Origin of the sequence: Gimesia sp. (assembly GCF_048262075.1) — a bacterium.
GTDB lineage: Bacteria > Planctomycetota > Planctomycetia > Planctomycetales > Planctomycetaceae > Gimesia.
This window is the reverse complement of sequence record NZ_JBLXFK010000024.1, coordinates 1-57,671: the sequence shown is the minus strand read 5'-3', so window position 1 is coordinate 57,671 and position 57,671 is coordinate 1. Positions and strand designations below refer to the sequence as shown.

Sequence of the window (57,671 nt, the reverse complement as noted above, 5' to 3'; positions counted from 1 at the left end):
CAACTGGGACTGGCATTTCATAATTACCATGATACACATCGCGTATTTCCACCTGCTGCGATTAACCCAGGTAGTGCAAAATGCACCTCAATTTATGCTACCAATAATATAATGAATCATACCTGTTACCAGATGTTGCTCCCTTTTCTGGATCAGGCACCTCTCTACAACCTTTACAACTGGTCAACACCCAGTGGGCCAGCAATGCATTCCAGCTGCGGACATACTGCTCCTCCTACGACATCGAATCAGTTTAGTTTAATCGGTGCCAATCTACCTGTTTTTCTCTGTCCCTCTGATAGTGGAACTCCGATCGGTACAGATTCCGGTTCCACTTATTATTCAAACGGCGCCCACCGGACGAGCTATGGTGTGGCTGCGAATCAGTATGATTCTGATAAATCCACTTCATTTCAGGGAGATACATATACTCAGAAAGGCGTGCTTGGGTTGAATGGTTCTGCAAAAATCTCTTCAATTACTGATGGAACCAGCAATACAGTGATGCTGATTGAAACTCCTCTGCTGAAAACGACAAATGGATCTGATACCTATGTTGGCTTCGGTCCTTTCTGGGATACTTTCACGCATACGCATTTTATTCGTCCCACCGGTCAGGGGATCAATCGACCTCGGAATGCAGCCTATAGTCAACGGGTTTATGGATGGGGCGCGGGAAGTTTTCATGTCGGTGGTGTGCATATTCTGCTCGGAGATGGCGCTGTTCGCTTTTTGAGTGAAAATGCAAATATGACTGCGGTTGTCCAGGCACTGATTTCTGCCAGAGGGGGCGAAGTAATTGGTGAGTTTTAAGCTGTTCTACAGTGATCGCTTTCATAATTCATCCCATAAAATAAATATCGAAGTTCACATTAATATAGACTGCATCCAGTTTTGCTCTAGCGACTCCAGAGGTGTTGCGACTGAGTAAAACAATACGAGATACGCAATGCTAAAATGTGATGGGCTCTAGATCAGCAAAATCGATCATTCTGCAATTCGGCTCAACTCATTCACTAATAATTCTATTAAATTACGATTCTAATAGCGAAAGTTCTCAGATGATGCGACTGCTGCACCCACAGGTTCGGAATTCCAGTTTTTATTTTGCTTGCCTTATGATCACAGGGTGTTTTGGGGGAGGAGAGCAACTTCCTGACCTGTCATCAGTAACGGGGACGGTTACACTGGATGGAACTCCGCTCACAGGGGCGAATATCATTTTTCAACCCCAAGAAGGAGGGGCTTCGTTTGCATTAACGGACGACAATGGAAACTATGAGTTGCTCTACAATGCCAATACTGCGGGTGCAATTCCCGGATCACATGCTGTGAAAATCTCGAAAGAGAAAAATCCGGAAGAACCGGGACAAAATCTGGTTCCCCCCAGGTACAATGATCAGTCCGCACTCACAGCTGAAGTCAAAGCCGGAGATGCAAATCAGATCCCATTTGAATTGACCACAAAAAAATGAATGTATTTCAGGGACTGAAAAGAAAACTGAGTCCTCAAAAATGAATCCGATGTTCTTAACTTGCCCTACGGGGCAAGTTTTTTTACGCACATGAGTTGCTGAGCGGGCAGAGTTATCTGAGAAACTGAAAAATAGTTCGCCCCTCAATATTCACTTGAAAAATGCCGGTGCATAGAACATAAATACCGTTCACTCGGGCGGGAATAAGATATCGTTGAAATTCAACGCAATCGAGATCGACTAGAGGGGGGCCAGTTTTATTGTCGCGTCTCGAGGGCCATTGGAACCGAGTATAATCTTACGAATGGCGCTATGTTTAAATGCAATGAGATCTAGATCTGATCTCGGATTTTGAAAAATCCAGTGATTGATTTCCATCCAAGCAGTCCGATGCAGATCCAGAGCAGAAATGATAATGTTCCCGGCAGGAAATAAAAGTCTACCGGGAGCCAGGCATACACAATCAGTCGCGGTCGCACGAGCCAGCTATAGGGAATTGCCATGGAACTACGAATCATGGCAAAGACGACGACCAGGGTATAGAAAAATAGATACAAACTGCCTGCGATCACGGTCACCAGACCACAATGAATCAGGGCGATTGTGGAAAATGTAACCACCAATTGGTCTGCGGTGGTATCAGTAAATGAGCCCCGGTTTCCCGCGATTCCCTGATAACGAGCCAAAGGTCCATCAATCCCATCCAGAAGGACATGCAGCAATAGCAGGCCGAATGCTGCAGGGGCGGCCCAGACCTGCTCTAGACCAATCAGAAAACAAAAAACAATTCCAAACATTAAAGAGAGAAAGGTAAGATGATTGGGGCTGATTCCCCGGTTTGCAAACCATTTCAGCAAAGGAAGAAAAAGTTGATGACGGCGGGACTGGGAAACGCCCATCAGTGACTCTTCACCGCTGGCATAGACTGAAACTTTACCTTTGATGGTTTTATTTTGAGGGCACATGTTCTTTGCCATTTGATTCCAAAGGCAGGAAGCTTACTTGAAACAGGTTAGATCAGCTGCTGTTTATGATCTATCTCGCTCCTGCAGTATCTGGTCCAGTACTCCTGATGTTTTGACCGCTTCAAAATCTACGAAATGTTTTCTCCGATCCCGGGTGGAGTTGGGGTGGGTGTCCATTTTCTCTGGTATTAATCCACTGGGCATCGTTATTTGTCTAAAAAATACCGGGAGGATATCAGAGCCGGCGTGAAATTACCGGAGATTTCTTAGGCTTCCTTTTTATATGGGTCTGGTTTGATATGATAATGGTTGATTTCTTACTGCGTGTTCATATTGAGTTTGTCAGATGAAAGAAAAGCCATGAACCTGAGTTGGATCAATTCTAATTGTGAGAGAATATCAGGCGGATTATTTATTTTGATGCTGGTATCCAGTCTTTGTGAAACAGGTTGGACTGCTGACCCAGAAAAAACGAGCGTGTTTCCGGTGCTCTTGCAAAAACGTGTGGAGAATCAGGCTGGCACATCTCACCCGGTTAAAGAAGCGGTTTACTGGAATCCAGAGCAAACGGCAATCATCGTCTGCGATATGTGGGATGATCATACCTGCAAGCAGGCCGCCAGGCGTGTTGCCGAGATGGCTCCGCATATGAATAAAACTCTGAAGGCGGCCCGTACGAAGGGGGTTTTTATTATCCATGCTCCCAGTGGCCGTATGAATTTTTATGATGGCACTCCCCAGCGTCAGCGTGCCGTTGATGCTCCCTTTTCAGAAGCACCACTCGATTTTAAATGGAAATACTGGAATGATAAAAAAGAAGGAGCACCTCTGCCATTCGTCCGGGCAGGGGGTTGTGGCTGTAAAGTAAACTGTAAAGGCTGGGAACCCGATGATACAGGTCTTCGCCATTGGAAAGGGGAGAAAATTCCCTGGACCCGACAGATAAAAACCATTGAGATTGCTGAAGAAGACGCCATCAGCGATAGCGGCCAGGAAATCTTCAATCTGCTGGAAGCAAAGGGCATTGAAAATGTTGTGCTCATGGGCGTCCATACAAATCTGTGTGTTTGTGGCCGTCCGTTCGGGTTACGACAGATGGTGTATCAGGGAAAAAATGCCGTTCTGTGTCGTGATCTGACCGATTCCCTGTTTCAGCAGAATGAGCCCCCCATCAGTCATTTTCGTGGGACTGAACTGGTTGTCGAACATATCGAATCGCGGATCTGTCCTACAATCACCTCAACCACATTTACCGGGAAACCCGTATTTCGCTTTGATGAAAAAGCCACTCATTAATGTTGGAATCCTCATCCACTGAGATCGTTTCGATATCGCTTCTGCAGCGAGAAGATGTGCTGTCTCGGTTTTAGAAATCCTTTTAGAACTGTCTGCAAGATGCATGCACTCGATTATGGTGTCATTCTGGCCTATCTGTTGTTTTCGATAGGTCTGGGTATCTATTTCGGCCGCAACCAGTCGCGCCAGGAGTTTTTTGCTGCAGGGAACTCTATGGGTTGGCTACCTGTCGGGCTCAGTGTGATGGCGACCCTGTTTTCTGCCAACAGTTTTGTCATGTATCCTTCGATTGCTTACGGAAGTGGACTCAGAATCGGTCTGTTTCTGATCGCCATTTCATTGATGGCACCATTGGTTCTTTGGGTGTTTATTCCCGTTTATGCCCGGCTGAAGTGTCAAACGGCGTATGAATATCTGGAACGCCGGTATCATGTTTCCGTTCGTTCCCTGGCCAGCGGGCTATTTATTTTTCTGCGTATCGGCTGGATGGCTTCTGCAACTTATGCTGCTTCCGTTGTGCTGGCGAATGTCATGCAGGTCGATCAGGTCACGGTGATTGTCGTGCTGGGCATTGTTTCAATTTTTTATACGATGCTCGGCGGACTGCGGGCAGTGATGTGGACCGACGTATTACAGTTTTTTATCTTCAGCCTGACAATCTTATTGACGCTGGGACTGATTCTTTCCCAGACAGAGGGGGGCGTTTCGGGTATGATGTCGACCTATTTTAAAGGTCGCGATAATGTCTTGATCGATTTTACCCCTTCGATGACTTTGGAGTATGGTAGCTGGGCTCTGTTAATAGGGCTGTTTCTGGAAGGCCTGTCTGCATTTGGGGCAGATCAGGTTGCTGTCCAACGGTATATTTCTGCCCGCTCTGAAAAAACCTCACAAATCGGTTTTTCCATAAATATCCTGGGGATGTGGGTTGTTGTCCCTGGTTTGCTGGCAATTGGTGTCGGCTTGTATTCCCATTATCAACAGTTCCCCGAAGAAATCGTCTCGGTACTGGCGACCGAACTGAATGGAGAACTGCCTGACTGGAGGTCCGGAAACGGGATGACGGTCCCTGAATATTATGAGTCCTATCCCCAATATGTGGCAGAGGATATTCGGGCCTTAAACAAACAGGATGAAGCGCTGCCGCAATACGTCCGTCTCCATTTTCCACCTGGCGTAGTCGGTTTGTTTCTGGTGGCGTTAATGGCCGCAGTGATGTCCAGTATCGATTCGGGAATTCATTCTGTGACCACGGCGCTAATGGTCGATTTCCGTGATCGTCATTTCGCGCATTGGAAACCAAAAAACAATATGATCGAAATGTTTCAGGACCGGGCACTGGTGGTGCTGATTGGAATCCTTTCGATTTTTCTTGCCTGCAATGTCGGTGAGATGGGGGATGTTTTTGCAATCGGAAAAAAAATGACTGCTGGTTTTGGGGGGCCATTACTGGCAGTCTTTATCCTGGCGCTGTTTTTTAAAAAGTCAACGACTGCCGGGGTGATGACGGGGGCACTTGCGGGGGCCTTGATTACAATTACCCTGATGTATCTTGCGGCAGACTGGTTTTCTGTCTGGTTCTGGCCGATTGGTTTTGGTCTGACAATGTTGATTGGCTTGATTGTCAGCCTGCTGACTGCGAAAACGGAAGAGGATGCAGATGAAACGACGCTTACTTATTGGAATGTGATTCACGGAAAATTTGAGAACCCCGAGGATACAAGAGAGTAATGGTCTCATGAAATATGCAGAAATGACGGCAATTGAACTGAAAAATGTTTCCCGCGAGGAGACTCTGGTCATACTGCCGATAGCTGCTGTCGAGCAGCATGGTCCGCATCTGCCAACCGGCACTGATGAGATGATCTGTACTGCAGTCGTAGAAAACGTCGAAGAACGGCTTAAAGAAAAAGTTGTCCTTTTACCCACGCTCTGGCTGGGGGCCAGCCAGCATCATCTGCGCTGGGGGGCTACACTGACTTGCCGGGTGGAAAACTACGAGACCCTGCTGTGTGAAATATGTGAATCTCTGTTAAACGACGGGTTTCGACGTGTCATGATCCTGAATGGGCATGGTGGAAATATCGGCCCGATGCAGATTGCACTGCGACGACTGCAGGTTGATTTTCCGACCTGCCAGTTGATGGCGGCTTCTTACTGGTCGATTGCAGAGGATGAAATTGCGTCAGTGATGGAAGGAAATTGCAAAACAGTCGGGCATGCCTGCGAAGCAGAAACTTCTTTAATGATGCATCTAAGGCCAGAATTAGTAGACGAGTCACTGCTGAAGAATTGTGATGATTATAAACTGGATATGCTGGAAGGCGTTTATCTCTGCAACGACATGTTCCAGCGAACTTCGCAGGGAGCGACAGGGCGGCCTGATCTGGCCTCAGCTCAGAAGGGGGCAGAACTGTTTTCAAGAATTGTGAGTCGCGTGACGGAAGTCTTTCAAACAGTTCAAATATTGCCACTTCCCAAATAATCAGGCAGCAGGCTTCGTTGTTCGTGATGCAAGTGCCTGCAAAACGGTCTCTGCAATACGATAGTGAGATCGGCCATCGCAGTTCCATGTCTGACGGATCTGGTCTCCGCGGACCTGTTGCTCTGACAGAGAATCCCGTCTGATGGAAGCCAGTGCGATTGCTCCCGCATCTTCTGTTGTCGAAAACGAGGCCCAGTCATATTCATGTAGCGGAAGACCGTAGTTACTGATGTCATTTTCCAGATTAAAAAAAGCGACCCGCTTTCCTATTAATGCCGCTTTGATTCCCACTGTCGAGTGATGAGTTACCAATACATCGCAGGCATGTAAAACCGTGCCCAGTGCATCTTCAGAGGCATTCAATGCCGCCGCCCCCAGCCGGTCGATCATTTTCTGTGCATCGACATCACGATGATTGGGGTGTTTACGTACGGCAACTCTGAGTTGTGGATTCTGGCTCAGTGCCTGTATCAGACTGGCTTCAATCAGAGCGCTCTGGTCATCAATACCGGGTTGCATTGCATAGAGGGCCAGGGGAGTGTCATTATTAATCGAGTGTTTCGTGCGCCACGCGATGCCGGCTGACTCCTGATGCAGGACATCTGCGGCACAATCAAAGCTGGGATGTCCTGTGATGACGAGAGTTCGGGGATCGACTCCGCGTTTTGTTAATTGAGGTATGGTTGCTTCAAATGGGATACAGACACGGTCCGCAATAATGTCGGCTATCTGAATGCCAAACAGACTGACCATGCTGATAGTGGGGATTCCTTGTTCCTGTGCTACTTTGACCGATGCCAGTTCCGCACGGGGGGAATTGGTGGTCAACAAGGCATCCGGTTTCAATTGATCAAACAGACGTCTTAATGGATTGAGGGGAAGAAACGCACGTCGGCCATGTGCCCGGTAGAGTTGATCAGCATTTTCTGTACCGATTCGCTCTTCCAGATCGGCATAGGAGAGTCCCAGATAGGCAATGGTTTCTTCCAGAGGGACCGATTTTCCATCGGCACGCAGCTCTTCTGCCAGCCGGATTCCATGTTGACGGGCGCGCTCATCGGTTGATGTCAGGAGATGTCGAAATCCCAGTGGTTCAAATCCAGCGGCCCGCAATGGTTCTGTTGCTGTGGTCAAACCAAGTACCGAAATCCGGCAGCCCTGGGCTTTTAGCTCCTGCAGGACGGGGATTAACATCTGGACATGTCCTCCGCCATAACATGTAGCCATTACATGATTTACGGTTCTTGGTGTTTGTGGAGACTTTAGTGAGAACATTAGATGCAAACGGGTTCGAGACACGTTAGTGGAAACGGGAAATCAGGTTGTCTTTCGCGGCGGTATTAGACAGGGAATTCAGGAATTACGTCAAGGTCAACCAGAGTGAGGGTGAGAAAATAAACCGTTTCTACAGAGAGAGTTGACGTGCTTAATCTGGTCTTTCCCGAAAAACCAAAATATCTTAGTTTACCGTTCCTGCAAATAATACAAAATCTGCAATTGTGAATTGAGCTGGCTCGCAGAAAACGGTTCAAGCTGTTTGCAACAGAGAGGGAACTGATTCTTCAGATCACCACTGATTGTTTTTCAATGCGGACTGTTTCTTCTAAAGGATGGAGAGAATCGAGATGCCGAACATTAAGCTGCTGCAAGACTTTCATAGACAGGATGTAGTTAAGTTTCTGAACGGGGCTGACAATGTAGGCATCGAACTGGGGGTAGCTCAGGGTATCTTTTCAGAGCGGATGATTCAGTCGGGAAAGTTCTCCACCTTTTTCGGCGTCGACATGTATGCCGACACGCACGATACCGAAGAATACAAAGGTGCTTTGAGAAAAGTAGGGCTATTTACACCCTACAAGCTGCTGAGGATGACTTTTGCGGAAGCTTTAGATCTGTTCGATGATCACACGTTCGATTTCATTTATGTCGATGGTTATGCCCATTCCGGTGAAGAAGGGGGCGAAACCATGTATCAATGGTATCAGAAGCTGAAAGTGGGCGGGGTGATGGCCGGTGATGACTATCACGAAAACTGGCCTTTAGTAAAGCAGTCCGTGGACGAGTTCATTCGACAGACTGGTGGGGAACTGATGGTGACCGGAAAAACAGAAGAAACAATCCATTGTCAGTATCCCAGCTGGATTACCATTAAGGAGCGCGAGGTGGAATTCACTCCTGATGAAGCGCAGATCCGGCGTGGCAAATCGATCACCAGAAAACTGGTCCGCCGCCGACACCTGAAAATATATCTACAGAATCTCTTACCCGGTTCTGTGATGGAAACACTGGATAAAGTCAGAAAGGCAGCTTGAATTTATTGCTGCCGGAGAATCGGGCAGGGAATGCTCGTGAAGTGTCCCCCGTGGGGGAACGGAAGGAACCAAAATGTGCGGAATCATTGGTGGATTTGATCGTCAGCAACGGCCCTGGGGAGCCGATCTCGCAGAGCGGGCCTGCGAACGGATGCGACATCGGGGGCCCGATGATCGGGGCTGGTTTGAATCACAGGGAATGCTGGTTGGGAATCAGCGCCTGTCGATCCTGGATCTAACAGGCGGGCATCAGCCGATGTTTTCTGATGATCAACAAATTGTCGTTGTTCAAAATGGCGAAATTTATAACTTTAAAGAGCTGGCACAGGGGCTGAACTGCAAAACCAACTGTGATACGGAAGTGATCCTGCGCCTCTACGAACGAGACGGCGAAGCCTTTGTGAAACAGCTCAACGGGATGTTTGCGATTGCCATTCTCGATCTGAGAAAACAGACCCTGTTGCTGTATCGCGATCGTGTCGGGCAGAAACCGCTTTACTTGTATGATGATGGATCACGCCTCCTGTTTGCTTCGGAAATGAAATCTCTGTTTGCGATGGGGGTGAAGGCAGAGATGAACTGGGAAGGCTTAGATGCCTATCTTACATATAATTTTGTACCACCGCCGATCACGCTTTATAAGAAGATCACGCACCTCATGCCCGGACATATGCTAAAAGTCAGTCCGCAGGGGACCGAACAGCGACGATGGTGGAACCTGGCAAACAGTCCCGTTGAATCTCGAACAGAAGAGTCCTGGTGCGAGGAAATTATCGAGACATTAAGGGAAGCAATTCAAATTCGACTACGAGCAGATGTGCCACTGGGGGCCTTTTTATCTGGAGGAATAGATAGTTCTTCGGTTGTTTCATTGATGAGTCAGGAACTGCCTCATCCGGTAAAGACTTTTTGTATCGGCTTTGATGATCCACGTTTTGATGAATCACATTATGCACAGGAGCTGGCAGATTTATTTCAGACTGAACATACCTGTGATGTTGTGAGTCCTAATTTAACATCCAGCTGGCCTTTGACGTTATATCACAATGATCAGCCCCATGGGGATGTCTCATTCATGCCCACTTACCGGGTCAGTCAACTGGCGCGGAAAGCGGTCAAAGTTGTTCTGACCGGGGATGGAGGAGATGAACTGTTTGCTGGCTACGATGTTCATCGCAACTTCTTTGCGAATCAGGATCTCACTCTCCCACGCGAGCATATTGAATCTGCTTACATCAATGCCATCAGCCTGTTGCAACCCTCTGACAAGCAAAAACTCTATTCATCGTCTGCGAGACAGCAGTTGGCAGGGGGAGATGCAAGCCGTTTTGCCCGATCTCATTTGCAGGAATTCCGTCATCTGGATCCGATCAACCAGGCACTGGCCCTTGATACCCGGTTGTTATTGCCGGGAAACAATCTGGTGAAACCCGATAAAATGGCGATGGCGGTTTCTCTGGAACCGCGGGCACCTTATCTGGATTATCGCATGGTCGATCTGGCGTTTCGCATACCCGGCTCTCTGAAATTGAGAAATGGTGTTACGAAATCCATACTCAAGAAAGCGTGCGGGTCCATTCTACCCGAGAAGATTATTTATCGTAAAAAGCAGATGTTTACGGTACCAATTGGTGAATGGTTTAAAAGTGAATTATCTCCGTTCGTGAATGAAGTGTTACTGTCTGACCGATCTCTGGAGCGAAGAATATTCCAGCCAGAGCGGGTCCGGGAGATTATCAGAGAGCATCAAACTGAAAAGGTCAATCATACTCGCACTATTCGGGCACTGTTGGCTCTGGAACTCTGGCAACGTATTTTTATTGATCAGACGTTTGATCATGCTCCAAACTTTTTAGAACTGGGGGTCAACAGCACTGTCGAACTGGGGACCGATTCTTCTATCGCCGCCTGAACATCGTGTTAGTAAAATCATAAAATCTGGATGAGTGAAAATCATGGACGATTTTAAACTGTCACAGCGATCAACTGAAAAGCTCGATGTCAGTCAGGGGGGGCCACATTTTGATCCTCAACTGATGGCTCAGCACCAAAATACGTCCGAGGGGCAGCACAAAACAGGATACTTTCTAAAGTCTCCCCTTGATCTGCTGTTTAGTGCCCTGGCACTGGTGATGCTGTCTCCCCTGTTTCTACTGATCGCCAGCCTAATTAAGCTCACATCACCGGGGCCTGTCTTTTTCAGGCAGGAGAGGCTGGGGGTAAGGGAAAAACCCTTTGTGATTCTGAAGTTTCGTTCGATGCGATCAGGTTCTGAGAAAACAGGTTCTCAATTCACGACAGCCAATGACTCTCGCATTACTCCTGTTGGAAAGCTGATCCGTAAAACCAGCCTGGATGAACTGCCTCAGTTGATTAATGTTTTTCGCGGGGAAATGAGTTTGATTGGACCTCGACCCTATATCGGATTTGAGTTGAAAGATGCATCACCTGTAACCCGGGCGATTCGTTCCAGTGTGCGGCCCGGGATTTCGGGGCTGGCCCAGGTTTCCGGACGCAGTGCTTTGTCTCAGGAAAAGGTAATTGAATTTGACCTCAAATATGTAGAGCAATGCAGTCTTGGTCTCGATTTCAAAATCGTGTTTCGAACTCTACAGAAAGTCATCGCCTGTGACGGTAGTAATTGAAGATCTGGTTATATTGTAGGTGATACATGGTCGGTAAGTTATGTCAAAAAGTATTTGATGGAGTAAGCAAACTTCTGGATCGTGTTTCACTCTGCTTGGAGTATTCTCAAGTCGTGAGAAATTAGTATCGCATTGAAATAGAATTCATGTTATTCAAAGTTTGAAACTATGTCTTAATCGTAAGGGGCAGGGAGGGAATCTTCAGCTCTCACCTCCGATGATTTGGCTCCGAGGTGAACAGCCTCACTATTCTGGAATGGATCTAATGCACATTTTTGAGGGCTGCTCAAACCAAGATGATTCAGGTGATTTCGGATATCTTAATCGATCTCGATTTCAGGATCTGGCATTTCAGGTAGGAGTGTTGCTGGCAATTTTAACTGGAATTGCAATACCGATTTCAACCAGTCTGACTTCCGTATGCAATCTGGGGATTTTTATCTGCTGGGTCCTCTCTGGACAATATCGGGTCACGTTTTCCTGTTTTAAAAAATACCGGATTGTCACGATATCGGTGGTTTTGTTCTGCTGTCTTGCCTGTAGTCTGTTATACACGCCTGAGATATTATCGCTTGCATCCCGTAATTTATTCAAATACCGACAGTTTCTAATGATGCCGATCTACCTGGCGTTTTTTATGAATCCGCGCGCGCGATGGCGTGGAATTCAGATGTTCGAGTTGGCAATGATAATCACTTTGATTGCTTCGCTGACCTGTTGGATGTTTTCGATCGATACAACTGTTCGTCTGATGGATAACGCGATCTTCAAGAACCGGATTACACAAAATATCCTGATGTCATTTCTGGTCTATCTTGCTGTCTGGAAATTTCTGGAACACCCGGCGCGGCGCTGGCCGTATGCTCTGGTCGCTGTCATCGCGACATATAATATTCTGGCAATTGTCCCCGGACGCTCCGGCTATTTGGCATTGGGGATTCTGATCGGCCTGCTCATGTATCAGAAACTGGGCGTGAAGGGAATTTTGCCTGCAGCTGCGTGTGTGGGACTGATTGGTCTGGTGACATATCACCATTCAGAACGATTTCAGAACCGGATTAATCAAGTCGTAAAAGAAATAAAAGAGTATCGTGTTCCAAACAAGAGTCGCAGTTCAGTTGACCTGCGACTGGAGTTTTATGAAAACGGTCTTGAGATTGCCAAATCAAGTCCCCTTATGGGCTCGGGAGTCGGCAGTTTTGCCATGAAGTATCGTGAACTGATGGAGCAGAAAGGTCAGCATGTAACAGAGAATCCGCATAACGAATATGTGATGCTGCTGGTTCAGAATGGAATCATCGGGGTGGGACTCTTTTTGTGTTTCTTCTGGGTAAGCTGGCAAACGACACGCGGACTCACTGGGGTTGAACAGGCGCTCGGTCAGGCTGTCCTTGCTGTTTATCTGTTTGTCTGTATGGTGAATTCCCTGATGCTGGACACGACCGAAGGATGTTTGTTTGGTTATCTGGTGGGTTTGACTTTGGCGGGAGGGGTTACAGGAATCAAAGCAACTCAGCAGGAAGATCTTCTGAAATCCATCACGCCCCATCAGTCTCAGGAAGAGTCTGGCCGAGAAGCGGCTTAACACAATGGTCGAAATATGATCCGGTTTACGATTCTTTGTAACGATTATGATTCTGAGAGCAAGACATTATTCTTGAGAAACGGACGACCTGGTACGAATGAGGAAGGGGCCAAGGAGGCCCGCGTGATTTGACTAATTTCGACGCGAGGTGTTCCAAAAGGGGCTTGGCAGAATGTCAAAGTTCTGACTGGGAAATCTCTGATTGACTGGACGAATGAGACAGTACTTGAGGGAAAAGAAAAGTACTAAAGAAATGAGGTATGGTAGAATCATTGGCAGGCCAGCAGGTTCTGATTACAGCAGGAATTACAGAAACGATCACAGGCTGCGATTATATAATTCATTTATCCAGTCTGATAAGAATTCCCTATAGCAATGAGGGTGCCCATTCGGATGTGAGAATTAAAATCACCGGGATATTGAATAGTCTGCAGGAAATTCGCAGTTCAGGCAGTCTCACTCGGCTGGGACCGGTTGATGAAAACCTGACTCATCAACCCAAAAGTGAAGCCGATTGTCTCCTGGCAGATAATTCCAAAATTCAAAAACTGACCGACTGGAAAAGTCAGGTTTCTTTTCAGACAGGGCTTGCTGCCACTGCCGACTCAATTGGACAGAATCTTCAGTATTTCAACGTAGAACGTTATTTTATCCGATGGGCTTGTGATATGAATATTAAACTGAGTATTTTTTAACGAAGTAGTAGTGAACATGACACAACGAGCGACATCTGTGTCGGCGATGTTAGTAGCCCTGGCAATGCTTCTGGGGCGAATGACTGGCCTGTTGCGCGTCCTGGGACTTGCAGCAGTGCTTGGTGTAACTCATGCGAACGATCTTGCCATACTCGTCATTTCCGTCCCGGATATTCTGAATGCAATGCTGGTGGGGGGCGCTTTAGGGGTGGTCCTGATACCAGAAATGCATCGTCGCAGTGAAGAAGTTTCCGAACAATCTTCCAGTCAGCTGATCGTGCAGACTTTTTTTGCGATCGCTGTTTTATCCAGTGTTCTAGCTTTACTGCTAGCCACGGGAGGGGCATGGTTTACTCAACTACTCGCTTCCGGATTCACACCTCCTCAGATAAAAGAGGCCGGCAAACTGGTTTCAATAGTATTGATTGCATTTCCCATCAGTGCTGTGACAGCGGTCACTTCTGCCGTTTTGCAGGGGAATCACAAACCAGTGATTCCCGCGTATGGAACTCTTTTTTTTAATGTTTTCCTGATCGTGGTGATTTTTCTCTGGCTGGTGCCGGGACAAATTGAGATTCTCGCCTGGGCCGTGGTGGCGGCAAGTGCATTTCGGTTACTGACTCAGCTCATCTGTTGTTATTTTGTAACTGATTTGAAAGGAGCTTTTCAATCCTTTTTTCGCTTGAGTTCCTTGAACCGGCAACTGATGGTAAAATACTTGCAGGCACTCACAGCAATTGGCCTGGTAGTCGCTTTTCCAGTAGTATCACGATCTTTTGCTTCAATGTATGAAGGGGGGATCAGTTTGTTTGAATATGCACAAAAACTGGTGGAATTGCCTCGAGGATTAATTGGCGCTGTGATTTCAATGGTGATTTTTCCCAGATTGAGTCGAGTTTTTGCGGCAGGGGACCTGACTAGAGGAGCAAGCATGGTCAGTCAGATAGCCGGATTGATCTTATTAATTACTATACCTGCGGGGGTTGCCGTTTATGTCAGTGCAGAGCCGGTAGTCTCGTTGTTATTTCAGCGTGGTCAGTTTTCGGCTCTGGATGTTGCAAATACTGCCAAACTACTGCAGATTTCCATCCTGTCGATGCCAGCCCTGTTTTTATCTATTTTGACAATGAATGTATTTTATGCCAGGCATGAAACAATCATTCCTTTTAAAATCAGTTGTATCTCACTAGCCTGTCTCTTCCTGCTCTCGCTGGGGCTGCGAGATTTGATGGGAATATCGGGGATCATGCTGGCGTTTGTGATAACCAGCTGGTTGCATTTTCTGGGTCTGGCCATTTCGTTGTATGTAAAATTAGATGTATCTGTGATTCAGGGGATTGATTTGAAACATTATTCAGCCCTGGTCTTTCTGACATTCTCAGGGATCTCAATTTCCTCTATGATAGTAAATAAAGTGTCGGATCATGTCCAATTATTTATATGCTCTGTGGGACTAGGAGGGCTTTGTTTTGGGGCTGTTTTATTGATCCTGAAGAATCACTTGCCGCGTTTCAACGGGAAGCTGTCTTTATAATGAAGTATTTGTTTATCACGGATTGTCCTGAGATTGCAAAATACGTCGATCACTGCGGCGTTCATTGTATCTTCATTGACCTCGAGCTATTAGGAAAAGTCGAGCGTCAGGGGGGCAGGGATACAGTGATTTCACACCATAAAGTTGAGAATATTTCGCGTGTCAAGGATGTGGTCCAGAATGCCGAAGTTCTGGTTCGCCTGAATCCTCTGAATCCTCAATCGTCTGTCGAGATTGAAAGTGCGCTGGATCAGGGGGCTGATGCTCTGATGCTGCCAATGTTCCGCTCTCTTGAAGAAATAGAATGGTTCTGCAATCGAGTCAACTCACGGGCCAGAGTAGTACCGCTCGTGGAAACGATCGGAGCAATGAATCAGCTCGATCAGATCGTACAACTACCTGATGTCTCCCGGATTCACATTGGTTTGAATGATTTGCATCTCGACATGGAGCTGGATTTCATGTTTGAGCTGATGTCAAATGGAACAGTGGATAAAATGGCTGAAATATGTAGAAATGCCAGAATCCCGTTCGGTGTTGGTGGGATTTCTACAATGGATCAGGGGCTGGTATCGGGCCGGCTGGTATTGAGTGCGCATGCACGGCTGGGATCTGAGTGGGTGATTCTCTCTCGCTCTTTTCACCAGCTTGCGACAAGCCTGTTAGAGTTACAGTCTAAGATCAACCTGCCGCTGGAACTTCAGAAAGTTAACGAAGCATACTCTGAATTAATGAAGCGAACTGATTTCGAGATTGAAGAGGATAAGCAACTGCTCTCGCGGGCAGTGAACGAAGTTGCCTCAAACGAAATAGCGGAACGTAACGCCTCTTGATCTGATTTTTGAAAAGGAACTTTCGTCACTTCAGTTCTTGATTTGATTCATCCTTCCCGCTTCCAAATGAATTCCAGAGTGGAAACGGACTTCTATTCTCGTTTTTAAAGTTCTGTAAAAGTAAACTTGCAATATAACGCTGAAGCGAATCAAGGAGTCATTCCTGATTCTCGTGGCTTGTTTTTCGAAAAGGAATGATTGGTGAACTCTGTTTTAGTAACTGGTGGGGCCGGGTTTCTGGGAAGTCATTTATGTGACCGTCTGATCGAACAGGGCAGGGAAGTGATCTGCCTCGACAACTTCTTCACAGGCAGCAAAAGAAATATCGCTCATCTGATCGGGCATCCTCGATTTGAATTGATCCGGCATGATATTGTGCACCCGTTTTATCTGGAAGTCAGCGAGATCTATAATCTTGCCTGCCCGGCGTCTCCGGTGGCCTATCAATATAATCCCATTAAAACAATTAAGACATCAAGTGTCGGGATGGTGAATGTACTGGGGCTGGCAAAACGCTGTCGTGCCAAGGTGCTGCACGCCTCTACATCCGAAGTATATGGTGATCCGGATGTGCACCCGCAGGTAGAAGAGTATTGGGGGAATGTGAATCCCCTTGGCCCTCGTAGTTGTTATGATGAAGGTAAGCGGATCGCAGAATCGTTGTGTATAAATTATCATCAAGCACATCAGGTGCCAATTCGCATAGTAAGAATTTTTAATACATATGGACCGCGAATGGACCCTAATGATGGTCGTGTGATCTCCAATTTCATCAATCAGGCACTGCGGGGAGAGCCACTGACAATCTATGGTGACGGGCAGCAGACTCGCTCTTTCTGTTACGTTGATGACCTGATTGAAGGTTTTCTGAAAATGATGAGCCAGGATGAAACAACAGGACCGGTTAACCTGGGGAATCCTGTTGAGAATAGTATGTTGGAACTGGCTCAGGCTGTGCTAAAGTCTGTCGATTCTGGCTCGGAGTTAGTTCATGAACCATTGCCGACTGATGATCCGAAACAACGATGTCCTGACATTACCAAAGCACGAAAATTTCTAAACTGGGAACCTGAAGTTTCATTACAGGAAGGTTTGGCCAAGACCGTTGAGTACTATCGGAATCTGATGCAACAGGAATCGGCATGAATCATATTCTGGTGACAGGAGCAGCTGGATTCATTGGGTTTCATGTTTCTGCTCGCCTGCTTTCACAAGGGCATCGGGTGACGGGGATTGATAATCTTAATAGTCATTATGATGTCGGCTTGAAACGCGATCGACTGGAAGAATTACGACAATACCCTGCGTTTCAGTTTCATGAAGTGGATATCACGGACGTGGAATGCCTTTCGCAGCTGTTTAACCAGGCTTCCTTTCAGAAGGTGATTCATCTGGCTGCCGAAGTGGGAGTAAGGAATTCCCTGCTCAAGCCACTGGAATATGTTCAGAGTAACGTACTGGGCTTTGTGAATCTGCTGGAGCAATGCCGCCTGAAAGAGATGGAACATGTTGTCTATGCTTCATCCAGTTCTGTGTATGGTGCGAACCGAAAGATTCCTTATTCTACACATGATGCCGTTGATCACCCTATCAGTCTGTATGCTGCGACCAAAAGGGCAGATGAACTGATTGCCCACAGTTACAGCCATCTATACGATCTACCTACAACCGGATTGCGATTTTTCACAGTCTATGGTCCCTGGGGACGGCCTGACATGGCTGTCTATCTCTTTACTAAAGCCATATTGGAAGGCACACCCATTAAACTGTTCAATCACGGGAATCTCAAACGGGATTTTACCTATGTTGATGATATCGTAAGCGGGGTATTGGGAGTTCTGGAACAGGCACCCGTTCGAACAGAACCTATGGCAACAGCAACTGCCGACGAGCTGACTCACCAGACTGTTGCCCCCTATCGATTGTATAATATCGGCAATCATCAGCCTGTCGGAATCGCTCGGCTGATTGATGTGATAGAACAGCGAATCGGCAAGCCTGCGATTCGTGAAAATTATCCCATGCAACCAGGGGATGTTCTCGAAACGTATGCGGATATTTCAGAACTCCAGCAGGCAACCGGATTCGCTCCCTCTACCTCGATTGAACAGGGGATTGATCGATTTATCGACTGGTATCTGGAATATCATGCCAGGGGAAAATGACCTGGAATGACCTGGACAGTAGTTTCAGGCTGTGCGAGCTTTACAATCGCGACTCCAGGGGCAATCGGACTGGGTATGATTGCATGATGTGATGCAATCCAGGGTATGCTCATGTGATAAGTGTGGATTACAATTCCGCTATGATATGCGGGATCAGCTGAGCCAGTTTCTGGCCACCATCTGCCGCCACTTTTAAGATCTTGCTGATCTCAACCGGTTCCAGCGCATCGGGTAGGCAGAGATCGGTCACCACCGAGAGTCCCAGTACTTTCATAGATGCATGGTTGGCGACAATACATTCAGGAACCGTTGACATGCCCACACAGTCTGCTCCCATCTGACGAAGCATACGATATTCCGCACGTGTTTCCAGGTTTGGTCCGGCAACGGCGACAAATACCCCCGTCTGAGTCCGTATCTGGAGTTCCAACGCCTTCTGCTCAGCCAGTCTGATTAAGCTGCGGTCGTAGGGGGCGCACATATCCGGGAAACGGACGCCGAGTCGATCATCATTGATACCCCGTAATGGATTATCACCCATCAAATTAATCTGATCTTCAATGATCATGATATCGGCCAGCTGATAGTGTGGATTCATCCCTCCCGATGCATTAGTGATGATCAAAGTTTCGACCCCCAGGGCTTTCATCACTCGGACGGGAAAGGTGACCTCTTTCATGGAGTAGCCTTCATAAAAATGAAATCGGCCTTCCATCGCGACAATCGGGGTTCCATTTAGGACTCCCGATACCAGCTGACCCGCGTGTGATTCTACAGTTGAGCGGGGAAAGTGAGGAATCGTTTCATAAGCGATTGAATTCTGCTGGCTGATCTGTTGAGTAAAACCACCCAGGCCGGTACCCAGAATTAGACCGACCTGAGGGGGCTCCTGAATCAGGGGACGCAGGTATTCTACAGCATCATTAATTTTTTCGACCAGTCCCTGCATGGATAAATTCTTTTCAGTCGGAGAGTTCAGGAAGCTGGTGGGAGCACCCATACTCAGGTGATTGGCGGGTGGATCGTCGCATAGTGCGGACAGAGAAGAGGGGGTGAAACTCGCCTTTGAGTCGATTCAATGGCGAGTCGATCTACCTAGCAGTAGATCATTTTAAAACGCGTCATCGTCATCAAATTCATCATCGAATTCATCGTCAAACTCATCGTCATCTTCGTCATCGAATTCTTCTTCTTCTTCTTCTTCGTCATCATCATCGAAATCGTCTTCGTCATCGTCGAATTCATCGTCGATGTCTTCCAGATCATCGAAACCAATATTTTCTTCATCATCATCGAGTGAAAAGAAAACAATAGGGGTTTCTTCCGTAAATGGATCAAATTTTTCGGGGGATTCGATAAGGGGTGAATCAATTAATAACACAGTTAAATCCTCGTCGTTTCTTTGTGCAATCTTTCCAAATTTCTATACGATTTTTACAGAGCATAAAAGCCCGATGTCAACATCCAATCGTGGGATCTTATTAACATTCGGGGAGAACTATTTCAACTTTTGAAAGGGAAATATATTGTTCAGAATGTTTCCATTATTATATTTAAAATACTTTGTCAAGTGCGAAAAAAAAAGAACTGGAAATATATAGTTCTATTTCCGTCTGCGTGCAGTAAACACATGAGGAAAAAAGCGTGGTTTTTCGCTGTCAGCGGGAAAAAGATGCTCCCGGGGCGCAGCAGTTTTTTCTGAAAACGAATAGTGATAGCCTGAATAGTTTCACTGCCAGTCAGGTTCCAAACTGGGTTTTGGATGCTGTCAGGAGCCTTCATCAATTCTTTACACTGGTTTCATGAATCAGCTGTGAAGAGGCCTGGCTAAAGAGGCTTGGCTAAAACAGTCAATCCAGAAGCAGGTATGATGCGTCAGGGGTTTTGAATGGCTCCACCACAACTTGATCCGGCCCCTGCCGTACAGCCATAGCAATGCTGGCTGGAATTGATATTTCTGTCGACGAGATCATGATAATTAAAATCACGAATGTGTCTCCGTTCCGACACGGTGATCGGCAGATTCAGCATCTGGTTAAAGTCACAGTCGTAAAGATATCCTTCCCAGTCGACTGAGAGAATCGAACGACACATCAGCCCGGACACCGTATCCGGGTTAAATGCACTCACGAGACGCTCCATGTATTCTTCAAACTGTTCCTGCTGGATCAGCTCACTCAAAAAACGGCTGATCGGCATATTGGTGATGGTGATCAGGTTTGTAAACTGAATATCAAACCGTGTTTTCAACTCGCGTTGGTAAGCGGCTTCCAGTTCCGATTGATCAGGCGGTAGTGAAAAACCGACCGGATTATAAACCAGCGTTAACTTCAATGCTGAGTCTGGAGTTCCATAGCCGAGTGAATTCAAACGCTGCAGTGCGTCAATTGATTTTTGGAAAGCACCATTGCCTCGCTGTGCATCCGTATTTTCCTGCAGGTAACAGGGAAGTGAGGCCACGATTTCTACCTGATGTTCTGCCAGGAATTTTGATAGATCCTGAAAACCGGGGGCGAGCAAGATCGTCAGATTACACCTGTCAATAACACGTTTACCCAGCTTACGGGCGGCGCTCACCATCTCTCGAAACTGTGGATTCATTTCCGGCGCACCGCCGGTTAAATCCAGTATCTGAAACGCGGGATGTTGCAAGGCTTGCAGACACTCCTGCACGGTTTCAGCTGTCATGATTTCTCTGCGGTCAGGACCCGCATCGACATGACAATGTTCGCACGTCATGTTGCAGAGTTTGCCCAGGTTGACCTGCAATGTATCAATCTTTGTCGCCTGCAGGCTTGGGAGCTGCTGCTGCTCTAATTTTTTCTCAAACGTCGGCTGTTGTGAACGTTCATTGAGGATCCGCAGTTGTTCACGCGGATCGGCCAGTTTACTGTGTTGTCTGAGCAGGGTGAGAGGAGGCATCAGTCTTCCCGAGTTGAGTTTAAACGGAATCCAATTTCGAAAAACAAAGACTAGCAGCAACCACTGTCAGGGCTGCAGCAGTCATCCATAATCTGAGTAGTCAGATCATAGTTTTTGCCTTTGGTTTCCTGTGGACTGCGGATCGCATTCCGCCGGCAGTCCATCTCGTGCGCCTGTTCCAGGGGAATATCCTGATATGGTTTGACTGGAATAAACTGGCCATCGTAAGGTGCAGCCTGCAGTAATCGAAATGTTTTATCACAGACGGCAATCCGCTGCCCACGAAGATAGGTGTGGCCATCGTCATCTTCGACTTTCTTAAACGGTCCGCGATAGATCATCGCCTGATTTCGTTCCAGGCAGGGACCTTGTTTACCTTTATACGCCGAGACAACCATCGATCGAAATTCAATACCTTCCACAGTCTGCCAGGGGGTTTCTTCTCGCTTCAGTATTTCGATCCCATGAAAACCTGCGTCTTCAAAAGCTTTCAGGAACGCGGCTTCCTGGAAGGCGCCAGAAATACATCCTGACCAGAGCGCAGGATCTTGACGCATATGGGGAGGAACGATTTCATCACAGACAATATCACTGATGACCGCTTTTCCGCCTCGTTTTAAAACTCGAAAGACTTCCTGCAGCAACTGGCTGCGATCACTCTCACGTACCAGGTTTAATACGCAGTTTGAAATCACACAATCAACCGATTCATCCGGGATCAGTGGAGACTCCTGTCGCAGTCGCTCTTCCAGGTTTCGTAACTCCAGCCAGCGCGCCTGACTGTCGACCGGGCTGGTTGACAATTCCTGATTCAACAGTTCCAGGTTCAGTTTAAGGTCCTGGATCAGCCCACTACGAAATTCAACATTTGAGTATCCCAGCTTATCTGAGACTTCCTGTTGATATTTGCGGGCTAGAGCCAGCATCTCCGCATTGCAGTCTACTCCGATTACTTTTCCAGAAGGCCCCACTATCTGTGAAGCGATATAGCAGATCTTGCCTCCTCCTGAACCCAGGTCCAGAACGGTATCGCCCGGCGAGAGATAAGGGGTCGGATCACCACAGCCGTAATCTTTTTCCAGGATTTCTTTTGGAATGATCGATAAATATTCCTGATTGTATTCAACAGGGCAGCACAGGGCCGGTTCAGCCTGGTGAGCGGCATTCGCATAACGGGCATAGACTGATTCTTCTTCACTGGCTGGCGACTGCGTATTGACAGAATTCATCTTGATCAAGGTTCCTTTAAAGTCCGGTTGGTTTCTCTATTGAATTCCTGACGAAAACAGTTGTTGATTGTAATAATAACTGAAGATATTCCAGTATAACCCAGTCGGTGAATTTCAGAAACATTGCGTTTCCGAATGAGCATTACTTTTGGGAGTTCGTATTATGTACTACTATGGAAGTCAAGTACTGTGAAACGTATTACATTTGCAGTTTAAGTTTTAAAAAATGAGTAACATCAATCAGAGGAAATCCATCTGCTCGATTTCTGTCATTATTCCAATTTTACAGGGAGATGACAGCTGGCAGGCTTTGCTGGCAGATCTGGTCGCCTTTCCTGAATCTACTGAATTCCTGTTTGTTTCAACCGGTTTGGCTCCGGTAGGGTTTCAGGATCAACTCATTCCCTACGGGTTAAACAACCGCAGCCACTGGCATTGTACAACCAGAGGCAGGGCGATCCAGATGAATCATGGTGCAATGCTCGCTCAATCTGAGTCTCTATTATTTTTGCACGCCGATTCTCGATTAAGTGATTCAGCTGTCCAGCAATTGTTAAAAACCCTGGATGCCTATCCGGAGGCCTTACTCTATTTTAACTTGAAGTTCCGGGATCAGAGTTTTTTGTTGATGCAACTGAACTCCTGGGGTGTTTATTTTCGTTCGCATCTTCTGGGAATCCCCTTCGGTGACCAGGGGTTCTGTTTGCCTCAAACTTTGTTTCGGGAGCTCAAGGGGTTTAATGAAGAGGCAGCCTATGGTGAAGATCATCTGCTGGTCTGGGCTGCCAGGCGACAGGGAATACTTCTCAGGTGCACAGGCGCAGAAATCGAAACCAGCGCTCGAAAATATCGAGAGCAGGGCTGGCTAAGAGTGACAGTCAGGCATCTCTGGCTCACTTTAAAGCAAGCGATTCCGCAGTTATTACTTCTGTTAAAAGATCGAATTTCAAAATGCTGCAAAGGCAAGGCGCAGTCGCCGTCTTCGTAAAGACTCCGGGTTACTCTCCTTTGAAGACCAGGCTGGCACAATCGGTTGGGACGATGCGTGCAGAGCAGTTTCATGTACTTTCGGCAAAAGCAGTCGCAGCTGTCGTGCAGAAAGTCTCGCAACAGAAACTCGTGACTCCATTCTGGGCAGTCGCCGAACCAGAGGCAGTCCAGCATTCGCTCTGGAGTCAGTTTGAAACAATTGATCAAGGAACAGGGGGCTTAGGTGCCCGACTGGCACATGTACAACAGCAGTTGCTTGCTTCTTTTGATTTTGTCATTTTCCTGGGCGCTGATACGCCGCAGCTACCGGTAAATTTACTTCATGAAGCAGTAGAGTTTCTGGCTTTGGAAAGCGATACGCCGCAGTTTGTAATTGGACCTGCCTGTGATGGGGGCTTTTACCTGTTTGGCAGTCAGATTGCACTCGATTCAAAGATCTGGCTGAATGTGCCTTACAGTATTGAGAACACTGCGTGCGTACTTCGGGAACAGATTCAGGAGCTGGGGGAAATTCATCTGCTGCCTGAGTTGAGTGATGTGGATACCATACAGGACCTGCCGTTGGTAGCTCGGCAATTATCAACAGGCGAAGGTTGGCTGGAAGAACAACGACAGGTCCTCAACTGGATTCAGGAATGGGAAACGCAGTCAGATTAGTTCCGCTGCTGGATGCTGGTAGTTGCGGAGCGGGACTATAGGACAACTCTGGTTCTAATTCCTTCTCACCAGCACTTCCCTGAATGACCATATACAGCGAACTGACTGCAAGCAGTATCAGCAGGCAGCGTTTGAAAATGACAGGATTGATTCGGGGGCCGATTAAGGTGCCCAGTGCCATTCCCACAATCACAAACGGAATCACAATAGCGGATGTCAGGATCACAGGCGTCGTAACCAGTCCCATTAACGCTAAGCCAATCACGCGTGTAATGGAGATTAAAATGAAGAAGCCGAAGATGAAGCCTTTGTATTGATCCTGGGTCCAGGGTTGTCGAATGGCATAAATTACGATCGGAGGTCCAGCAATACTGGTTGAGCCAGCCAGGAAGCCACTACATAAGCCGGCAAACGTACTCCAGAGGGGAGAGGCCTGTTGAGGTCCGGTTTCTGTCTGAACTGGTTTCTGGAAAAATCCGTCGATTACAATCAACAGGATTACGAGCCCTGTGCCACGCACCAGGTAATCCAGATCGATCAGAGTAAACGTCAACAGTCCCAGAGGCAGCCCCACCAGTGATCCCAGGATAGCTCCCAGCAGGACCCTGATATTTGAATGTTTCCGATAAGCCCAGAAGATCCAGATGACCGGCAAGACAATACTCAAAGCCACCAAAAGATTCGCTTCGCGAAAATCCAGCATTAAGGGGAGTACTGCCATCGCGACGATGGCATAGCCAAACCCGATTATTCCCTGAATAAATGCAGAAAGAAAGACGACAGAAATTACAAAAAACCACAATTGTGGATCAGAAAACATCATTATTTTTATACAAGTCATAATGAGTCACAACAGATGCATGACTCTGTGAAGCGGGATTGAACGCGGCGGGGAGGGTTATTCCATCAGAGCGCTGCCTTTTGTCTCTTTCGCAAAATAAGGCAGGATGGCACCGATGATATAGAGCATACTTAGGGTCGTTGCTGTTTGTGCCAGAGTCAAGCCCACGGTTGCACTTTGCATCCAGCCGGCAAGAAATAGAATGGGGGCTGCCAGGATGCGGCCTGCGTTGAAACAGAACCCTGTTCCGGTTCCCCGCAGACGTGTGGGGTAAAGTTCGGGGAAATAAATGGCATAGCCGGCGTGCATTCCCAGCGTCAGAAAACCAAATATGGGCAGGAAACAGCCAATAGCAACAGCGCCTTCAAATACGTTAAACAGTAAAACCGAACTGATTAAGCCTCCCACGTTAAACAGAAAAAACGCACCCCGTCGTCCGACCCATTCGCAGATCGGTCCAAACGCCAATAATCCGAGGCCTCCTCCTGTCGTCGCCAGGAACATTCCCAGCATTTCCCATTTCTTTAACTGGGATTTGATTGCCACAGGAGGCTCTTTTTTGAATGCTTTAATCTGTTCCGGGGTTACATCAGGCTGACCTTCAAAGTGTTCCGCGACGTAGTCGGCAGTGACAGAATTTAAAAACGCATTTTTACCATAAATATGAACTCCCCAGAAGGTGGCCAGGCCAATGGCAGCCAGTGAAACACCAATGCAGGTGCTCTTTAAAAAATCTGGTCGAAAGAGATCTCCAATGGTCCCCATCTTCTGACTGCTGTCCTGTTTCGCTGCTTCCTGAGCGTGCTGCCAGGATTCCGGTTCTTTCATGGAACGGCGAATCCAGATGATCAGGAACGAAGGTACAACCCCTAACGCAAATCCAATCCGCCAGGGCAGACTGGGGAAGTCGACTTTTTCGGCATATTCCTGAATACTTTCATTACCGATGATAAACGCGCCTGCCAAAATCGCCAGGTAAGTTCCAAAAACACTGGAAGCATGGAAAATACTGCCTACCCGGGCGCGCGCTTTGGGGGGAAATGATTCGGCAACGAGGGTGCTCGCGACCGCCCATTCCCCGCCTACGCCGAGCGCAACCAGAAATCGAAAACCGGCCAGTTGCCACCATTCCTGTGAAAACGCAGAGAGGCAGGTAAAGAATGAGTAAAACAGAATCGTCAACGACATGGTCTTTTTGCGACCAATCCGGTCGCTTAAGGCACCGAATGCGATGCCTCCCAGCGCGCCGCCAATCAAAAATGCTCCCAGCGCGATATTATTGTAAACAGCCAGCCGACCCTTAATCTCGACTTGTTGTTTCTCCACGGCGGCCGGATCGTTTTGGGCTTCCTCATCCAGTGGTTCGATTTCAATGAGAGAAGGCATCGCCTCGTTCATGCTGGCGACGAAGATCTGTCCTTCAAATACATCGAAGACCCAGCCGAGTGAGGCGATTGTCAAAACGAGCCACTGATACCGCGAAATGCCGTGATACCATTTATCTTCTTTGAGTTCGTTCTGCATCAGGCTGTGTCTCTCGATTTAAGGTTCCAAAACATTGATTGCTTTTTTTCCGCTCAACACCAGACGCACGTCTTCGCAGACGGAATCGACAACCCGGTCCTGTGCTTCAACGGTGAACGCAGCGATGTGGGGCGTTAAGATGACATTTTCCATCTGGTTCAAGGGGCTATGCTTAGGGGGTTCTATTTCTCTGACATCCAAAGCCGCGCCTGCCAGTTTGTGCTCAAGCAATGCCTGGGTCAGACCACGTTCATCAACGACTTCCCCGCGCGAGGTATTGATGAAAAACGCATCCGGTTTCATTCTTCTAAAATGCTGATAAGTCAGCATTTTGCGTGTATCAGCAGTCAGCGGGCTATGGCAGGAGACGACATCTGACTCAGCCAACAGCTCATCGAGCGAAAGCAGGCTGGCATTTAGCCCTTTCAACTGGGGCGCATCTGCTTTTAGAAACGGGTCGGCGGCAAGGATGTTCATTCCGAAAGCCTTGGCCCGTGCTGCAGTGAGAGAACCAATCCGTCCCATGCCGATCAGCCCGAATGACTTTCCGTAGAGTTCGCTCCCGGTAAATTTGAGGCGATTCCAGCCTCCTGTCAGAGTGTCCTGGCGTGCTTCCGGAATTTTTCTCATTAAAGCCAGCATCAGTCCGATGGTGAGTTCAGCAACCGAGATCGAGTTCGCATCCGGGGTAAAGCAGACCACGATCCCCTTTTTGTGGGCATAGTCTGTGTCCACATTATCCAGTCCTACCCCGGCCCGGGCAATGATCTTCAGCTCAGGGGCTGCATCAATCAATTCGCGGTTGACTTTCGTCTGATTTCTGACGATAAGCGCTTTGGTATTTGAGATTTTCTGTTTGAGCAGATCGATGTTCTGCCACAGGTAGGCATCGAACTCGACATCGTGCTCCTGGATGAGACGATTCATGGACACGCCTTGAATATTCTCTGTTACCAGAACATCGCTCATGTCACTTCTTCCTGCAATATCGTTTTACAACTACAGCGTGGATCAGTTAAATTGAGAGTAATCGATCGGCTGATGAATGTCGATCGACTGGTCGGCTGGAGGGAGTTCGTATTTCAAACCGGTGGCACAATTGAACAGCACGGCACTCTCATCCGGGCTGATTCTGCCTGAGGCCAGTTCCTGTTTGTAGGCGGCGTAAGTCGCAGCTCCTTCCGGACACATCAGGAACCCTTCCTTCTGGGAGCATTCATCCAGCGCGGCGGTGATCAGTTCATCATCGACGGCTGTCGCGAAACCATTGCTTTCGCGGACGGCTCGTAAGATCAGAAAGTCGCCTACTGCAACCGGGACGCGAATTCCGGCGGCAACCGTATGAGCGTTCTGCCAGAGTTCTGCGTGTTCTTCGCCGGCTTCGTAGGCTTTGACCATGGGAGCACAGCCAGATGCCTGAACGGCGACCATGCGGGGCAGTTTGCCTTTCAGCCAGCCGATCGCTTTGAGTTCGTTAAACGCCTTCCACATGCCGATCAGTCCGGTCCCGCCACCGGTCGGATATAAAATCACGTCGGGAACCTCCCAGCCCATCTGGTCGGCCAGTTCCAGTCCCATCGTCTTTTTCCCTTCGATGCGATACGGTTCTTTCAGGGTTGAAAAATCAAACCAGCCCACCTGTTCCTTACCCTGACCGACGATCTTGCCGCAGTCATTGATCAAACCATTCACCCGCCAGACCTGGGCCCCCTGGGCGGCGATTTCGCGCACATTGATTTCCGGGGTATCATCCGGGCAGAAAATATAGGACTTCATGCCGGCGCGGGTTCCATACGCGGCCAGCGCGGCTCCTGCATTGCCGTTGGTCGGCATCGCGACTTTGGAGACGCCCAGCTCTTTTGCCATCGAAACTGCCATGCAGAGCCCGCGGGCTTTGAAGGAACCTGTGGGGAGGCGGCCTTCATCTTTAATCCAGACTGTGCCATTGCCTCCCTGCAGGCGGGGAACGGGAATCAGGGGAGTATGAACTTCCCCCAGGCTCACAATGTTTTCTGATTTGCGCACCGGAAGAAATTCACGATACCGCCAGAGGGTGGCCGGGTGGGCAGCCAGTTCTTCCTTTGTGACTGCCTGGGCGAGCGCCTCTAAATCATATTTAACCAGCAGAGGTTTCCCCGCTTTGGAAAGTCCGTGCAACTGGTCGGCTTCATAACGATCATGGTGCATTCCACACTCAAGATGCGTGACAAATGTTTGAGCTTCGGGAAATGGGTTATCCATGGGAGCGTACCTGTTATCAGATCATTTTATGGTAGTGATAATTCTGTTGATTTTACGCGGAACGATGATTCTGTTATCCAGTTATTGGCTTGAATGTCAACCTTTTGAATCTGGTGAATTCGTTTTCCTCTGGTGGTTCTGAGTCCTGACAATCTGTTTTATTTCAGGTGGGAAGCAAAATGAAAGAACGACCACCCGCAGGCGGGCAGCCGTTCCATTTATTTCATCCAAATGGTTTATTATTCCACAGGCCCTTCCACGCCCCCGGTATAGTGTTCACCCACCGGCGGTTCGCCATGGAGTACCTCAACCTGGTATCCCCCTTTGGAGCGGAAGTACAAGACAAGAATAAAGTAACCAAAGGCCATGAACAGCGGGACGAGGGCCGTACATTTCAGTGCCATGCGACCGCCGAAAATTCCAGCCTCTTTCACATCTGGTTTATCTTCCTTCGCAAAATTTTCAGCTCCCTGCCACCACTGGTCCAGTGCTGTAAGGCTTGGATCTTTTTTGTTTTCCTTTTTGAGTATCTCAACTGCTTCAGTCAAATCCTTACCATCATTCTTGAGGACACTCACTTTAGATCCATCGAGACCTTTGATCTCCGGTAAGAAAAGAAAGGAACTTTTGTCGGCAACGGCATAGCGTTCGTAAGCTTCCGGAGAGAGCTGTTCCAGTTTTTGAGTTGCGTAATAATCCTGGTTATAACCGATTCCCGGTCCCCCCAGCAGACCGGCAGACAACATTCCGATGCCTCCCATGGCGCCCATGGTCAAAGCCCCCCCTTTAGGGAACCGCTCTCCGACTACCCCCAGCATGGTCGGCCAGAGAAACGTTTTGCCCAGACTGTAAACGGTCATTGCCAGCCAGACAAGAACGGCTGCTTCGAACGTTCCGATCATGTAGAGCCCTACAGCCCCAAAGCAGGCACTGATACAGAGCAGGCCCAGTGGGTTGATTTTTTCTACAATCGGGCCGGCAAAGAAACGCAGGACGAACATGATTGAAGATGCATAGATAAACAGGAGCAGCCCCTGACCTTCCAGAATGGATTCCGTAATACTGGCAATCCAGCTGTCCGTACCCAGTTCTACATAACCAACACAGGCCTGCAATAAAAGCAGGAAGATCAGCAATGGGCTGGCGAATGTCATCAACATTTGCCCGAAGCTGACACCAGCCGACTTCGCTTCGGAAAGCGGAAATTTTTGCTTAATGACAATGAAACCGTAAATCAGGGTCGGGATCAGAAAGACTGCCATGGGATATTCCCATCGCAGGCCGGGCACACTTGACTTCATTTTGGCATAAATGGCGGCGACGATCCCACCCACAATCAAACCACCGGGCCAGCCAGCGTGCAGGATATTCAGGTAATGAGTTTTCTTATGAGGATAGAGTGTGGCCACCAGTGGATTAATAACTGCTTCACACAGGCCATTAGCCACAGCAAACATAAACATACCGATATAGAGACACCAGTAAGTGGCATCTTTACCAGCGGCTTCGAAAACCGGTGTGGCTGCGAACGTGATCAATGCAGAGAGAACATGCAGAATAAATGCCAGCAGCAGGATCGGTTTATAACCGACATTGTCAGTAATCAGGCTGGCTAGCAGAATCACGATTCCGAAACCGACCAGTCCGCCACCAGTGATTGTTCCCAGTTCAAATTTGGTAAACCCATACTGGGCTCCCCAATCAGCCAGAATACCTCCACGAATGGCAAACCCCACGCCGGCGGCGATGAGTGTCATAAAACTCGCAATAAACAGTGGTTTATTGTTGTTCATAGTTGCGACTTCTTTGAATGAATGAGGGCGAGTGATTTAGGTGCAACGTGTTCTGCAAGAGTTGGTAATTCAAAGGCGGATCGATCGAATGCAGATCAGGAATGGAAGCTTTGAATGGTCTTGATCACACAACAGTAACTCATGACGACCGTTCGTGAGACTGTAAAGATCTCGATGAACAGGCCGTTATCAGTATCAGCAACGCCAGATTCTAACCAACCCGGATCGAGATTTCCACAACACGTATGCAGGAATGTGAATGTTTATCAGATTCGCTGCGCGTCACAGATGGCTGTCATTCCACTTACGCAAAATCAGCAGCTTGTCTCGGCGTTCGGCTTCGATTTTATCTGGCAGGCTTAACTTTTGACCAGTCTGTGTCAGTTCCACTAACCGCTGCCAGTGATCAAATCCCATGCGTTTACGAGGCCAACTCATTTCCTGCCAGATCTTCAGGAAACACTGCCGAACAAGATAGTCGGGACTGTTTTGCAGTAGCTGGCAGTCGAGCCGCCAGGTTTCCTGGTTCCGATCGAGGGTAGCAGCATTCAATATCTGCTCGACTTCTGCATTGATGACACAGGTTACTTCTTCCGCCTGCTGGGACAGGCGCTGGAGGGATTGCACGACGTTTGGATTAAACTCTTTTTTTAATAAAGGTAACAGTTGATGTCGGATCCGATTGCGGGTGAAGCTGGTGTCCGCATTGCTTTCATCATTCCGGAAGTCCTGCTCACAAGTGTTTAAAAATGTGAGTATTTCTTCGCGGCTGACGTGTAGCAGGGGACGAATCAGATATAATCCCTGCTTTAATGCTCTGGTTCGTGGAATACCTCTCAGCCCCGTGATGCCTGTCCCGCGGATAATGTGATGCAGAACGGTTTCAGCCTGATCATCCAGAGTATGCGCAACCGCAATTTGCGAACACTGTTCTGATAAAGCGACGCGTGAGAGAAAATCGTAACGCGCGATGCGGCACTGTTCTTCCAGTCCAGAATCGGAACTCTGTTTCAGTTCCTGTTTCTCAGTGATACAGGGGAGTGAGAGACGCTGGCATTCCTGCTTCAACCACTCTGTATCGTCATCGGAGTCGGTTCCTCGCAAGCCATGATTCAGGTGGGCAACAACCAGTGCTTCAGGAGCAATTAGCGAATCTGCAGACTGGGCCAGACACTGTAGTGCTCGCAATAAAGCCATGCTGTCTGCACCGCCGGACACGGCAATCAACAGGCGTTGCGTAGACAATTTTTGATGTGAATGAATATCTGAGGCAAGGCTTGAATCGACCTGAATCCCGTACTGGCAGGTTAGCAATCCGCGTTTCACGGCCTGGATAAACTGATTCATCGAAAACGGGAGTTCTGCAAAGCGGGTTTAAAGTCTATAACGAAGCACCCCGCGGGTGTCAGATCGAGATTTGACTTTCGGGCAATATTTCTGACTATATACTATCGAAACCAGAAATGTCTTGTTACCATAAAAAAGGAATTTTACGAGAAGTTTCCATTCTCATTCGAGTTACACTCACACTCAGCTCCCTTTTCGCAGGTGATTGAACTTTACGAATTGGCAGATGTTTGTTGTTTTTTTCTGGATGTTATGAAGGTTGCTTTTCATAATAGTTTCATTGTTTATTTATTTTTAGGTTTCCTTTCGGCATTTCTAAGTTTGACAGGGAGCATTGTCGCAAGCGGGTATTCTCACTTAATTGAAGTGGAGTGCTGTTTGTGATTTAAGAGTTTCTAAAGTAGTCCTGGTTTCAGTTGAGTTGGAGAATCAACAATGTCTGGTATTCTCAATGAGACAATTTTAGCAATTTTTGTCCTGCTCACTCGAGCGGTACGCGTATTGCCGACGCTGATGCAACCACGGAAATCGACTCGTTCTGCGAGGGATTTCTATCCGCAAGTTGAGTCTCTGACTCAGCAGACAGAGGTAAATGAATTGATGCGTCGAGTCTTGTCTTGTCTGGGGATCGAGCAACGGTTACGTGTACCAGTGAAGGTGCGCTCTGACCGATGGTGCTTTAAGCGTCGTTAAGCAGTAAAAAGCACGGGCCATATGTTTGTTGAAAGCGTATTATCTTTTTTTCTGGACTGCTTGAGATTTCGGTATGCCTTTGAGTTCATTTCTTTTATCAGGCATAACAGATCGGGAAACTCACTGACGCTCCTGTCATTCCCATGAAATTCCTGACAACATGATTTGTATTGATCTGATTGAAAACACTTTCGGGTGAGTTCAGGGAGATGCAATTTTGTCTCTGTCGAATGCCAACGCCAAATGGTATCAGGCAGGAAAGGGGCTTTCACTATAGGCGCATAGGAAGCACCTGGGATATGTTAACCGAAGTCGCTATCGGAGCGACCCTGGCGTTCATTGTCGGGGTCATCATTGGATATTTCATCGATCGGATCCGTCGCGGATCAGCTTACCAGTCTTATGCTCAGATTCTGAAACAGGCCGAACTGGATTCAGAAAACCTGCTCAAAAGCCAGAAGCTGGAAGCCAAAGAAGAGTTGCTCAAACGCCGTGAAGCACTCGAAGAAGAAGTGAATAAGCAACGCGAAGAGCTGTGGTCCGTTGAGAAGAAGCTCAGTAAACGCGAGAATGCACTGGAAGATCAGCAGGCTGATTTTCTTAAAAAAGAGGCAATGATTCAGACCACACAGTCAAAGCTCGCTGCCCGCTCCAAAGCGGTTGAAGCACGCGAGCAGGAACTGGAACGTTCTCTGAAGAAACAACAGGAAGAACTGTTTAAGATCAGTGGCCTGGACCGGGAGACTGCGTCCCAGATGCTGCTGGACCGATTGGATAATGACCTGAAAAACGAAACTGGTGCCCTGATTATGAAGCATCAGAACGAGTTGAAGCAGACTTGTGATAAAATCGCCCGCGAGACGATTGGCATGGCGGTGCAGCGTTTTGCTTCCGGCCATGTGGCGGAAACCACCGTCTCCACAGTCGAGCTGCCTGAGGAAGAAATGAAAGGGCGGATTATCGGACGTGAAGGACGCAACATCCGTGCCTTTGAAAAAGCGACCGGCGTTGATGTGATTGTGGACGATACTCCCGGGGTGGTTGTGGTTTCTGCTTTTGATAATGTCCGTCGACAGATCGGTAAAATGTCGTTACAGAAACTGGTCAACGACGGACGGATTCACCCTGCCCGGATTGAAGAAGTCGTTGAAGAGACACAGAAAGAACTGGAAGAATATATTCAGACGATGGGCCAGAACGCCTGTCAGGAAGTGAATATTTCCAACGTGAACCCCAAACTGATCGATCTGCTGGGGCGACTGCATTTCCGTACGAGTTACAGTCAGAATGTGCTGCGGCACTCCATTGAGGTCTCTGCTCTCACCGGCATGATGGCAGAACAGTTGGGATTGGATGGGACGATCGCCAGACGATGTGGCCTGTTTCATGATATCGGCAAGGCAGCGGATCACGAGATGGAAGGTGGCCATCCGGCTGTAGGCGCTCAGTTACTGAAACGCTATGGCGAATCACAGGAAGTCGTGCACGCTGCAGCCGGCCATCATGATGATATTCGTCCTGATTATATCTACACCGTACTTGTGGCAGCTGCAGACGCCTGTTCTGCCTCGCGCCCTGGTGCTCGGCGTGACACACTCGAAAAATATGTCCGTCGTCTCGAAGAACTGGAAACGCTGGTTTGTGGTTTTCCGGGAGTCGATCATACCTATGCCATTCAGGCCGGGCGTGAAGTTCGGGTCATTGTTGATTCGGATCAGGTAAATGACCGCGAAGCGGCAAAGATGTGTAAAGATATCGCCAAGGCAATTGAAGACACACTCACCTATCCAGGTGAGATTCGCGTGACTGTCATGCGGGAAGCGAGGACTGTGGAGTACGCACGTTAGACTGTGTCCAGTTTTACTGTAGCGTCTCCAGGTCCATTTGGACCGAGTATAATAGATTGAGAGACGCTAAGGTTAAATGTGATGTGATCTAGGAACGGAAGGGCGTGTCGTTTCCAGTCTCATGCAGATTGCCTTGCATCTGAGCAGCGATTGCCTGCTGGTTTTCACCAGTCTGCTGTCGAAGTGCATTGATGACTTTCTGCTGGCGTTCTGCAGAATGGTTCTGATTGAGTTTGAATTTTCCTTCGATCCGCTCAATTTGTATTCTGAAGCCGACAATCGCCGGTAATAATGAATCGACAAAATCAGCGTCCGAATCTGGTATCGACCATGGTGCAGGCTGACCTGCTTCATAGAATGCTACATACTGATTGAGTATCTGTTTCAGTTGAGCGGGATCAGTCTCAAGCGTGCAGGAACCATAAACGTGAACCGCCTGATAATTCCAGGTAGGAACTGTGTGGTCCGATTCATACCAGGTTGGAGAAATATAGGCGTGCGGGCCATGGAAGATCGCCAACGGACTTACGCTCTGGAGCTGATCTGCCTGTGTATTGGCTTTTGCCAGATGGCCGATTAACTGACCGAATTCTCCCTCTGATCGATCCAGTAGCAGTGGCAGATGACTTGCGAAAGGGCAGTCGCCTGCATGCGTGACCAGGGTGGCGAAGCTGTGCCGTTCGATAAATCGATGTAGGGTATTCAAATCAGTTTCAGCAAACGAAGAAGGTACATACATAGCGGTCGTCCTGCAGGGGGGGAATACGAAGTTCACTGCCGGCCGGTTAAGACATTTGAAGATTCCAGCAGGTTCGTCTGACTATCAATTCTGATACGAATTCTTTATTTTGAGAAGAGAGCTGTCTTTCAGATCAGCAGGCGTCTTATCAAATAAAGGAGTGATTCTGACATGCCATTCATCGATATTAATTCCGTTAAACCACTGGAAGTCCTTCCCGGTTGTAAAATGCGAACTCCCTTTGGGGAAAATCTGATGCTGTCTTATCTGGAAATGGATGAGGGCGCTATTGTTCCCCTGCATCATCACCCCCACGAGCAGGGGGGAATGTTGCTCAAAGGGAAACTGGAACTGACAATGGGCGACGAAGTCCGGGTCGTCGAAGCGGGGGCCATGTTTATTATTCCTCCCAACACACCTCACCAGGCAGTCGCCGTCGACGGTCCTGCTGTTGTACTGGATGTGTTCAGTCCGGTCCGCGAAGACTATGCTGAACTGTTTAACAAATACATTCCGGTTTCAGACGATGACGCCTGAGCCGCTTATTGTTTTTGCTGTGTCTGTTGCGCTTTGAATTCTTCTGCTCTGCGGTGTAGTTCTTCCGTTGTGAGTTCTTCTGTTTGAGTCGCGATGTGCCACTGAATTCCATAGGGGTCTTTGACGGAGGCTCCCCGTTCTCCATAAAACATATCAGTGGGTTCGCGTAAACCTTTTGCGCCGGCTTCAACGGCTTTTTTGTAAGTTGCATCGACGTCTGGCACATACAGATGAATGGCAGCAGAAGTCAGCCCCCATTCCTCGCAGGCGTCTGCAACTTCCAGCATGGAATCCCCAATCTGCAGTGCGGCGTGTCCGATTTTGTCGCCATGATGTGAAATAATAACGGGGGTCGCATCAAACACCGTTTGCAGAAACTCGATCATTTTGGCTGCCCCCTCAACGAGCAGGTAAGGGGTGATGGTATGATAGCCTTTGGGGACATAGGGAGTTGTCATTGTTCATCTCCTGTTCGGGTTTATTGAAGTTGAACCTGAAAAGAGTGTATTCTCAAGAAGCACTATTTGATGCTGGTAAAAGTTCATTATACAATCGAGAGCGCGAGGACAGTATCAGTAACTTCAAAATTTACGTCGATTGAATGCTGACAGCTGCTTACTTTCTTTTTAAGGAAAGATTCCAATGCGATTGCCGTTCATTATCAGTGTTCTACTGCTGTCGATCAATTCAATCGATGCCGCTTCTCGCCCGAATGTGATACTGATCATGAGCGATGACCAGGGTTACGGTGAACTCTCCTGCCATGGAAATCCGATTTTACAGACGCCTTACCTGGATCGACTGGCCAAAGAGAGTATTCGGCTGACTGATTTTCATGTCGCTCCCATGTGTACGCCCACGCGAGGGCAGTTAATGACTGGTCTGGATGCGTTTCGAAATGGTGCGATGAATGTCAGCAGCGGACGCACACTTTTGAGACCCGAACTGAAAACAATTGCCGATCTGTTTCAGGCAGCCGGTTATCGGACGGGGATATTCGGAAAATGGCATTTAGGCGATAATTATCCGTTTCGCCCGGAAGATCGGGGTTTTCAGGAGACGCTTTGGTTTCCCTCTTCTCATATTAATGCAGTCCCTGATTTCTGGAATAATGATTACTTCGAAGATACCTACACACATAACGGTAAAAAAGAAAAATATCAGGGGTATTGCACTGATGTGTTTTTTCGAGAAATGGCCGCCTGGATACGTTCGCCGAAGTCTTCAAAACCTTTCTTTGCCTATCTGCCTTTAAATGCACCTCATGGCCCTCATTTTGTCCCCGACCAGTTTCGCAGACCCATTGAAGCGGCAATCGAGAAAAATGAAGCCCTGGTCGCTCATCTCTCACCAGCAAAACGTAAGACCCTGGTCAGCTATCTCGCCATGTGTGCGAATATTGATCAGAATATCGGTGACCTGGATCAGGTTCTCAGGAATTCTAATTTGTTTGATAATTCGATTGTTATCTTTCTAACCGACAATGGCAGTACGATGGGGCCAGACTATTTCAATGCAGGCATGCGAGGCAAAAAAGTGACGCTCTGGGAAGGCGGGCATCGTGTTCCCTGTTTTATCCGCTGGCCGTCCGGTGAACTGGGACCGCCTCGTGATCTGAATGACTTGACCCACGTGCAGGATCTGCTGCCAACTTTGACAGATCTTTGTGACGTACCTCATTCAATTCCTGAACTGGATGGCATCAGCCTGGTACCCAGGTTAAAAGACGCAGTCAAGTCGCTGCCTGACAGGATGCTGGTTATCGATTACAGTCGTATGCCTTTCCCTGGAAATAAAAAAAGCATGTATCTTTCGCAACCCCGTAAAGAGGGGGCTGCTGTTCTATGGAAGCGGTGGCGCTGGCTGGAGAACCGGGAACTCTATGATCTCACGACGGACCCGCTTCAGCAGAATAACGTCGCTGCAGAACATCCGGCTGTTGTTAAAGCTATGCAGGCACATCTGGATCAATGGTGGGAGCAACTACAGCCCACAGTCGCGGTCCCTCAACGGGTTGTCATCGGACATTCTTCAGAGAATCCAGCAATGCTGACAGCATGTGAATGGCTGGATGTATTTGTCGATCAGCAGGGACAGGTGCGTCGAGGAGTCAGGAGAAATGGCACATGGCACTTAATGGTGGATCAACCCGGTATCTATGAGTTCGAGCTGCGCCGCTGGCCACGCGAGAGTGGTTTGCAGCTGGCAGAGGGAACTCCTTCACTGAAAGTGACCGATGGACGGCTTGCGAAAGGGGTTGCCTTACCCATTGCCAAAGCAAAAATCGGAATTGGATCCTACACCAAGACTGCAGCGCCAGACTCAGGAGAGGAGTCAATTACTTTTTCCACGACTCTGGAGCAGGGGCCTGTTGAGCTGAATACCTGGATGTTGGATGAGCAGGGGAAAGAGATTTGCGGGGCCTACTACGTTTATGTAGAACGCCAGGCAGACTGAATTCAATCCGAGTGTTTTTCCGTCGTATTCAGAATAGTCTGGGCAAATGATTCAAGGTGTCGCACATTATCGCAGAACGCCGAGTATTGAATCTGCTGACGAATCGATTCCGTCATGGCACGGCCCCCCACCACAAATGCCACATCCAGGCCAAACTCATCATAAAGTTCTGTATATTTCTGAATGAATTCTGGTTCTTTTTTGATATAGCTGACACTGAGCCAGAAGATGCGGGGGCGGTGTTGCTTGATCGCGGCTCCCAGGGTTGCAAATGGCAGGTTTGTTCCCAGTGAGAGCGCATTCCATTTCGTGTCCCTCAAAACCAGTTCGACCATGGTTGTCGGCAGGCTGTATAGATCACCCTCTGGTGTCCCTCCGATTGCCACGGGAGCCTCTGCTGGAGGATGCGGAATCAATGTCCGTAATTCATGAAGTACCCGTAAGGAAACTTCACAGCCATACCGTTCCTGATAAACCTCTGCATCTCCACATACCCAGCGATCGCCAATGATCGAAAATGCTTTGGCAAATACCAGATCACAGATGGAACTGATGCAATGCTCAGCCAGGTAGAGGTCGAGGATGATCTGACGACACTGTTCTTCATCCCCTTTCAGGAGTGCGTCCGTAAATTGATCGGTGGCTCGGTCAATCACCCAGACCGTTTGACCCGTAGTGGCGGGAAGTCCGAGTACCTCAGGACGAATCAGCTGATGCTTACTGGATCTGAGGAATTCGATCAGTTCTGAGAGCGCAATCCGGCGATGACCTCCTCCAGTGTATTGCGTCGGAATGATCCCTTTATCACACCAGCGTTTGACTGAGGATTCGCTGACCTGTATCGCGCGGGATACCTGTTTCGGAGTCAAAAATTCGTTCATATTACTCTCTTTGTTTGAACGATATGGTCGATTTGTTTTGTTTTTGATCTGTTGGATATCAAAATCTTAGTTTACAGCAGGGCATCTGACAAGAGTATAATCTATAAGTATTTATTATTACTTGGGATAGAACTATATAGTTTAAAATGAACGTTTTGAACGAATTTGTGGTTGTTCTCCAGCACTAACATGGATATAGTTTATTTAGAACGTAATGAACGATTTCTCTTAGTTGGAACAAAGCCATGATCGTATGTTCAAAAGAATATGATGTTTGTGATCAAGATTCATTATCCAGTCGTGCCCGCAAATTGCTTGATCAGGAAATCGAGTTTATTTCGAATCCGTGTTTCAGCGACGCCACTGCAGAAACTGAAATCCTGGGGGACTTTGATACCAGTTCAAGCGATACAGGGCTTAATCATTCTCAAATGACAAGCGTACCGGGAAGCAGTACAACAATCTCACGGCTGTGTCGTGCCGAGGTGCTTTCTGCTGAAGAGGAGCAAAACCTGTTTCGCCGTTTGAATTATCTTAAATATAGGGCGAATCAATTTCGTTCACAGCTGAATCCCGAGTGGGTTACAGAAGATCAACTTGATCGTGTCGAGCAGCTGTTACATAAAGCACAACTCGTTCGTGATGAAATCTTGCGTCGGAACATGCGTCTGGTAGTATCTATCGTAAAGAAGTGTATGACAACCGGTGTTTCTTTTGATGAACTTTTCAGCGATGGCTGTCTGACTTTATTGAAAGCGATCGATAAGTTTGATTATTCGCGAGGATTTCGTTTCAGCACTTATGCATATCATGCGATTTCCAATTACGCCTATCGGAAAATTGCCAATCACAGAAAAGAACGTGCAAAGTATAAACAGCTGCCACCAGAACGTTCCATGGAAGAGACCGGGCAGGTCAAAAACCCACTGATGGGAACGGGAACCTGGGATGAACTTTCTGAGTTGCTCAATGAATCGATTGATACTCTGGACGAACGCGAGCAGCTGATTGTGAAAAGCCGGTTTGCATTAGGGAAACATCGAAAGAGCCTGACCTTTCAGAAACTGGCTGATCAGCTGGGAATTTCCAAAGAACGTGTGAGACAACTCGAACAGCGTGCAGTCGCCAAGCTCAGAGCCGTCGCAGAAGGGACCCGGTTGGACCTGATTCGTGATCTGGTTTGCGATTAGGTTCAATCAGTTTAGATTGTGTGGAGAAAACCGATGCGAAATTTCTGTTATGAGCTGGAAGCCTTTTATGACGGGGGCTGTCCTCTCTGTCTGCGGGAAGTCAAGTTGTTAAAGCGTCTCGATCGCCATAGCAGGATTCAATTCACAGATATTTCCAGCCCCAGTTTTAAGGCAGAGGAATACGGCAAAACTCAACAGCAGTTCATGCAGGAAATGCATGCCCGCCTGCCAGGCGGAACGTGGATTACCGGGGTCGAAGTGTTTCGACGTCTTTATTCTGCTATCGGGTTGCGTTGGCTGATCTGGCCTTCACGACTGCCTGGCATCTCGCACGGGCTTGATTGTCTGTACGGGATCTTCGCGAAAAGAAGATTAAGCCTGACAGGGCGCTGCCAGAGTCAGAACTCAAGTTGCAGTATTTCATCCCCTCATGCTGAGGTGCAATCATGAAGATCGCCATTATTGGTGGAGGTATCTCCGGGCTTACCTCAGCTTATTTTCTACATCACCAGCATGAGATCACACTCTTTGAAGCCAATCAGTATCTCGGCGGGCATACGAATACGATTGATGTCGAATTGGATGGAGAACAACACGCCGTCGATACAGGGTTCATTGTTTTTAATAATCAGACATATCCTAATTTTACCCGGATATTAAATGACCTGGGTGTCAAGTCGCAGCCGACCGCGATGAGTTTTAGTATGAAGTGTGATCGATCTGGTCTAGAGTATCGTGGCGCTGACCTGAATGGTTTTTTCGCACAACGCCGCAACCTGATCAATCCTCGTTTTTATCGATTGCTTGCCGATATCCTCAGATTTAATCGCCAGTCTGTGGAACTGTTACAGTCAGAAGAAGATCAATTGACTGTGGGAGAATATCTCTCAACGCACGCTTATTCTTTAGAGTTTATCGAGCAATACTTTCTCCCAATGGGGTCGGCAATCTGGTCATGCCCGGTCGGTACCTTTGAACATTTTCCTATCCGGTTCATTGTCGAATTTTATCTGAATCATGGAATTCTGGCCATTCGGGACCGTCCTGAATGGCGCGTCGTCTGTGGCGGTTCAAAGCAGTATGTTAAATCTCTGACAGCCGGATTTGCCGAATCCATTCGCGTGAATTGCCCTGTCACTTCTGTAAGACGCAGTCATAATCGGGCCTCTGTCGCGTTACGGGATGGGGCGGTCGAACACTTTGATCACGTGATTTTTGCCTGTCACAGCGATCAGGCATTACGCATGTTAGGCAATCAGGCATCACCAGTTGAGCAGGAACTTCTGTCTGCATTTCCTTATGAAAAAAATATAGCTCAATTACATACCGATACATCAGTGCTGCCTGCTTCGCAACGTGCCTGGGCCTGTTGGAACTATTTTATGCCGCGCGGTGAAAACCGGAAAGCGACAGTTACTTATCAGATGAACCTGTTGCAGGGGCTTCAGTCGAAGCATGTCTTTTGTGTGACACTAAATGGGAAGGATCGGGTCGATTCCGCGAAAGTGATTCGAGAAATCGAGTATGCACACCCCATCTTTACCAGAGAACGTGCCGCTGCGCAACGCAGGCAGGCAGAGGTGATCAATCAGAATTCCGCATCGTTTTGTGGAGCGTATTGGGGAAATGGTTTCCACGAAGATGGCGTGAACAGTGCGATAGCTGTCTGTCGTGGCTTAATGGGAAATATAGATATATGGAAAGTGGCATCTACACAGGCTGGGTTCGACACCGACGCCATGCTCCCGTCGAGCACAGCTTTCGCAATCGAATCTTCCTGATGTATCTGGACCTGGCAGAACTTGACTCTGTTTTCCAGGGGCGTATCTGCTGGTCCACGCAGCGACTGGCATTGGCCTGGTTCCGTCGAGAAGACCATCTGGGAGATCCACAGATTACACTGGATGAATCGGTAAGAGATATGATTGCTCAGTCAGGCAGATCCAGGCCGGAAGGAGCAATTCGAATCTTAACGCATTTGAGATATTTTGGATTTGTGATGAATCCCGTTTCGTTTTACTTCTGTTTTGATCAACAAAATGAAAATCTGGAAACGATCGTGGCCGAAGTGAATAATACTCCCTGGGGAGAACGACACTGCTACGTAATTGATCGCGACCAGTTTGGACCACACTTGCAGAGGCAATCAACAGGCAAGGAGTTTCACGTCTCCCCCTTTCTTCCAATGGAGATGGAATACTTCTGGCAGTTTTCTGCTCCTGCGGAAAAATTAGCAGTTCGCATTGAAAATTATCAGAAACAGCAACGCATATTTGATGTGACCATGAGTCTTCAACGAAAGGAGATCACTACGTTGAACCTGCTGCGCTCGCTGGTCTTCTATCCATTCATCACCTGGTACATCGTAGCTGCCATTTACTGGCAGGCACTGAGATTATGGTTGAAACGGGTGCCCTTTTATCCACACCCGAAACAGAAAAATAATTCAGGACAAAGTCATAGCTCAAGGACACCATGATGTTACACAATCTTCAATCAGAACAGCAGGAATCAGTATCCTCGACCAGAATCGGGTTATTGAATGCTGCCTGTCGAAAGCTGTTTTTAAAGAAACTGAGCGGATTGGTGGGAGGTCAGATTACCCTGAGAGAAGGAGCCCAGTCCACTGTTCTGGGTGAAGATGAAGCAGATTTACGGGCAGAGGTTACGGTTCATCATCCCCGCTTTTATCAGTCTGCAGTGCGGGGAGGCGGACTGGGTATCGCGCAGTCTTTAATAGACGGTGACTGGTCAACCGACGATTTGACAGGCCTGGTGCGGATTTTTATCCGTAATTTACAAGTGGCCGACCAGATGGAACGGGGGCTGTCCCGCTTTCGTCAAGCGGCCGCCCGGATGGGGCACTGGGTGAGAAAAAATACGCGGATCGGCGCTGCTCAGAATATTCATGAACATTACGACCTGGGCAATGACTTCTATCGTTTATTTCTTGACGAGACGATGAGTTATTCCTGCGGTGTATTTGAGCACACTGACGCAACAATGCGGGATGCCTCAGTAGCAAAACTGGATCGAGTTTGTCGTCATCTGAACCTGCGACCCCACGATCATCTTCTGGAAATTGGTACTGGTTGGGGAGGACTCGCGTTATATGCAGCACAGAATTATGGTTGCCAAGTGACGACCACAACCATCTCTCGTGAACAGTATCATCTGGCAGCAGAACGCATTGATGCTGCAGGATTGTCTGGAAAAGTGAAACTGTTGCTAACAGACTACCGTGATCTGGAAGGGAAGTATGACAAACTGGTATCGATCGAAATGATCGAAGCAGTGGGGGCAGAGTTCTTTGAAACTTACTTTCAAAAATGTTGTGATCTGCTGCGACCCGATGGGATGATGTTCCTCCAAAGTATTGTGATCAAGGATCAGCGGTATCAGGAATATCTGAAGAGTGTGGATTTCATCAGGCGATATATTTTTCCCGGAGGGTGCCTGCCTTCTGTCGCTGCGATATTAGAAACAACAGCCAGCGCGACCGACCTGCGTCTGTTACGACTGGATGATATTGCTCCGCACTATGCACAGACCCTGCGATGCTGGCGGGAACAGTTTTTTGAACGACTTGATGAGGTGCGTGAGTTAGGATTCTCTGATTCCTTTATCCGCATGTGGAACTATTATTTCTGTTATTGTGAAGCGGCTTTTGAAGAGCGGCAATGTAATACCGTGCAGATGCTGTTTGGTCGACCGGATTGCCGGTTCGACCCTCAGCAGATTCAGCAAGATGATAAAAGTTCTTTGCCAGAACTGGAGGTCTCTGCATGAACCTGTGGTTGATGATCCTCTATGGCTGGCTGAGTATGTCTGCAGTAATGGTCGCGTTGTGGTTTGTGCAGCGCAAAACGGGCGACGCCGGTATTGTCGATGTGGCTTGGGGTATGGGAGTTGGTCTGTTGACTCTCTTTTTTGTCTGGGCTCGTGAAGATGGAGACCTGACAAGGCGGATCGTGCTGGCGGTGCTGGCAATGGTCTGGGCGTTAAGACTCAGTGTCTATGTTCTCGGGAGGGTTCTGACGATGCCCGAAGACGGGCGCTATCAGACTTTGAAAGCGAACTGGGGATCCGCAGCACAACTACGAATGTTCTGGTTCTATCAACTTCAGGCGGTGGGGAGTCTGTTGTTTGCTTTACCGATGTTGATTGCTGCAGGGGGGACCTCTCCTTTTAGTCTGATAGATGCTGTTGGCGTCATGATCTGGCTGATTGCTATTACTGGTGAATTAATCGCAGACCGTCAGCTGTCTCGCTTTCGTGCCAATCCTGATCACCAAGGGCAAGTCTGTCGAGAAGGACTCTGGAACTATTCACGGCATCCCAACTATTTTTTTGAATGGCTGCATTGGTGGGCTTATGTCTGTCTGGCATTGGGGGCTCCCTGGGGCTGGCTGACATTGTTAGGGCCGATACTGATGTTACATTTTATTCTTAACGTGACGGGGATTCCTCCGACGGAAGCGCAAGCATTGAAAAGTCGTGGTGATGCGTACCGGGAATATCAGCAGACGACGAGTGCTTTTTTTCCCTGGCCGCCCCGTACAGAGCAGGTGACAACATGAAAAATGATACTTTGATAAATCTGGGGATTGAACTGGTAGAGCGAGGCTGGGTGCCTGATGTGATTACGCGTCATGCCATCAGAAAATTGTGTACTCAAAGGCTGTTAAACCTGGATACAGGTGAGCCAGAATTAAACAGATTAAAACAGCAGGAATTCATTGCTGCCAGCCGGAAAAGTCCCATTGCCCTGGTGCCGGAAAAAGCCAATGAGCAGCATTACGAAGTGTCCGCTGATTTTTACACGATTGTTTTAGGCTGCCATCGCAAGTACAGTTGCTGTTACTGGCCGGAAGGGGTGCAAACTCTGGATGAAGCAGAAGCAGCAGCTCTGCGTGAGACTTGTCAGCATGCGGAAATTCAGGATGGAATGTCAATTCTTGAATTGGGGTGTGGCTGGGGATCATTAACTATGTGGATGGCGGAAAACTATCCTGCGTCCAGGATTACGGCAGTTTCGAATTCTCATTCCCAAAGAGAGTATATTGAACAACAGTTAATATCGCGGGGGATGGCAGACCGGGTCCAGGTCATTACTGCAGATATGAATGATTTTATTCCAGAGGGAACATATGATCGTATTGTCTCAGTCGAAATGTTCGAACATATGCGGAACTATGAGAGACTGTTGCAGCGGATCTCCGGCTGGTTGAACGAACAGGGGAAACTGCTGGTTCACGTTTTCTGTCATCGGGAATTTGCGTATGCTTTCAATGATCAAAACGCTGATGACTGGATGGCCCGTCATTTCTTTTCCGGGGGTATCATGCCCAGCGATCAACTCTTAACTCAGTTTCCAGAGCAGATGTGTGTGACAAAGCAATGGCGCTGGGGAGGAAAACATTATCAGAAAACAGCCGAAGCGTGGCTGTCAAATCTGGATCAGCAGCGCGCGAGGATCATGCCCATCCTGACTGCTGCGTATGGCCCCGATCAGACACAGCGCTGGCTGATCCGCTGGCGTCTGTTTTTTATGGCGGTAGCAGAACTGTTTGGGTTTCGAAATGGAGCGGAATGGTATGTTGCTCACTATTTGCTGGAACAGCAACCGGCAAATAATTCGACCGAAACCTCATCGGTTGCAGATTCTGCGGTGAACGAGGTTTCCTCTCTCTCATTTCATACGAAGTAAAACGGATGCAGAGGTGAGAAACCATCAGCTAAAATCGAGATTCATGGACTTGAGTTCTTCTCGGATACGAGGGAGATCGTTGAGACAGCGCTGCATTTCGAATGAAACCTCATCAACCATCTCGGCAATCCCTTCCAACTGGTCTGCGTGTCCCGCCTCTTCGATTACAGCGCAGAGCTGATTGAGCCGGGTAGCATACAGGACGCTGGTTGCGCCTTTAAGTGAGTGAGCGGCATCTGCGATTCCACTGGCATTTACTGCTTCCGCAGAATTCTGTATTCGGGCCACTCGCTCTTCACCCGTCGATTCCAGTTCATCCAGCAGGGAAATAATCAGATCCATATTTCCGTTGCAGAATTGCATTAAGGCCGTTGTATCAATCGGAGACTGAGGGGGAGATTTATCATCTGTAGACAGCTCACTCAAATCTAGCTCATCCGTTTCCGTTATGTTCAGACTCAAGATCTGTTTTAGAATCCTGATGATTTGTTGTTTTTTAACGGGCTTACTCAGATATTCATCCATGCCCGCTTCCAGGCAACGCTCTCTATCACCTTTGATGGCATTTGCGGTTAATGCAATAATCGGCAGATGGTTTTGCAGTGTCCCCTCCGATTCCAGTTTTCGAATTCGGCGCGTAGCTTCCAGTCCATCCAGTTTCGGCATCTGGCAATCCATCAAAACGATGTCATACTCTTTGTGCAGAACCGCATTTATGGCTTCCTCTCCATTCATTACGGTATCGCATCGGCACCCCAACTGATTTATGAATTCAGTGATATACAGTTGATTAATTCGATTGTCTTCAGCAAGCAGGATACGTGTTGTTTGAGAAAGAAAAGGCATTTCTTCAGAGGAAGGGGGGCTTAAAGTGTTCCTGGCCGGTTCTGTTTTCTCCTTGATCAGGAGATGGTATATCTTGTCAAACAGTGTGAGTCGATGCACGGGCTTATGCATGGTGAGAGAAATACCGCACTCCTGCAAATCCCTGGGGTTGATCGGGGAGTCGGGTGAGCCAGTCAGTAGGATTATTGGGGTGCCAGAGCCTGCCAGGGCGCGCCCGGTCTCGAGACCATTTTGATGTGGCATTTCATAGTCGGTGATAGCGATATCGATAGACTTACCCTGATCACTGACTTGCTGAATTGCAATTTGAGCTTCATTCACTGAAGAGGTTACAATTGTATTAAAACCCCATTCGAGCAGGTGCTCGTTTAGAATATTCCGACTGGTCAGATTATCGTCGACGATTAACGCCTGCTTTCCTGCAAATATTGATTGGTCCGGCAGGGTATTAGAACAGGACGACGCAACTTCGAAAGGCAATTCAAACCAGAAAGTAGAGCCAACGCCTTCGCGGCTGTCAATTCCTATGGTGCCACCCATCAGTTCCACTAGATTCTGAGAGATTACCAGACCTAAACCAGTACCACCATAATTGCGGGTTGTTGATGCATCTACCTGAGAAAATGACTGAAAAAGGCGATGGAGTTTGTTTTCAGAAATGCCTATTCCGGTATCTGTTACGGAAAAATGAATCAAAATGTTCTCATTTTCACGCGAAACCATTCTGGTTTCAACAACCACTTCACCAGAGTCTGTAAATTTAATGGCGTTCCCAACCAGATTGACCAGGATCTGCCTTAAACGGTAGCTGTCACCCTTGAGAATCAACCTCAATTCCGGGTCCACCAAGCAAGGCAGTTCCAGATTTTTTTCCCTCGAATGCCAGACCATGTTACTGACAGTCTCCATCAACAGGTGTTCCAGATCAAATTCGTGGAGATCCAGGTCCAGTTTACCAGCTTCAATTTTAGAAAAATCAAGGATATCATTGATTAGAGTGAGTAGGGACTCTCCCGAATTTCGGCAGGCGTCGACAAATTCCTGCTGCTTCTGGTTCAGATGCGTTCCTCCCAGTAGTTCAGTCATGCCGATAACACCATTCAGTGGCGTACGTAGTTCGTGGCTCATGTTTGCCAGAAATTCGCTCTTGGACTGGTTGGCCTCCTCGGCAGTCAGCTTAGCTGCTTTGAGTTTTTGTTCTGTTTCCTTACGCCTCTGGATATTTTTAATTCCAAAGATGAAATGTTTTGGTTCCCCGGACTGATGCCTGATGAGTGAGACCATCAGGTTTGTCCAAATGGAAGAACCATCCTTTCTGAGATATCGTTTTTCGATTGAGTAAGATTTGATTTCTCCCGCCTGCATGCGTTGCATATTTTTTAAGTCAATCTCCAGTTCATCAGGATGAGACAGGTCCTGGATTCGGAGTTCGAGCAGTTCTTCAACTGGATAGTCTAAGATTTCGCAGAGCCTCTGATTCACACGCAGCCAGCGTCCATCCAGGGCGACATGGGCAATTCCCATCGCGACCTGCTCAAACGTGCTGCGGAAATTCAGTTCGCTTTCTGCCAGAGCATCTTCCTGGAGCTGTTTGTCTGTGAAATCATGACAGACACCGATATACTGCTCCGGCTCACCATCATCGCCCAGAAAAACCCTCCCCTGTGCATGGACATAACGGATCGAACCATCTGCGTGAATTACCCGGAATTTTGCATTATAGGGTGTGCTATTTTGAATACATTTTTCAAGTTGATTCGTAACCTCATTTCTGTCTTCAGGATGCAGACATTGAGTGAAGTCAGCGAGATAGAGGTTTTTCATTTCTGGATCAATATTGAAAATCTCCCGGGTCCGTCGATCCCAGAAGAGTGAGTCTGTTTTCAGATTCCATTCCCAGACCCCGATTTGACCCGATTCAAGGGCGAAATCAAGACGTTCTGTACTGCGTTGCAGTTCTCTTGTCAACAGGGCTGCGGATGGTAGTTTCAACGCTTCCGGGACATAACGAATCAGGGCAACAACCGTAATCAGGGAAACGATTGCAGTACATGCTTTGATCAAACCGGAAAAACGGTAGACAGGCCACCAGAAAATGCCGGCTTCAATCAGATGCCCAAAACCACAAAACAGAATAAAAGCTGCAAACAGCCAGATGATTTTGGGAAAAGGCAGGTCTTTGCGCTGTAGTAGAAAATAGAGTAACACGATCGGAATCGCAAAATAGGCTCCGAAGATGGCCGTGTCTGAAATGATATGCAGCCAGCCTACATCAGTAGACCAGGTGCCACAGTACCAGCGCTGTGGAAAACTGCTCGTATCAAACAATTTTGAAAAAAAGACAGCAGGACCTTCTGCCTGCAGCTCGGGTTTTGTAATTGCTTGTGAACAACTGCCGTTGACACATCCCGGTTTTTTGAGGTTTGCTGAATCTTCCGCCAGCAGGGGATTACACAACACAATAAGCAGCATGGCTGAGACGAATTTCAAAAACTGATTCTTCCATCCTGCTTCAGGATACATATTTAATTCTCATAATATAAAGACAAAACAATTCCAGTAATGAGGACGTTCAGCGCAGAGAACGAAAACTCACTATGTGATTGCGAAAGAAACCAGATTGGAGTGCACAAATGGTTTCAGCGATCTGCCTGATTTAGAACCAGCCCACCTGAAAAATTTAGGTTGCAATCACGTGAGAAGCATGAAAAAACCACTTCTTCTCTTCAGTTAGAGGGGGATTCCCTACGTCAATTTGACAGAAATCACTGTTCCAGAATTTATTTAATGACACCGGAATTGAAACAGGGGGGAGATGAGAATCATTGCTTACGTAGAGAAGTGCGAGCAGACAGCAATAAAGTCAACCCGGAGATGGACCGCGATACAATTTACTGCGGCGGCGAAACTTTTAAATATGAAGAAAGGATTAATTTGAATGTCGATTTATTTCTTGATTTACGACGATGTGTAACGTTGAGGCGAAGATTGAGCAACTTGCGAATACCGATATTGCAGCCCCAGCAGTAAAAAACCGATGATTGGAATCAGGATGTCGGTGTAAAAGATGATCCCCGCATTTCCCGGTGCGAAATTATGCGCTGTGATCATCTGGTAAATGTGGCCGCCTGCAGCGCCCAGCAGAAACATCGACGGTCCCACCACAGCAGCGGCTCGCATCCCCAAACTCCCGTGGAATGCCAGAAAACCAACCACCGCGTAACCCAGACTCGCCGTTCCGACTTCAAATTGAAACGGACTCTGCTCCCAGCCAATATACCGGGCTGCGGTCTCTCCGAAAAAAGAATGCATGATGAAGTTGTAGAAAAACGAACAGCCCATGGAGAAGAAGAGGAAGTAGGCAAACAATGCTTCGATGATCTGAGGAGCGTTCCAGGGACGTTTCCTTCTCCACAGGGAGATAGCGGAAACAATCAGTCCCAGAATCAAAAAGCTTAAGCTGAAGTTTTCGAGCAGGAGACGAATGAATGTATTCATCGGATTCCTTGTCATGCAATGCTGTTGATTATTTATGGATCAAAAATTCAGAGTAGTGTCACATTTTTCAAAAAACAATGGAATTCTATTCGAACCCCTTGATTTGTTGTCCAAAGAGATTTGATCAATGTGGAAATCAGTGGCGCACAGTAGCAGACAGCAGTATCACAGCAATCATACAGTTGCGAAGCAATTGTCATTCGTATATTGTTAAACCATCCAGTCGATGTGCCATTTTGTTTGAAATGGCTCCCTGTGAATTCCGATGACGGTATGACGACACCTGTTGTCCCTGAATTCGAGAACTCAAAGCCCTTAGTTCCCGGGGCAGATTTTAATTGACGTCGAATCGAGAAACGACTCCGTCATCTTTTAAATTTTCAATACACAATCAGTAGTAAATTTCCAGAGGATACTCGTCTGTTATCGACCAGACGTATTAGACAGTGAATGAATCACGAAAAATACTAAGAGAGAAACCGGTAAGAATGACAAATAGTGTAGTCTGTAAGTTTGGTGGTAGCTCTGTAGCAAACGCAGATCAGATCGAAAAAGTGCGGCAAATTGTTGCAGACGATTCCCAGCGTCGTTTCGTTGTTGTTTCCGCACCAGGACGCATCAAAAATAACGAAGAAAAAATCACAGATCATCTCCTGAATATTGCCTCAAATGGTACTCACTTCCAGGAAAAACGAAAGACCATTTCTGCTGGTGAGAGCAAGCAGGCCGTCTTAGAGCGATTTACCAGCATTATCAAAGATCTCGGAATTGATGGCAAAAAATTGCTCGAATCATTGAAACAGGATTTGGAGACCAAGCTGCAAGGCGAACGGCAAATCGCATTTCTGGCATCTCGCGGAGAGCACTATAATGCGCGCATCATCGCAGCTTATTTTCAAAAGCAGGGGATGGAGGCCCGCGTCTGTTTGCCGGAAGAAATTGGATTTCTGGTCACGGAAAGTTTTCTGGATGCCAAGGTCGAAGAGATCGCCTATGAAAATATCGCGGCCCTGGATGGCTCGGAAATGATCACCGTCGTTCCCGGATTTTATGGCGTAACAGAGCATGGCGAAATTGCCGTCTTCTCTCGTGGCGGTTCCGATCTGACGGGGGGCGAAATTGCTTATGCCATCGATGCAGATAAATACGAAAACTGGACTGACGTCAGCGGCGTACTGGAATCTGATCCCCGTATCATTCCCGCAGCCCGTGCGATCCCGCGGCTCACATTTAAAGAAATCCGCCTGCTCTCGTCGAAGGGCGTGAATGTATTCCACCTGGATGCGATGCTCAACTGCCGCAAACGGAAAATCCCGATTCATGTCCGCAATACTAATCACCCGGAAGCGGCTGGCACACAGATTCTCAATGAACGCGTTCCTGAAGAAGGCGTCGTGGGGATTGCCCGGCTGGATAATATGGCCTACATCTATCTGGAAAAGGATATGCTCTGCGAAGAGGTCGGCTTTACCGCGACACTGTTGACCATCTTTCAGAATTACGGAATCAACACCTACCACTATCCCACCGATAAAGACGACATCGCCGTACTCGTGAAACAGGATGACCTGAAAGGCAGCATCAACGATCTCCGGCGGACCATCGAAAAACAGCTCAAGCCCGACTTCATGGATGTCGTCTACAATCTGTCGATCATCACTCCAGTAGGGCTGGGCTTGAAACGCAATTCCTATCCACTGGTCGACGCGATCAACGCGTTGGGCGAGCACCATATTCCGATCGAAATGATCGACCAGAGCCCCTCTCAAATCTGTTTCCACATCGGCGTCAGCCAGGCAATCGCCGACGATGCCCTGCGGCTCTTGTATCGAGTATTGATTGCCGGTTCTTGAGATGAAAATAGTGGTAAGGTCACGGATTCGACTTTCATCAGTTTGCCATACATAGACTGAAACGCCAGCATCAGCATTCGCCTGCAGGACTGAACTTCCCACACCTGCTGCTGCACATTCCCGCACTCCCGCTGCATAAAATGAACTTGACCGCTGCGCGCCACCGGCGATAAACGCTGAACTGTGTCGCGCGCGTGCCCAGTTTACAGTGCACTGAAACACGCGACACTTGTTATTGATCTTCACTACAAAATAGCCTGTTTTTTCCAGATATTCACTTATCACAACCACACCCGTTCCCGATGTATGCCTGCGGGTCGCCGCACATCGCAGGTTTTCGTCCCGGCACCACCTCGGCACCGTCAGACATCGGACCCCTGTCAACCCAGATCGCCACATTTTATGGTTCATCCCTCTTGACCTCCTCACGCCCTTCCACAAAATACTCAACATGCAATGAACCACTGACACCAGCCACCAGATTGATCATCAGATTGAACATCACAACCACAAACATAATTCAATATCCTCCCACGCCTTCGAGTGCCATCTGTCGGCTCGCCCGACAGTGCTTGTGTAAACGTCCCCTTTTATGTTTCACAAAGAATTATAAAAGAAGTGTCCCCACGCCCGCAGATGAAAATCCCGAACCCACTAAACACAGATCCCGGGTAGCCCCGGATGCAATCCGGGGTTGTCGCAGACAACAGGAAACTGTCAGAGCAGACACACAAATCAGAAATACATAGCCAACCCTTTAGAAGCAGGGGGCCCATGTGTCCGCCCGCCAAGTGAAAATGGAACCGGTTTTTGGTTCCTGGAACTTTTATTTAAGGTCATGTTCCTCGCATTGCCGGTTACGGTTCAATTTTAATCAGTTTCCCATAGATTGACTGAAACGTAATCCAGCCGTTGATCCGGCCGATGTTATTGCCGATCTGAAACCGTTTGCCCTGTATAGCTTTGATCAGATGCAGGTATTGACTGCCATTCACTTTACAAAGCACGATGTCCCCCTTTTGTAGTTCGTCTTCCTGAACGGGGGCGACCGTGCATAACTGCCCGGAGTCGATTTTCCCTTTCATGGAATTTCCCCGCGGACGAAAAGAGACGGTCTCACCAGCCTGCAGTTGCTCAATATAGTGTGTGGCCCAGCCGATGGGGTGCTCCTTCTATATAGTTTTGATTGGCAATACTGAACTTAATTAGGCCAGGGCGGAGGTACTTTTCCGGTCAGGGCGGAATCAAGTGCTTTGTGGAAGTCGACATTATCCCATTCTTCTCTGGCCTGGTTAGCGATGGCATGGGCTTCGTCTGCCCGGTCGTTGACAACCAGTAAAGCGACCAGAATTCCAACATCGCTGGTAAATCGCTTGTCTGAAACCTTCAGAGTATTGGGACTGCTCTGTGGGGTTTGGCTCAGCCTCTGTTCGGCATGCCGGATCTGGAGTATGCTTTGGTAGAAATTCTCCGGTTCCAGATATTGACCACAGATTTTGTATTCCCCGGCTTTGACCAGAGCCGGTTGAGCCAGCTGGAACACTGTCCTGGCCGCCGTGGGGTTTTGTTGATGCAGCAGGAGAAACGTGTCTTTTGTCAGTGTGTCTTCATCCAAATGATGGTTCAGTGAAGTCAGATCCTGGAATGCGGGCCAGACATCTTCTCCCTCACGCACCTGTTTCAATGCCTGATCGCGCATCTGTTTGAGTTTCACGAGAGCCGGCGGATAGATGTTTGCCAATTCAGTCCATTCAGTCAATGCGGTAAGAAGTCGTACGCCGTACAACTCTGGTTTATATTGCAGCGCGTTATCAAAAAACCAGACATGCTTGGCCAGTGCAGTTTGATAGCGTTTGGCGAGAACGTCGTCATGGATGCTGTTCAGAATCTCTTCCGGGTCGGGATTCTCGGGAGGCTGCCAGTTTTCGGGCGCTTGCCAGGCTGTAGAACAGGCCGGTAACAAAATCAGACACAGTAAAGTCAGTAAGAAGTCTCTCATGAGTATCAATCAGTGGTTATCAAAAGTAAGACGAATCGAGAAATGGATGGGCATGAAATAAGAATCGGAATGCGAGCGTTCATGCAGGAATGCTTTCAATACAGGGCCTGTCTATTTCCGTTGATGATACTCAGACAGAGCGTTCACTGCAAAGAGATTTATAATGAAGCCAATTTCTAAAAAGATTCTTGTTCGTAGCGGGCAGGATTGACGTATAAAATAGAGAGGACTAAATGAGTTATACATTAAGGGATCATATGGGTTGGCAAATAAAAACGAATAAAGAAGTGAACGCCCCAGAATATTCTCGACGTGATGCGTTGGGGGCCGCGCTCAGGGGCGGACTGGTTGCTGTGCGTGGCTGGTGGGGAGGGCAGCCTGTTCTGGCGGCTCCATCTGGGCCTCCGGAACATATCACGCCGCAGACACAAGCGGCCATCGAACATGGCCTGAAATGGCTGGTTTCACAACAGATGAAAGATGGCGGATTCGGCAGACAAGGTTCTTATGCGCGGAATGTCGGCGTCTGCGCCCTGGCGGGGACCGCGTTTCTGGCATACCGCGGCATGACCGGCGCGTATCGTCGTTCCATTCAGGAGTGCATGCGTTATCTCCTGGGAAGGGCACAGGAGAATGGCTTCATCGTCGAAGCAGAGGTCCGCACGCATGCGACGCTGTATGGTCACGGATTCGCGACCATGTTCCTGGGACAGGTGTTTGGCGAGTCGTTCGATCCGAACGTCCGCGCTAAATTAAAAGCGGCGACACAACTGATTTTGGATCTACAGAACGAGCAGGGGGGCTGGTGTTATACATCTGACCCGAAAGACGCGGATGTGTCAATCACCACCTGTCAGCTGCTGGCGTTATTCTCGGCCCGGCAGGCAGGCATCGGTGTGCCACGGGAAGCGATTGAGCGGAGTGTCGAATTTCTCAAGCAGGCTCAAAACGAGGACGGGGGGTTCCGTTATCGCCTGGACGATCCTCCCGAATCGCTGTTTCCCCGCTCGGCGGCCGCAGTGGTGGCGCTCACCTGTGCCGGTCTCCAGAATGACGAAGTTGTCAAACGTGGTCGCGACTATTTGCAACAACCACATCCCCCGCAGGAACTCTCACCGGGACAGCTGGCCGAGTACCATTTCTATGGACGCTTTTATGCGACACACGCCGCCTGGCAGGCAGGCAAACCGGAATGGGATCGCTGGTACTCGCTGGTCCGCGATGAACTCCTCGCACAGCAGTCGACCAGTGGCGCCTGGCACGATGCCAACATCGGCGACGAATATGCAACCGCAATGGCTCTACTTGTGTTGCAGTTTCCTTATGGAAATGTGCCTCTGCTGGCGATGCGCTGACGTAACCTTTTATTCTCTTTTATCCCCCAGAGTTTCAGAAGAGACGCGTCTTTAAATCAAGCGAGTGAGCTTGATCGCAGGTCAGAAATAGATCTTTGGAATACCGAGCGACATATCCCAGGTTGACCGTATGTAGTTTGTACTCGGTTCTCCGCTCAGAAGAAAAACGTCCATTGATATATAGTGAACCGGCCTGATCAGGTTTGAGTGGGAACAGTGAGCGTTCGTACGATCCCCGGTCAGGGGCACCATGATCTGTGCGATTGTAAGTGAACCAGATTTTCAGCAGTTCAGGTTGCACGTGAAACCGGAATGCCCCGTAGCGATCTGAGTCTTCAAGTGACTGAGTGGACTGTCGCAGTGCAAAGCCATTCGACTCCTCTGCAATTACCTTGTGCAGAAAAACGGGAGGCAACGGTTGTGGTGGCTCCGGGATCTCCAGAATCATGGGGACGGCATTACGCACTTTTGCTTCCGGCATTCCTCGCGATATTTTGGTCCAGCAAACTTCTAAATGTTGTATGATGATCATGGAGAATTCGATGAGTATTCCAAGAGTTTAATCAAAACTATTCTAATTGACCCGATAGACGCCAGACAGGTCACCAGGCACCGATATGACTACGACTACCCCTTGGTTTACCATCAAAATTCTGTTCCACTTCAGGTAGTTTCATTCCGGCGTTGCGGGCAGGTGAGCTTTCACTCAGTTGATAGGCTTCCGGGTTGAAGGTTCCCCCGTTCACCAGCAACGGGTCAGTATACAGATCACTGGTGCTGCGCGCAGACTGTTGAGGCACGCCACCATGCCAGAGGTTGTTACTGAATTCAATCTGAGTGGTCGAACCCTGAATGTCAGTCAGAGGAATCTTTCCAGTCTGCTTGAAAATATTGTTGCTGATGCGCGACTTGTAATGACGTGAATCGGCATCGATGTGCAGTAGAGGACCGATCGAACCCCAGGCCGTATTATTGGCAATGATGGTATGTTTCAGCCCGCCGCCACGTTGATAACTACCCGAGGAAATAGCGATATAGTTGCCGATCAGAATGTTGTTGGTAATGACGTTATGTGAAGAAGGGTTGTTAAAGCCCTGGTAATTTTCGTTGGCAATCTGAATCCCTGATGCCGGGTGATTAAAGCGGTAGAATCGCTGATCTTCAGTCGAATAAACCAGATTGCGACTGACACGCGTATTCGTCGTGTTATCCAGATAGATGTTGACGGAAAAATTATCGTGGACCCTGTTTCCTTCAATGGTTCCTTTGTTGGAAAGATAGAGGCCGATTCCTTCGCCATAACAATGAGAAACGGTGTTGTTTCTAATCGTGACCTTTCTGGAAAGGCCGGCTCCTGCGCCAAAGCTCCACTGATTATATCGTCCGCCTTCATTCATCAGCGAACATTCTTCGATAATATTATCAGCGATAAGCAGGTCACGTACGGGATCGTGCAGTCGGTTAAAGCCGGCATAGATGCCGCTGTTCTGGCAATGATGCACACAATTGCCACTGACTTCGACGGCATGCACACGGGTTCCCGGTCCCCAGATCGAGATACCGATGTTCTGTGAGTTGCGGACGGTCAAGCCCTGAATGCGAATATGATGCGAGAGAACAGCAATCAGTGTGGCATCTTCCGGTAAATTGCTGCCGTCGATGATGACTTCTTCATTCTCAAATGCCTTTAATGTGATGAATCGGCCTTCGGTACCAGGGTTGGTGAGATTTAATGTGCGTGACTGCGGATAGATTCCTGCGCGGATCAAAACAGTGTCGCCAGGTTGTCGGGCAGCATTGATACCCCGGGCAACTGTGCGAAACGGTTGGTTCTGAGTACCGGGATTTTGATCGTTTCCTGTTGTTGCTACATAATAGTCCTTCGCCAGGGAGACGTTCGCTCCCAATAAAACCATCAGGATGATCGTAAAGTAATTGATAGTTCTTTTCTGCTGATTCAAAGTCCTGCTCCTGAAATGATGATGCAAAAAAAAGAGGCGGTATGCAGTGACCAGTTTTCTGATTACTTTACGATAGAAACTATAAAGTACAAATTCAATGAAATAATCGGGTAAGTAAAATCATCAGATACAAAGAAAGTTCGAAAAAATAGCGAACCGTTTCTATGTAAGCGCCTCTTAGTTAACAGTCAGTTCAACTGACAGACACGTTGGTTTATTTTTTCACAATCAAAAAACGGAATTTTATCTTCAATGATTTCTTATTTGCAGACAATCAGCTTAAACACCTATCCCGCAGACAATCCCCAAGCCGGCCTCCCGGCTGAGGATACGCTCGCGCTGAATTTGCGCTGTTGACATCTGGTTGATCTTTAGAATTCTGAAATCACCCGGTGTCATCAGGCAGCGGGTTTTTTTGCGTCTCCACTTAAAGAGATAAAAGGTGTCAGGGAGAGATAAAAGGTGTCAGGAACCTTATTTATAAGGTTCCTGACACGAATGGCACTGCCTGTTGTGGTGAAAGAGTTTGCGTTCATATGATGGCCCTTCGTTGTTGATGGTAATGGTATCT

Annotated in this window: 49 protein-coding genes (1 of these 49 running past the window's edge); 28 read left to right on the top strand and 21 right to left on the bottom strand. The window is 48.1% G+C overall.

What is annotated here, in order from left to right; genetic code table 11:
- Together ACN0YH_RS26785 and ACN0YH_RS26780 are read left to right on the top strand one after the other, a co-directional pair.
- Positions 1 to 813, top strand: the 3' portion of a protein-coding gene (locus tag ACN0YH_RS26785) for a DUF1559 domain-containing protein (RefSeq protein WP_417382674.1). It extends 153 nt beyond the left edge of the window; the window shows 813 of its 966 coding nt (coding positions 154-966); its start codon lies off the left edge, out of view; its stop codon occupies positions 811 to 813.
- A 248-nt stretch (positions 814 to 1,061) separates the two neighbouring features.
- Positions 1,062 to 1,475 (top strand): carboxypeptidase-like regulatory domain-containing protein, encoded by a 414-nt coding sequence (locus tag ACN0YH_RS26780; protein ID WP_417382673.1) that lies wholly within the window; start codon positions 1,062 to 1,064, stop codon positions 1,473 to 1,475.
- A 332-nt stretch (positions 1,476 to 1,807) separates the two neighbouring features.
- On the opposite strand, the gene ACN0YH_RS26775 is transcribed toward ACN0YH_RS26780, so the two are convergent.
- Positions 1,808 to 2,452, bottom strand: a complete 645-nt coding sequence (locus ACN0YH_RS26775) for a CDP-alcohol phosphatidyltransferase family protein (RefSeq protein ID WP_417382672.1) — start codon at positions 2,450 to 2,452, stop codon at positions 1,808 to 1,810.
- A gap of 465 nt (positions 2,453 to 2,917) precedes the next feature.
- Here ACN0YH_RS26775 and ACN0YH_RS26770 point away from each other — a divergent pair, with 465 nt between their 5' ends.
- The 3 genes from ACN0YH_RS26770 (at position 2,918) to ACN0YH_RS26760 (ending at position 6,221) form a co-directional block, all read left to right on the top strand.
- Positions 2,918 to 3,736 (top strand): hypothetical protein, encoded by an 819-nt coding sequence (locus tag ACN0YH_RS26770; protein WP_417382671.1) that lies wholly within the window; start codon positions 2,918 to 2,920, stop codon positions 3,734 to 3,736.
- 99 nt (positions 3,737 to 3,835) lie between these two features.
- A complete protein-coding gene (locus ACN0YH_RS26765; protein WP_417382670.1) occupies positions 3,836 to 5,467 on the top strand; it encodes a sodium:solute symporter family transporter in 1,632 nt (543 codons plus the stop codon).
- Between the two features lie 7 nt (positions 5,468 to 5,474).
- Positions 5,475 to 6,221: a creatininase family protein gene (locus ACN0YH_RS26760; RefSeq protein WP_417382669.1), complete on the top strand. Its 747-nt coding sequence runs from the start codon at positions 5,475 to 5,477 to the stop codon at positions 6,219 to 6,221.
- On the opposite strand, the gene ACN0YH_RS26755 is transcribed toward ACN0YH_RS26760, so the two are convergent.
- Positions 6,222 to 7,415: a hypothetical protein gene (locus tag ACN0YH_RS26755; protein ID WP_417382668.1), complete on the bottom strand. Its 1,194-nt coding sequence runs from the start codon at positions 7,413 to 7,415 to the stop codon at positions 6,222 to 6,224. It abuts the gene before it with no gap.
- A 431-nt stretch (positions 7,416 to 7,846) separates the two neighbouring features.
- Between ACN0YH_RS26755 and ACN0YH_RS26750 the strand changes: the two genes are divergently transcribed.
- The 9 genes from ACN0YH_RS26750 (at position 7,847) to ACN0YH_RS26710 (ending at position 17,990) form a co-directional block, all read left to right on the top strand.
- A complete protein-coding gene (locus tag ACN0YH_RS26750; protein WP_417382667.1) occupies positions 7,847 to 8,533 on the top strand; it encodes a class I SAM-dependent methyltransferase in 687 nt (228 codons plus the stop codon).
- Between the two features lie 73 nt (positions 8,534 to 8,606).
- On the top strand, positions 8,607 to 10,445 hold the full coding sequence (gene asnB, locus ACN0YH_RS26745; protein ID WP_417382666.1) for an asparagine synthase (glutamine-hydrolyzing): 1,839 nt from the start codon (positions 8,607 to 8,609) through the stop codon (positions 10,443 to 10,445).
- Between the two features lie 43 nt (positions 10,446 to 10,488).
- A complete protein-coding gene (locus ACN0YH_RS26740; RefSeq protein WP_417382665.1) occupies positions 10,489 to 11,178 on the top strand; it encodes a sugar transferase in 690 nt (229 codons plus the stop codon).
- Between the two features lie 670 nt (positions 11,179 to 11,848).
- Positions 11,849 to 12,763, top strand: a complete 915-nt coding sequence (locus tag ACN0YH_RS26735; protein WP_417382664.1) for an O-antigen ligase family protein — start codon at positions 11,849 to 11,851, stop codon at positions 12,761 to 12,763.
- 260 nt (positions 12,764 to 13,023) lie between these two features.
- Positions 13,024 to 13,458 (top strand): hypothetical protein, encoded by a 435-nt coding sequence (locus ACN0YH_RS26730; RefSeq protein WP_417382663.1) that lies wholly within the window; start codon positions 13,024 to 13,026, stop codon positions 13,456 to 13,458.
- 16 nt (positions 13,459 to 13,474) lie between these two features.
- Positions 13,475 to 14,992: a murein biosynthesis integral membrane protein MurJ gene (murJ, locus tag ACN0YH_RS26725; protein WP_417382662.1), complete on the top strand. Its 1,518-nt coding sequence runs from the start codon at positions 13,475 to 13,477 to the stop codon at positions 14,990 to 14,992.
- Positions 14,992 to 15,825 carry an aldolase/citrate lyase family protein gene (locus ACN0YH_RS26720; RefSeq protein WP_417382661.1) on the top strand — a complete coding sequence of 278 codons (834 nt, stop codon included), beginning with the start codon at positions 14,992 to 14,994 and terminating at the stop codon, positions 15,823 to 15,825. The genes murJ and ACN0YH_RS26720 overlap by 1 nt, the downstream gene beginning before the upstream one ends.
- Positions 15,826 to 16,026: 201 nt before the next feature.
- Positions 16,027 to 16,971: a UDP-glucuronic acid decarboxylase family protein gene (locus tag ACN0YH_RS26715; protein ID WP_417382660.1), complete on the top strand. Its 945-nt coding sequence runs from the start codon at positions 16,027 to 16,029 to the stop codon at positions 16,969 to 16,971.
- Complete coding sequence (locus ACN0YH_RS26710; RefSeq protein ID WP_417382659.1) at positions 16,968 to 17,990, top strand: NAD-dependent epimerase/dehydratase family protein; 1,023 nt, start codon at positions 16,968 to 16,970, stop codon at positions 17,988 to 17,990. Before ACN0YH_RS26715 ends, ACN0YH_RS26710 begins: the two co-directional genes overlap by 4 nt.
- Before the next feature lie 127 nt (positions 17,991 to 18,117).
- Here the strand turns inward: ACN0YH_RS26710 and ACN0YH_RS26705 are convergent, their stop codons facing one another.
- From ACN0YH_RS26705 to ACN0YH_RS26690, 4 genes are all read right to left on the bottom strand, one after another.
- Entirely contained in the window at positions 18,118 to 18,939 is an 822-nt protein-coding gene (locus ACN0YH_RS26705) for a purine-nucleoside phosphorylase (protein ID WP_417382658.1), read from the bottom strand.
- 162 nt (positions 18,940 to 19,101) lie between these two features.
- Positions 19,102 to 19,371, bottom strand: a complete 270-nt coding sequence (locus ACN0YH_RS26700) for a hypothetical protein (RefSeq protein ID WP_417382657.1) — start codon at positions 19,369 to 19,371, stop codon at positions 19,102 to 19,104.
- Positions 19,372 to 19,865: 494 nt separating this feature from the next.
- Positions 19,866 to 20,912 (bottom strand): arsenosugar biosynthesis radical SAM (seleno)protein ArsS, encoded by a 1,047-nt coding sequence (gene arsS / locus ACN0YH_RS26695; protein WP_417382656.1) that lies wholly within the window; start codon positions 20,910 to 20,912, stop codon positions 19,866 to 19,868.
- 50 nt (positions 20,913 to 20,962) lie between these two features.
- Complete coding sequence (locus ACN0YH_RS26690; protein ID WP_417382655.1) at positions 20,963 to 22,141, bottom strand: methyltransferase domain-containing protein; 1,179 nt, start codon at positions 22,139 to 22,141, stop codon at positions 20,963 to 20,965.
- 226 nt (positions 22,142 to 22,367) lie between these two features.
- On the opposite strand from ACN0YH_RS26690, the gene ACN0YH_RS26685 reads away from it, so the two are divergent.
- Positions 22,368 to 23,129: a TIGR04283 family arsenosugar biosynthesis glycosyltransferase gene (locus tag ACN0YH_RS26685; protein ID WP_417382654.1), complete on the top strand. Its 762-nt coding sequence runs from the start codon at positions 22,368 to 22,370 to the stop codon at positions 23,127 to 23,129.
- Positions 23,093 to 23,788 carry a TIGR04282 family arsenosugar biosynthesis glycosyltransferase gene (locus ACN0YH_RS26680; RefSeq protein ID WP_417382653.1) on the top strand — a complete coding sequence of 232 codons (696 nt, stop codon included), beginning with the start codon at positions 23,093 to 23,095 and terminating at the stop codon, positions 23,786 to 23,788. The genes ACN0YH_RS26685 and ACN0YH_RS26680 overlap by 37 nt, the downstream gene beginning before the upstream one ends.
- On the opposite strand, the gene ACN0YH_RS26675 is transcribed toward ACN0YH_RS26680, so the two are convergent.
- From ACN0YH_RS26675 to tilS, 6 genes are all read right to left on the bottom strand, one after another.
- On the bottom strand, positions 23,751 to 24,611 hold the full coding sequence (locus tag ACN0YH_RS26675; RefSeq protein ID WP_417382652.1) for a sulfite exporter TauE/SafE family protein: 861 nt from the start codon (positions 24,609 to 24,611) through the stop codon (positions 23,751 to 23,753). The genes ACN0YH_RS26680 and ACN0YH_RS26675 overlap by 38 nt on opposite strands.
- A gap of 75 nt (positions 24,612 to 24,686) precedes the next feature.
- The gene (locus ACN0YH_RS26670) at positions 24,687 to 26,153 is read right to left on the bottom strand and encodes an MFS transporter (RefSeq protein ID WP_417382651.1); all 1,467 of its coding nucleotides are present in this window, start codon (positions 26,151 to 26,153) and stop codon (positions 24,687 to 24,689) included.
- Positions 26,154 to 26,171: 18 nt separating this feature from the next.
- Complete coding sequence (locus tag ACN0YH_RS26665; RefSeq protein WP_417382650.1) at positions 26,172 to 27,122, bottom strand: hydroxyacid dehydrogenase; 951 nt, start codon at positions 27,120 to 27,122, stop codon at positions 26,172 to 26,174.
- Between the two features lie 42 nt (positions 27,123 to 27,164).
- The gene (locus ACN0YH_RS26660) at positions 27,165 to 28,394 is read right to left on the bottom strand and encodes a threonine synthase (protein WP_417382649.1); all 1,230 of its coding nucleotides are present in this window, start codon (positions 28,392 to 28,394) and stop codon (positions 27,165 to 27,167) included.
- A 239-nt stretch (positions 28,395 to 28,633) separates the two neighbouring features.
- Positions 28,634 to 30,187, bottom strand: coding sequence for an MFS transporter (locus ACN0YH_RS26655; protein WP_417382648.1), 1,554 nt, complete (start codon positions 30,185 to 30,187; stop codon positions 28,634 to 28,636).
- 282 nt (positions 30,188 to 30,469) lie between these two features.
- Entirely contained in the window at positions 30,470 to 31,534 is a 1,065-nt protein-coding gene (gene tilS / locus ACN0YH_RS26650) for a tRNA lysidine(34) synthetase TilS (RefSeq protein ID WP_417382647.1), read from the bottom strand.
- A gap of 992 nt (positions 31,535 to 32,526) precedes the next feature.
- Between tilS and rny the strand changes: the two genes are divergently transcribed.
- Positions 32,527 to 34,074: a ribonuclease Y gene (gene rny / locus ACN0YH_RS26645; RefSeq protein WP_417382646.1), complete on the top strand. Its 1,548-nt coding sequence runs from the start codon at positions 32,527 to 32,529 to the stop codon at positions 34,072 to 34,074.
- A gap of 88 nt (positions 34,075 to 34,162) precedes the next feature.
- Here rny and ACN0YH_RS26640 read toward each other — a convergent pair whose 3' ends face one another.
- Positions 34,163 to 34,813, bottom strand: a complete 651-nt coding sequence (locus ACN0YH_RS26640) for an FMN-binding negative transcriptional regulator (RefSeq protein ID WP_417382645.1) — start codon at positions 34,811 to 34,813, stop codon at positions 34,163 to 34,165.
- A 171-nt stretch (positions 34,814 to 34,984) separates the two neighbouring features.
- On the opposite strand from ACN0YH_RS26640, the gene ACN0YH_RS26635 reads away from it, so the two are divergent.
- Complete coding sequence (locus ACN0YH_RS26635) at positions 34,985 to 35,350, top strand: cupin domain-containing protein (RefSeq protein WP_417382644.1); 366 nt, start codon at positions 34,985 to 34,987, stop codon at positions 35,348 to 35,350.
- A gap of 5 nt (positions 35,351 to 35,355) precedes the next feature.
- Here ACN0YH_RS26635 and ACN0YH_RS26630 read toward each other — a convergent pair whose 3' ends face one another.
- On the bottom strand, positions 35,356 to 35,808 hold the full coding sequence (locus ACN0YH_RS26630; protein WP_417382643.1) for a VOC family protein: 453 nt from the start codon (positions 35,806 to 35,808) through the stop codon (positions 35,356 to 35,358).
- Positions 35,809 to 35,992: 184 nt separating this feature from the next.
- Between ACN0YH_RS26630 and ACN0YH_RS26625 the strand changes: the two genes are divergently transcribed.
- A complete protein-coding gene (locus ACN0YH_RS26625; protein WP_417382642.1) occupies positions 35,993 to 37,807 on the top strand; it encodes an arylsulfatase in 1,815 nt (604 codons plus the stop codon).
- Between the two features lie 2 nt (positions 37,808 to 37,809).
- Here the strand turns inward: ACN0YH_RS26625 and ACN0YH_RS26620 are convergent, their stop codons facing one another.
- The gene (locus ACN0YH_RS26620) at positions 37,810 to 38,688 is read right to left on the bottom strand and encodes a helix-turn-helix domain-containing protein (protein WP_417382641.1); all 879 of its coding nucleotides are present in this window, start codon (positions 38,686 to 38,688) and stop codon (positions 37,810 to 37,812) included.
- Positions 38,689 to 38,933: 245 nt separating this feature from the next.
- Here ACN0YH_RS26620 and ACN0YH_RS26615 point away from each other — a divergent pair, with 245 nt between their 5' ends.
- From ACN0YH_RS26615 to ACN0YH_RS26585, 7 genes are read left to right on the top strand one after another with little or no spacing between them, the layout of a single operon-like run.
- Positions 38,934 to 39,878, top strand: coding sequence for a sigma-70 family RNA polymerase sigma factor (locus ACN0YH_RS26615; RefSeq protein ID WP_417382640.1), 945 nt, complete (start codon positions 38,934 to 38,936; stop codon positions 39,876 to 39,878).
- 33 nt (positions 39,879 to 39,911) lie between these two features.
- Positions 39,912 to 40,328 carry a thiol-disulfide oxidoreductase DCC family protein gene (locus ACN0YH_RS26610; RefSeq protein WP_417382639.1) on the top strand — a complete coding sequence of 139 codons (417 nt, stop codon included), beginning with the start codon at positions 39,912 to 39,914 and terminating at the stop codon, positions 40,326 to 40,328.
- Positions 40,325 to 41,659, top strand: coding sequence for an NAD(P)/FAD-dependent oxidoreductase (locus tag ACN0YH_RS26605; RefSeq protein ID WP_417382638.1), 1,335 nt, complete (start codon positions 40,325 to 40,327; stop codon positions 41,657 to 41,659). The genes ACN0YH_RS26610 and ACN0YH_RS26605 overlap by 4 nt, the downstream gene beginning before the upstream one ends.
- On the top strand, positions 41,575 to 42,357 hold the full coding sequence (locus ACN0YH_RS26600) for a DUF1365 domain-containing protein (RefSeq protein WP_417382637.1): 783 nt from the start codon (positions 41,575 to 41,577) through the stop codon (positions 42,355 to 42,357). Before ACN0YH_RS26605 ends, ACN0YH_RS26600 begins: the two co-directional genes overlap by 85 nt.
- Positions 42,354 to 43,667: a class I SAM-dependent methyltransferase gene (locus ACN0YH_RS26595; protein ID WP_417382636.1), complete on the top strand. Its 1,314-nt coding sequence runs from the start codon at positions 42,354 to 42,356 to the stop codon at positions 43,665 to 43,667. Before ACN0YH_RS26600 ends, ACN0YH_RS26595 begins: the two co-directional genes overlap by 4 nt.
- A complete protein-coding gene (locus ACN0YH_RS26590; protein WP_417382635.1) occupies positions 43,664 to 44,458 on the top strand; it encodes a DUF1295 domain-containing protein in 795 nt (264 codons plus the stop codon). Before ACN0YH_RS26595 ends, ACN0YH_RS26590 begins: the two co-directional genes overlap by 4 nt.
- Complete coding sequence (locus tag ACN0YH_RS26585; protein ID WP_417382634.1) at positions 44,455 to 45,588, top strand: SAM-dependent methyltransferase; 1,134 nt, start codon at positions 44,455 to 44,457, stop codon at positions 45,586 to 45,588. Before ACN0YH_RS26590 ends, ACN0YH_RS26585 begins: the two co-directional genes overlap by 4 nt.
- A 24-nt stretch (positions 45,589 to 45,612) precedes the next feature.
- On the opposite strand, the gene ACN0YH_RS26580 is transcribed toward ACN0YH_RS26585, so the two are convergent.
- Both ACN0YH_RS26580 and ACN0YH_RS26575 read right to left on the bottom strand, forming a co-directional pair.
- Complete coding sequence (locus ACN0YH_RS26580) at positions 45,613 to 48,957, bottom strand: response regulator (protein ID WP_417382633.1); 3,345 nt, start codon at positions 48,955 to 48,957, stop codon at positions 45,613 to 45,615.
- A 435-nt stretch (positions 48,958 to 49,392) separates the two neighbouring features.
- Positions 49,393 to 49,932, bottom strand: coding sequence for a DUF6790 family protein (locus ACN0YH_RS26575; RefSeq protein ID WP_417382632.1), 540 nt, complete (start codon positions 49,930 to 49,932; stop codon positions 49,393 to 49,395).
- A gap of 488 nt (positions 49,933 to 50,420) precedes the next feature.
- On the opposite strand from ACN0YH_RS26575, the gene ACN0YH_RS26570 reads away from it, so the two are divergent.
- Positions 50,421 to 51,785 carry an aspartate kinase gene (locus ACN0YH_RS26570; RefSeq protein ID WP_417382631.1) on the top strand — a complete coding sequence of 455 codons (1,365 nt, stop codon included), beginning with the start codon at positions 50,421 to 50,423 and terminating at the stop codon, positions 51,783 to 51,785.
- A gap of 857 nt (positions 51,786 to 52,642) precedes the next feature.
- Here ACN0YH_RS26570 and ACN0YH_RS26565 read toward each other — a convergent pair.
- The gene (locus tag ACN0YH_RS26565) at positions 52,643 to 52,915 is read right to left on the bottom strand and encodes a S24 family peptidase (protein WP_417382675.1); all 273 of its coding nucleotides are present in this window, start codon (positions 52,913 to 52,915) and stop codon (positions 52,643 to 52,645) included.
- Between the two features lie 71 nt (positions 52,916 to 52,986).
- Positions 52,987 to 53,784, bottom strand: a complete 798-nt coding sequence (locus ACN0YH_RS26560) for a hypothetical protein (RefSeq protein WP_417382630.1) — start codon at positions 53,782 to 53,784, stop codon at positions 52,987 to 52,989.
- A gap of 287 nt (positions 53,785 to 54,071) precedes the next feature.
- Between ACN0YH_RS26560 and ACN0YH_RS26555 the strand changes: the two genes are divergently transcribed.
- Entirely contained in the window at positions 54,072 to 55,139 is a 1,068-nt protein-coding gene (locus ACN0YH_RS26555) for a prenyltransferase/squalene oxidase repeat-containing protein (protein WP_417382629.1), read from the top strand.
- A gap of 34 nt (positions 55,140 to 55,173) precedes the next feature.
- Here the strand turns inward: ACN0YH_RS26555 and ACN0YH_RS26550 are convergent, their stop codons facing one another.
- Complete coding sequence (locus ACN0YH_RS26550; protein WP_417382628.1) at positions 55,174 to 55,620, bottom strand: hypothetical protein; 447 nt, start codon at positions 55,618 to 55,620, stop codon at positions 55,174 to 55,176.
- Between the two features lie 121 nt (positions 55,621 to 55,741).
- Positions 55,742 to 57,100 (bottom strand): right-handed parallel beta-helix repeat-containing protein, encoded by a 1,359-nt coding sequence (locus ACN0YH_RS26545; protein WP_417382627.1) that lies wholly within the window; start codon positions 57,098 to 57,100, stop codon positions 55,742 to 55,744.
- Positions 57,101 to 57,671: the final 571 nt, after the last annotated feature.

Coding starts and splice junctions, on each gene's coding strand:
- ACN0YH_RS26610 (WP_417382639.1), top strand. CDS start 39,912: ATGCGAAATTTCTGTTATGAGCTGGAAGCCTTTTATGACGGGGGCTGT.
- ACN0YH_RS26615 (WP_417382640.1), top strand. CDS start 38,934: ATGATCGTATGTTCAAAAGAATATGATGTTTGTGATCAAGATTCATTA.
- ACN0YH_RS26640 (WP_417382645.1), bottom strand. CDS start 34,813: ATGTATGTACCTTCTTCGTTTGCTGAAACTGATTTGAATACCCTACAT.
- ACN0YH_RS26585 (WP_417382634.1), top strand. CDS start 44,455: ATGAAAAATGATACTTTGATAAATCTGGGGATTGAACTGGTAGAGCGA.
- ACN0YH_RS26720 (WP_417382661.1), top strand. CDS start 14,992: ATGAAGTATTTGTTTATCACGGATTGTCCTGAGATTGCAAAATACGTC.
- ACN0YH_RS26705 (WP_417382658.1), bottom strand. CDS start 18,939: ATGCAGGGACTGGTCGAAAAAATTAATGATGCTGTAGAATACCTGCGT.
- ACN0YH_RS26775 (WP_417382672.1), bottom strand. CDS start 2,452: ATGGCAAAGAACATGTGCCCTCAAAATAAAACCATCAAAGGTAAAGTT.
- murJ (WP_417382662.1), top strand. CDS start 13,475: ATGACACAACGAGCGACATCTGTGTCGGCGATGTTAGTAGCCCTGGCA.
- ACN0YH_RS26595 (WP_417382636.1), top strand. CDS start 42,354: ATGATGTTACACAATCTTCAATCAGAACAGCAGGAATCAGTATCCTCG.
- ACN0YH_RS26660 (WP_417382649.1), bottom strand. CDS start 28,394: ATGGATAACCCATTTCCCGAAGCTCAAACATTTGTCACGCATCTTGAG.
- ACN0YH_RS26760 (WP_417382669.1), top strand. CDS start 5,475: ATGAAATATGCAGAAATGACGGCAATTGAACTGAAAAATGTTTCCCGC.
- ACN0YH_RS26560 (WP_417382630.1), bottom strand. CDS start 53,784: ATGAGAGACTTCTTACTGACTTTACTGTGTCTGATTTTGTTACCGGCC.
- rny (WP_417382646.1), top strand. CDS start 32,527: ATGTTAACCGAAGTCGCTATCGGAGCGACCCTGGCGTTCATTGTCGGG.
- ACN0YH_RS26675 (WP_417382652.1), bottom strand. CDS start 24,611: ATGATGTTTTCTGATCCACAATTGTGGTTTTTTGTAATTTCTGTCGTC.
- ACN0YH_RS26620 (WP_417382641.1), bottom strand. CDS start 38,688: ATGAACGAATTTTTGACTCCGAAACAGGTATCCCGCGCGATACAGGTC.
- ACN0YH_RS26755 (WP_417382668.1), bottom strand. CDS start 7,415: ATGTTAATCCCCGTCCTGCAGGAGCTAAAAGCCCAGGGCTGCCGGATT.
- ACN0YH_RS26570 (WP_417382631.1), top strand. CDS start 50,421: ATGACAAATAGTGTAGTCTGTAAGTTTGGTGGTAGCTCTGTAGCAAAC.
- ACN0YH_RS26575 (WP_417382632.1), bottom strand. CDS start 49,932: ATGAATACATTCATTCGTCTCCTGCTCGAAAACTTCAGCTTAAGCTTT.
- ACN0YH_RS26765 (WP_417382670.1), top strand. CDS start 3,836: ATGCATGCACTCGATTATGGTGTCATTCTGGCCTATCTGTTGTTTTCG.
- ACN0YH_RS26750 (WP_417382667.1), top strand. CDS start 7,847: ATGCCGAACATTAAGCTGCTGCAAGACTTTCATAGACAGGATGTAGTT.
- ACN0YH_RS26730 (WP_417382663.1), top strand. CDS start 13,024: ATGGTAGAATCATTGGCAGGCCAGCAGGTTCTGATTACAGCAGGAATT.
- ACN0YH_RS26655 (WP_417382648.1), bottom strand. CDS start 30,187: ATGAACAACAATAAACCACTGTTTATTGCGAGTTTTATGACACTCATC.
- ACN0YH_RS26740 (WP_417382665.1), top strand. CDS start 10,489: ATGGACGATTTTAAACTGTCACAGCGATCAACTGAAAAGCTCGATGTC.
- arsS (WP_417382656.1), bottom strand. CDS start 20,912: ATGCCTCCTCTCACCCTGCTCAGACAACACAGTAAACTGGCCGATCCG.
- ACN0YH_RS26710 (WP_417382659.1), top strand. CDS start 16,968: ATGAATCATATTCTGGTGACAGGAGCAGCTGGATTCATTGGGTTTCAT.
- ACN0YH_RS26680 (WP_417382653.1), top strand. CDS start 23,093: ATGCTGCAAAGGCAAGGCGCAGTCGCCGTCTTCGTAAAGACTCCGGGT.
- ACN0YH_RS26665 (WP_417382650.1), bottom strand. CDS start 27,122: ATGAGCGATGTTCTGGTAACAGAGAATATTCAAGGCGTGTCCATGAAT.
- ACN0YH_RS26580 (WP_417382633.1), bottom strand. CDS start 48,957: ATGTATCCTGAAGCAGGATGGAAGAATCAGTTTTTGAAATTCGTCTCA.
- ACN0YH_RS26690 (WP_417382655.1), bottom strand. CDS start 22,141: ATGAATTCTGTCAATACGCAGTCGCCAGCCAGTGAAGAAGAATCAGTC.
- ACN0YH_RS26590 (WP_417382635.1), top strand. CDS start 43,664: ATGAACCTGTGGTTGATGATCCTCTATGGCTGGCTGAGTATGTCTGCA.
- tilS (WP_417382647.1), bottom strand. CDS start 31,534: ATGAATCAGTTTATCCAGGCCGTGAAACGCGGATTGCTAACCTGCCAG.
- ACN0YH_RS26735 (WP_417382664.1), top strand. CDS start 11,849: ATGTTCGAGTTGGCAATGATAATCACTTTGATTGCTTCGCTGACCTGT.
- ACN0YH_RS26625 (WP_417382642.1), top strand. CDS start 35,993: ATGCGATTGCCGTTCATTATCAGTGTTCTACTGCTGTCGATCAATTCA.
- ACN0YH_RS26550 (WP_417382628.1), bottom strand. CDS start 55,620: ATGCCGGAAGCAAAAGTGCGTAATGCCGTCCCCATGATTCTGGAGATC.
- asnB (WP_417382666.1), top strand. CDS start 8,607: ATGTGCGGAATCATTGGTGGATTTGATCGTCAGCAACGGCCCTGGGGA.
- ACN0YH_RS26635 (WP_417382644.1), top strand. CDS start 34,985: ATGCCATTCATCGATATTAATTCCGTTAAACCACTGGAAGTCCTTCCC.
- ACN0YH_RS26600 (WP_417382637.1), top strand. CDS start 41,575: ATGGAAAGTGGCATCTACACAGGCTGGGTTCGACACCGACGCCATGCT.
- ACN0YH_RS26685 (WP_417382654.1), top strand. CDS start 22,368: ATGAGTAACATCAATCAGAGGAAATCCATCTGCTCGATTTCTGTCATT.
- ACN0YH_RS26670 (WP_417382651.1), bottom strand. CDS start 26,153: ATGCAGAACGAACTCAAAGAAGATAAATGGTATCACGGCATTTCGCGG.
- ACN0YH_RS26605 (WP_417382638.1), top strand. CDS start 40,325: ATGAAGATCGCCATTATTGGTGGAGGTATCTCCGGGCTTACCTCAGCT.
- ACN0YH_RS26630 (WP_417382643.1), bottom strand. CDS start 35,808: ATGACAACTCCCTATGTCCCCAAAGGCTATCATACCATCACCCCTTAC.
- ACN0YH_RS26780 (WP_417382673.1), top strand. CDS start 1,062: ATGATGCGACTGCTGCACCCACAGGTTCGGAATTCCAGTTTTTATTTT.